General features: G+C 42.1%; 52 protein-coding genes and 1 pseudogene. 17 read left to right on the forward strand and 36 right to left on the reverse strand.

Features of this window, described 5'->3' with window-relative positions; all coding sequences use genetic code 11:
- Positions 1–4,775, reverse strand: a 4,775-nt coding sequence (locus O8C65_10650; GenBank protein ID MCZ7357383.1) for a LamG domain-containing protein, incomplete at its 3' end; no start/stop codon positions are given.
- Positions 4,776–5,468: 693 nt separating this feature from the next.
- Here O8C65_10650 and O8C65_10655 point away from each other — a divergent pair.
- Positions 5,469–6,575 (forward strand): metal-dependent hydrolase, encoded by a 1,107-nt coding sequence (locus tag O8C65_10655; GenBank protein ID MCZ7357384.1) that lies wholly within the window; start codon positions 5,469–5,471, stop codon positions 6,573–6,575.
- 328 nt (positions 6,576–6,903) lie between these two features.
- On the opposite strand, the pseudogene O8C65_10660 reads toward O8C65_10655, so the two are convergent.
- A pseudogene (locus O8C65_10660) lies at positions 6,904–7,029 on the reverse strand (transposase).
- A gap of 189 nt (positions 7,030–7,218) precedes the next feature.
- On the opposite strand from O8C65_10660, the gene O8C65_10665 reads away from it, so the two are divergent.
- Complete coding sequence (locus tag O8C65_10665) at positions 7,219–8,325, forward strand: hypothetical protein (protein MCZ7357385.1); 1,107 nt, start codon at positions 7,219–7,221, stop codon at positions 8,323–8,325.
- Positions 8,326–8,464: 139 nt separating this feature from the next.
- Here O8C65_10665 and O8C65_10670 read toward each other — a convergent pair whose 3' ends face one another.
- From O8C65_10670 to O8C65_10745, 16 genes are all read right to left on the reverse strand, one after another.
- Positions 8,465–9,379: a polysaccharide deacetylase family protein gene (locus tag O8C65_10670; protein MCZ7357386.1), complete on the reverse strand. Its 915-nt coding sequence runs from the start codon at positions 9,377–9,379 to the stop codon at positions 8,465–8,467.
- Positions 9,376–10,008 carry a methyltransferase domain-containing protein gene (locus O8C65_10675; GenBank protein ID MCZ7357387.1) on the reverse strand — a complete coding sequence of 211 codons (633 nt, stop codon included), beginning with the start codon at positions 10,006–10,008 and terminating at the stop codon, positions 9,376–9,378. Before O8C65_10675 ends, O8C65_10670 begins: the two co-directional genes overlap by 4 nt.
- A gap of 93 nt (positions 10,009–10,101) precedes the next feature.
- Positions 10,102–11,988 (reverse strand): hypothetical protein, encoded by a 1,887-nt coding sequence (locus O8C65_10680; GenBank protein ID MCZ7357388.1) that lies wholly within the window; start codon positions 11,986–11,988, stop codon positions 10,102–10,104.
- Positions 11,989–12,176: 188 nt separating this feature from the next.
- Positions 12,177–13,331 carry a glycosyltransferase family 4 protein gene (locus tag O8C65_10685; protein MCZ7357389.1) on the reverse strand — a complete coding sequence of 385 codons (1,155 nt, stop codon included), beginning with the start codon at positions 13,329–13,331 and terminating at the stop codon, positions 12,177–12,179.
- Positions 13,328–14,848 carry an alkaline phosphatase family protein gene (locus O8C65_10690; protein MCZ7357390.1) on the reverse strand — a complete coding sequence of 507 codons (1,521 nt, stop codon included), beginning with the start codon at positions 14,846–14,848 and terminating at the stop codon, positions 13,328–13,330. Before O8C65_10690 ends, O8C65_10685 begins: the two co-directional genes overlap by 4 nt.
- Entirely contained in the window at positions 14,845–15,477 is a 633-nt protein-coding gene (locus O8C65_10695; GenBank protein ID MCZ7357391.1) for a hypothetical protein, read from the reverse strand. Before O8C65_10695 ends, O8C65_10690 begins: the two co-directional genes overlap by 4 nt.
- A gap of 4 nt (positions 15,478–15,481) precedes the next feature.
- A complete protein-coding gene (locus O8C65_10700; GenBank protein ID MCZ7357392.1) occupies positions 15,482–16,552 on the reverse strand; it encodes a radical SAM protein in 1,071 nt (356 codons plus the stop codon).
- A complete protein-coding gene (locus O8C65_10705) occupies positions 16,549–17,586 on the reverse strand; it encodes a glycosyltransferase family 4 protein (GenBank protein MCZ7357393.1) in 1,038 nt (345 codons plus the stop codon). Before O8C65_10705 ends, O8C65_10700 begins: the two co-directional genes overlap by 4 nt.
- Entirely contained in the window at positions 17,564–18,790 is a 1,227-nt protein-coding gene (locus tag O8C65_10710) for a glycosyltransferase family 4 protein (GenBank protein ID MCZ7357394.1), read from the reverse strand. The genes O8C65_10705 and O8C65_10710 overlap by 23 nt, the downstream gene beginning before the upstream one ends.
- A 16-nt stretch (positions 18,791–18,806) precedes the next feature.
- Complete coding sequence (locus O8C65_10715; protein MCZ7357395.1) at positions 18,807–19,844, reverse strand: glycosyltransferase; 1,038 nt, start codon at positions 19,842–19,844, stop codon at positions 18,807–18,809.
- 123 nt (positions 19,845–19,967) lie between these two features.
- Entirely contained in the window at positions 19,968–21,053 is a 1,086-nt protein-coding gene (gene wecB, locus O8C65_10720) for a UDP-N-acetylglucosamine 2-epimerase (non-hydrolyzing) (protein MCZ7357396.1), read from the reverse strand.
- Positions 21,050–21,928 (reverse strand): glycosyltransferase family 2 protein, encoded by an 879-nt coding sequence (locus tag O8C65_10725; protein MCZ7357397.1) that lies wholly within the window; start codon positions 21,926–21,928, stop codon positions 21,050–21,052. The genes wecB and O8C65_10725 overlap by 4 nt, the downstream gene beginning before the upstream one ends.
- A gap of 487 nt (positions 21,929–22,415) precedes the next feature.
- Complete coding sequence (locus O8C65_10730; protein ID MCZ7357398.1) at positions 22,416–23,282, reverse strand: exosortase/archaeosortase family protein; 867 nt, start codon at positions 23,280–23,282, stop codon at positions 22,416–22,418.
- A gap of 39 nt (positions 23,283–23,321) precedes the next feature.
- Positions 23,322–23,744: a hypothetical protein gene (locus O8C65_10735; protein MCZ7357399.1), complete on the reverse strand. Its 423-nt coding sequence runs from the start codon at positions 23,742–23,744 to the stop codon at positions 23,322–23,324.
- Entirely contained in the window at positions 23,741–24,235 is a 495-nt protein-coding gene (locus O8C65_10740) for a hypothetical protein (GenBank protein MCZ7357400.1), read from the reverse strand. The genes O8C65_10735 and O8C65_10740 overlap by 4 nt, the downstream gene beginning before the upstream one ends.
- Entirely contained in the window at positions 24,236–24,958 is a 723-nt protein-coding gene (locus O8C65_10745; protein ID MCZ7357401.1) for a hypothetical protein, read from the reverse strand.
- 278 nt (positions 24,959–25,236) lie between these two features.
- Between O8C65_10745 and O8C65_10750 the strand changes: the two genes are divergently transcribed.
- Genes O8C65_10750 through O8C65_10760 form a run of 3 tightly spaced genes read left to right on the forward strand, consistent with a single transcriptional unit; the run spans position 25,237 to position 27,948 of the window.
- Positions 25,237–26,055 (forward strand): type II CAAX endopeptidase family protein, encoded by an 819-nt coding sequence (locus tag O8C65_10750; GenBank protein ID MCZ7357402.1) that lies wholly within the window; start codon positions 25,237–25,239, stop codon positions 26,053–26,055.
- Positions 26,052–26,810, forward strand: a complete 759-nt coding sequence (locus tag O8C65_10755) for a polysaccharide deacetylase family protein (GenBank protein MCZ7357403.1) — start codon at positions 26,052–26,054, stop codon at positions 26,808–26,810. Before O8C65_10750 ends, O8C65_10755 begins: the two co-directional genes overlap by 4 nt.
- The gene (locus tag O8C65_10760; protein ID MCZ7357404.1) at positions 26,788–27,948 is read left to right on the forward strand and encodes a glycosyltransferase family 4 protein; all 1,161 of its coding nucleotides are present in this window, start codon (positions 26,788–26,790) and stop codon (positions 27,946–27,948) included. Before O8C65_10755 ends, O8C65_10760 begins: the two co-directional genes overlap by 23 nt.
- Positions 27,949–28,047: 99 nt before the next feature.
- Here the strand turns inward: O8C65_10760 and O8C65_10765 are convergent, their stop codons facing one another.
- Entirely contained in the window at positions 28,048–29,373 is a 1,326-nt protein-coding gene (locus O8C65_10765; protein ID MCZ7357405.1) for a TldD/PmbA family protein, read from the reverse strand.
- Positions 29,374–29,380: 7 nt separating this feature from the next.
- Positions 29,381–31,294 (reverse strand): ATP-dependent protease LonB, encoded by a 1,914-nt coding sequence (gene lonB, locus O8C65_10770; GenBank protein MCZ7357406.1) that lies wholly within the window; start codon positions 31,292–31,294, stop codon positions 29,381–29,383.
- A gap of 175 nt (positions 31,295–31,469) precedes the next feature.
- Between lonB and O8C65_10775 the strand changes: the two genes are divergently transcribed.
- On the forward strand, positions 31,470–32,588 hold the full coding sequence (locus O8C65_10775) for a CBS domain-containing protein (GenBank protein ID MCZ7357407.1): 1,119 nt from the start codon (positions 31,470–31,472) through the stop codon (positions 32,586–32,588).
- 1 nt (position 32,589) lies between these two features.
- Positions 32,590–33,861 carry a TraB/GumN family protein gene (locus O8C65_10780; protein MCZ7357408.1) on the forward strand — a complete coding sequence of 424 codons (1,272 nt, stop codon included), beginning with the start codon at positions 32,590–32,592 and terminating at the stop codon, positions 33,859–33,861.
- A 3-nt stretch (positions 33,862–33,864) separates the two neighbouring features.
- On the opposite strand, the gene pyrH is transcribed toward O8C65_10780, so the two are convergent.
- Entirely contained in the window at positions 33,865–34,539 is a 675-nt protein-coding gene (pyrH, locus tag O8C65_10785) for a UMP kinase (protein MCZ7357409.1), read from the reverse strand.
- A 350-nt stretch (positions 34,540–34,889) separates the two neighbouring features.
- Here pyrH and O8C65_10790 point away from each other — a divergent pair, with 350 nt between their 5' ends.
- The 5 genes from O8C65_10790 to O8C65_10810 all read left to right on the forward strand — a co-directional run bounded on the left by O8C65_10790 (position 34,890) and on the right by O8C65_10810 (position 39,978).
- Complete coding sequence (locus O8C65_10790; protein ID MCZ7357410.1) at positions 34,890–35,495, forward strand: 4Fe-4S dicluster domain-containing protein; 606 nt, start codon at positions 34,890–34,892, stop codon at positions 35,493–35,495.
- A complete protein-coding gene (locus O8C65_10795) occupies positions 35,492–36,334 on the forward strand; it encodes a CoB--CoM heterodisulfide reductase iron-sulfur subunit B family protein (GenBank protein ID MCZ7357411.1) in 843 nt (280 codons plus the stop codon). The genes O8C65_10790 and O8C65_10795 overlap by 4 nt, the downstream gene beginning before the upstream one ends.
- Positions 36,335–36,336: 2 nt before the next feature.
- Complete coding sequence (locus tag O8C65_10800; GenBank protein MCZ7357412.1) at positions 36,337–38,679, forward strand: 4Fe-4S binding protein; 2,343 nt, start codon at positions 36,337–36,339, stop codon at positions 38,677–38,679.
- Between the two features lie 175 nt (positions 38,680–38,854).
- Positions 38,855–39,151 (forward strand): hypothetical protein, encoded by a 297-nt coding sequence (locus tag O8C65_10805; GenBank protein ID MCZ7357413.1) that lies wholly within the window; start codon positions 38,855–38,857, stop codon positions 39,149–39,151.
- A complete protein-coding gene (locus O8C65_10810; GenBank protein MCZ7357414.1) occupies positions 39,148–39,978 on the forward strand; it encodes a biotin/lipoate A/B protein ligase family protein in 831 nt (276 codons plus the stop codon). The genes O8C65_10805 and O8C65_10810 overlap by 4 nt, the downstream gene beginning before the upstream one ends.
- Here O8C65_10810 and larC read toward each other — a convergent pair.
- A complete protein-coding gene (gene larC, locus O8C65_10815) occupies positions 39,935–41,125 on the reverse strand; it encodes a nickel pincer cofactor biosynthesis protein LarC (GenBank protein MCZ7357415.1) in 1,191 nt (396 codons plus the stop codon). The genes O8C65_10810 and larC overlap by 44 nt on opposite strands.
- A gap of 30 nt (positions 41,126–41,155) precedes the next feature.
- Entirely contained in the window at positions 41,156–42,064 is a 909-nt protein-coding gene (locus O8C65_10820) for a DUF475 domain-containing protein (GenBank protein MCZ7357416.1), read from the reverse strand.
- 168 nt (positions 42,065–42,232) lie between these two features.
- On the opposite strand from O8C65_10820, the gene O8C65_10825 reads away from it, so the two are divergent.
- A complete protein-coding gene (locus tag O8C65_10825) occupies positions 42,233–43,873 on the forward strand; it encodes a 4Fe-4S binding protein (GenBank protein ID MCZ7357417.1) in 1,641 nt (546 codons plus the stop codon).
- Between the two features lie 95 nt (positions 43,874–43,968).
- On the opposite strand, the gene mtrH is transcribed toward O8C65_10825, so the two are convergent.
- From mtrH to O8C65_10870, 9 genes are all read right to left on the reverse strand, one after another.
- Positions 43,969–44,919, reverse strand: a complete 951-nt coding sequence (gene mtrH / locus O8C65_10830) for a tetrahydromethanopterin S-methyltransferase subunit H (GenBank protein MCZ7357418.1) — start codon at positions 44,917–44,919, stop codon at positions 43,969–43,971.
- A gap of 9 nt (positions 44,920–44,928) precedes the next feature.
- Positions 44,929–45,189, reverse strand: coding sequence for a tetrahydromethanopterin S-methyltransferase subunit G (gene mtrG, locus O8C65_10835; protein MCZ7357419.1), 261 nt, complete (start codon positions 45,187–45,189; stop codon positions 44,929–44,931).
- Between the two features lie 4 nt (positions 45,190–45,193).
- The gene (locus O8C65_10840; GenBank protein ID MCZ7357420.1) at positions 45,194–45,412 is read right to left on the reverse strand and encodes a tetrahydromethanopterin S-methyltransferase subunit F; all 219 of its coding nucleotides are present in this window, start codon (positions 45,410–45,412) and stop codon (positions 45,194–45,196) included.
- A 1-nt stretch (position 45,413) separates the two neighbouring features.
- Positions 45,414–46,139 carry a tetrahydromethanopterin S-methyltransferase subunit A gene (gene mtrA / locus O8C65_10845; protein ID MCZ7357421.1) on the reverse strand — a complete coding sequence of 242 codons (726 nt, stop codon included), beginning with the start codon at positions 46,137–46,139 and terminating at the stop codon, positions 45,414–45,416.
- Positions 46,140–46,466, reverse strand: coding sequence for a tetrahydromethanopterin S-methyltransferase subunit B (locus tag O8C65_10850; GenBank protein ID MCZ7357422.1), 327 nt, complete (start codon positions 46,464–46,466; stop codon positions 46,140–46,142).
- 1 nt (position 46,467) lies between these two features.
- Positions 46,468–47,271, reverse strand: a complete 804-nt coding sequence (mtrC, locus tag O8C65_10855; protein ID MCZ7357423.1) for a tetrahydromethanopterin S-methyltransferase subunit C — start codon at positions 47,269–47,271, stop codon at positions 46,468–46,470.
- Positions 47,268–47,993, reverse strand: a complete 726-nt coding sequence (gene mtrD / locus O8C65_10860; GenBank protein MCZ7357424.1) for a tetrahydromethanopterin S-methyltransferase subunit D — start codon at positions 47,991–47,993, stop codon at positions 47,268–47,270. The genes mtrC and mtrD overlap by 4 nt, the downstream gene beginning before the upstream one ends.
- Complete coding sequence (mtrE, locus tag O8C65_10865; protein MCZ7357425.1) at positions 47,993–48,895, reverse strand: tetrahydromethanopterin S-methyltransferase subunit E; 903 nt, start codon at positions 48,893–48,895, stop codon at positions 47,993–47,995. Before mtrE ends, mtrD begins: the two co-directional genes overlap by 1 nt.
- A gap of 172 nt (positions 48,896–49,067) precedes the next feature.
- Positions 49,068–50,879, reverse strand: a complete 1,812-nt coding sequence (locus O8C65_10870; GenBank protein MCZ7357426.1) for a KUP/HAK/KT family potassium transporter — start codon at positions 50,877–50,879, stop codon at positions 49,068–49,070.
- Positions 50,880–51,276: 397 nt separating this feature from the next.
- Here O8C65_10870 and O8C65_10875 point away from each other — a divergent pair, with 397 nt between their 5' ends.
- The 4 genes from O8C65_10875 to O8C65_10890 are packed head-to-tail and all read left to right on the forward strand — an operon-like array spanning position 51,277 to position 54,801.
- A complete protein-coding gene (locus O8C65_10875) occupies positions 51,277–51,507 on the forward strand; it encodes an Lrp/AsnC ligand binding domain-containing protein (GenBank protein MCZ7357427.1) in 231 nt (76 codons plus the stop codon).
- A gap of 11 nt (positions 51,508–51,518) precedes the next feature.
- Positions 51,519–53,372: a DNA topoisomerase VI subunit B gene (locus O8C65_10880; GenBank protein ID MCZ7357428.1), complete on the forward strand. Its 1,854-nt coding sequence runs from the start codon at positions 51,519–51,521 to the stop codon at positions 53,370–53,372.
- The gene (locus tag O8C65_10885) at positions 53,369–54,472 is read left to right on the forward strand and encodes a DNA topoisomerase IV subunit A (protein ID MCZ7357429.1); all 1,104 of its coding nucleotides are present in this window, start codon (positions 53,369–53,371) and stop codon (positions 54,470–54,472) included. The genes O8C65_10880 and O8C65_10885 overlap by 4 nt, the downstream gene beginning before the upstream one ends.
- Positions 54,472–54,801, forward strand: coding sequence for a type II toxin-antitoxin system HicB family antitoxin (locus O8C65_10890; protein ID MCZ7357430.1), 330 nt, complete (start codon positions 54,472–54,474; stop codon positions 54,799–54,801). The genes O8C65_10885 and O8C65_10890 overlap by 1 nt, the downstream gene beginning before the upstream one ends.
- 445 nt (positions 54,802–55,246) lie before the next feature.
- Here O8C65_10890 and O8C65_10895 read toward each other — a convergent pair whose 3' ends face one another.
- From O8C65_10895 to O8C65_10910, 4 genes are all read right to left on the reverse strand, one after another.
- Positions 55,247–55,450 (reverse strand): hypothetical protein, encoded by a 204-nt coding sequence (locus tag O8C65_10895; protein ID MCZ7357431.1) that lies wholly within the window; start codon positions 55,448–55,450, stop codon positions 55,247–55,249.
- Between the two features lie 349 nt (positions 55,451–55,799).
- Positions 55,800–56,390, reverse strand: coding sequence for a hypothetical protein (locus tag O8C65_10900; protein MCZ7357432.1), 591 nt, complete (start codon positions 56,388–56,390; stop codon positions 55,800–55,802).
- Positions 56,391–56,638: 248 nt separating this feature from the next.
- On the reverse strand, positions 56,639–57,106 hold the full coding sequence (locus tag O8C65_10905) for a PIN domain-containing protein (protein ID MCZ7357433.1): 468 nt from the start codon (positions 57,104–57,106) through the stop codon (positions 56,639–56,641).
- The gene (locus O8C65_10910; GenBank protein MCZ7357434.1) at positions 57,090–57,287 is read right to left on the reverse strand and encodes a hypothetical protein; all 198 of its coding nucleotides are present in this window, start codon (positions 57,285–57,287) and stop codon (positions 57,090–57,092) included. The genes O8C65_10905 and O8C65_10910 overlap by 17 nt, the downstream gene beginning before the upstream one ends.
- Between the last annotated feature and the right edge of the window lie 384 nt (positions 57,288–57,671).

Raw genomic sequence — 57,671 nt, forward strand, 5'->3', positions numbered from 1 at the left:
TATATTCCCGCATCAGAATATGTGGGTTCCCATGAATAATTGTTTTGAGTTAAGGAACCTCTTGTTGCATTAGTTCTGTAGATCAATGCATCATTATCAACATCAGTAGAGGATATTGTGAAATTGAGCCATTGGCCTTCGTTCACGCTCTTATTGCCTATTGACTGCTGGACTGGATTATTGTTTGGAACCCTTGTATTTTGGCTTATACCCGTTGTATTGATCGTCCCATTGCCTGAAATGTTAAAGGCATATACGGTTATATTGCTCCATCCGTGTGCCCCGACTGAAGCATTGAAATAAGTGTTTGCAGTGCCGTTTGACCAAGTACCGTTATGCCTTACATTATAACTATTGGTGATGTTGCCTGAACCGGCTCGCCATGTGTTGTTCACCCAGAAGTTGCCATGTGTTTCTGCCAAGTTCGTTGGCGATGGCGGTATATAGTCATTCGACGATGAAAGAGTCGCCTCGAAATGTATCTGCGAATACCCATCATTATAAGTAAATGTAATATATCCTGTTGAGTTGCTGGTATAGGTGTGCCATTTAGCCCCATTCTTTTTTATATCTATTTTGGTGTTTGATGGGAAATCACCAATAACATGGCTAGTAGTTACCGAAGAATTAGTGCTGCTTTCGTTCCATTTTTTAAAATAATCACCTATACTATTCCACTTTGAAACATTAACTACTACCGAATCTGATGATGGCACTATGGTCATTTTTACGGCTGAATACCATACAGAGTCGTTATATAAAGTAAATTCACTCGTTCCATTTGAATAGATTGTAGTATTCTTAGACAACATAGCAGTATATGAAGGATTAATTAAAAGGAGTTTATAGGATGTTTCATCTATAGGATTTGGCGTACAATCATGCATGCCTCCAGTATCACAATAATCTACACCTATACCAGCAAAGCTTAGGTTATTCTTTGAAACTGTATAATATACATAGTGAGCCCATCCTGGGCTTGGTACACCATTAATAGTGTGCCAACCGTGTGCCATAGAGAAAATATTATTGGGATATTCACCAGTATAATACTTGTACGGATCGCCATAATTTAAAAGTTCATCATATATATTGTTGATATAATATGTCTGGATTCCTTGTAATCTGGGAAAATTAACAGACCGTTGCCAATAATCTGTTAAATCGTGTGTTAAATTAGTTACACCTTCTGTATAAAGAAAAACACTAGTATCGTTATCAAATATATTATTGAGAATTGTAATATTATTCTTAATTTCTTTTGAAATATACTTATCATCAGACGTTCCTGGAGTTCCCCACTTGCTATAGAAATATATTATACTAATCGCCTCTGGTGGCATGTTACGCTGAATAGTAACATATTTCCCCGGAAGTTCAGAGGGGAGTAACATATCGAAAGTATTATTCGAGATTCTCGTGTTATTGATATTCCCTCGTATCTCGATTCCTATATGGCCAATCTTTGAAAAATTGTTACCAGATATTAATAAGTTACTTACAGTAGAGCGTATATCAAGACCTACGGAATAAGAATCTGTATCGCATGTCATGTTTATAAAAGTGTTATTAATAATTTTATCATTATTATTATCGCTGAACATAGAAAGACCTATATCAGCCGTATTTACTATATTGTTTTGAACTGTTACGTTCGATGAAGCTGAAACATAAATAGCAGATATGATATTTGAGCAATTGCTCTGCCTCATGCTGTTATTGTAGATAAGAGAATCTACTGCACTGACAGACTTAATAAAAAATCCACTATAATCTTTAACATTCTCTAAAATGTTGTTTGAAACAATACTTCCAGTACCAGTTTCTATAATACCTCCTGCATTATTGGAAAAATAGTTGTCTTGAATTACTGAATAAGACAATTTCACGCCTATATCATTATCATAAAACGAGTTGTTCTTTACTAGTACATTTATGCCATAAAGTCCAACGCTATTGTTTGAAAATGTTGAATTAGTGATAGTTGAGTAATCCACTACAGAAACTCCACAATTTGTATTAGGATAAATACAACTTCCAAAACCCAAGAAACTTATTCTAGAATTGGTAATCTCACTATTTTTTGATTTGATGACTACATAACTTCTACCATCACTTGAGTTTCTATCGAAATCTGTTCCATTCCAGCTTGATATGCTAGAATTTATTATATTAACTTTATTTCCTGATTCAATTGTCAGAGAATAGATATTTGTATCATCGGAAGCTATCTTAAGAGTGACATTTTTCAAAGTAAAGTCACTTTGAATAGATGTGTTACCATATCTTACCATCTCAATATCTGAACAGGTTGTTGGCACGACTATTGTTAAGTCGCCGTACGTAGTTCCGTTTATACATAGAGAATTAGTAGCTTTGATAACGAATTGCTTAAATGTAGAATTAATGTGGCCAAGACTATTATTTGACCAAACAGTTATGTTATGATTCCCATCAGATAATGCGGTTAATGTTTCATCATACGAAGAACAATTATAACATGCTGTAATATTTGTACCTTTATCTATGGAATACCATACTTGTGGTACATCAGTGTCAGTTGAAACAGATAAATTAGGATTTCCAAATACATAAGTAACATTCAATGGAGATGAAACGGTCATTAGTGGCGGTAATTTATCTACTGTTACTTTTCTCATTACAGAATTTACATTACCATTTGCGTTTTGTGCATAGACAGTATAATTGTAAGTTGCTTCTGATAAGTCTGTGAAGTTATGATATAAACGATACAATCCTGCATTGTAAGATGCTCTTATTTCTTCTGGACTCAATTCCTTATTCCATATCTTTATATCATCAATCATACCATTGAAATATGCTATTGTCCAACCGCCATCATAAATCTGTACTCTTCCAATCCCGTATTCATCCCAAGATTCGTTCTTATCTCCTGTTCTAATAGCACTACTTGCTAGAGTACCATTAACATAGAGTTTCATTATTTTTGACGAATTTATTGTAGCAACAACGTGATACCATGTATTGCTTGAAGGTAAAGTTGTAGAAACTTCAGTGGGAACCCCCGCATCATTAGTATCAATATAAGTGAGTGCGTTTCCATTTAAAGCAAGAGTGTTCCTCCAATATGATTGTCCTATTAATCCTTGCCATCCTTTTAATTTATTAGGATTTATCCACATTTCATAAGTATAGCTATCTACATAATCACCTGAAGGTATCTGCGGAATGTTCACATAATCATCCACGCCGTCAAACTGGAGAGCGGAACCAAACTTCCCGCTTGCATTTACCGGACATGTTGAACCAGAACACGTTCCGTTATTCCCGTAAGAAGACCAATCCTTGAAAAAAGTAGAATTCTCCCCAATCTCGTTGTTAAATCTCCACCATCCCACCAAAGAGCGGTTGAAGTCGATGAATGCGGTCAGGTTGTTGGGAGTGTCCGAATCATCTACTGTGACACTAACGTAAGTCCATGTCCTGTTGACGTATGCGCCGCTTACATCGGTAGGTGAAACAAAAGATATGGAAAGTGGTGGGCTTGGTGCAGTATGATTCAGAGTCACTGTCCTTGTCTCGGAGACATTCATGTTTCCTGAAATGTCATTTGCATACACTTTGTATGTTATTGTCCCGTTCTGGCTTGTCATATTGCGATAAAAATTTGTTCCTGAACCGGACATTGTATAATTGGCCAAGGTTCCGTTGCTCCATTCAAGCAAGGCGTTGCCTCCATTCTCATTCAATGTTATGTTTACGTACTCCCAGTTTTCTGTTTTCTGCGAATTGTTGTTCCATGTCGGGGAGACAAAGGTTATTGAAGGTGGCGTTTTGTCCGGGATTGTGCTCACTGTTAAAGTCCTTGTCTCCGTCTTATTAACATTCCCAGACAAATCCTGTGCATAAGCCGTGTAGTCGTAATTCCCATCCGCTAATCCTGTGATGTTGTGATACAATCTGTAAGAGCCAGCGTTGAAAGAAGCGTTTATCTCTTCGGGGCTTAATACTCTGTTCCATATCTGGACTTCGTCGATTGTGCCATTAAAATTGTTCCCATTCGGAACTTTACCAATAAATAAATTTGTAGTTGTATTAAAGTTAGCTCTCTGTGCTGTTGTTTTTTCCAATACTCCATTTATATATATTGATACTGAAGTTCCATTGTAAGTTGCAACTCCATGATAAAGTACACCCGTTGTAATAGATGATATGCTCTCTACCCATGAACTGTCGCCAACCCACATACCGAATTTGTTGGGTGTGTTTAGTCCTACACCCACGTTATATCCTTCATAAGGAGCAGATTTTTGATTCCCTAATAACGAACCAGGCAGTGCCGTTGCCCGAAACCATACGGATACTGTAATATTCGGTGGTAGTAAACTCGCATCATTCCCAGCATCTACATAATCGTTAATTCCGTCAAACTGCAATGCATTCCCAAATTTTCCAGTTGTATTAACTGGGCATGAACTTCCAGAACACGTTCCATTATGGCTCCAACTTGACCAGTCACGGAAAAGCGTTGAACTTTCCCCAGTTTCATTGTTAAACCTCATCCAGAGAACAAGCGAGCGGTTCCAGTCTATGAATGCTGTTAAGTTGTTCGGTGTCTGTGTATCGTTCACTGTAACATTGACATAAGTCCATGTTCGGCCTACATGTGCACCATTTGGATCAGTGGGATAGACGAATTCGAGTGATAAATTGGCTGCCATGGCATTTGAACCAATTGCCATTATTATAAAAATAGATAAAACAAAAATTGCAGATATTTTCTCTAATCTCATTTTATGGTCATAATGATTATCATAACTATTATAATTTTTGGTCAATCCGGCTGGTTAGAAAAACAAAGTCCTATTCTAAAAAAAAATCGCGGCTCAGAAATGCTGCTGAACTCATTCAATTCCATTGGAACTTATGGATACGATACACGATGATTCAACACCTGCTATGATTGAATTTCTCTCTGACCGTATTTGGAATTGGAATGATTTTCTTTTGTTTCATTATGCGTTATAAAATAGGACTATAGGTAATTTTTTAAATTTTTAAATACCGATAAATATTTAGTATCGAGTTGAATTGTATTTTTTGTGGAGCAACTTCCCCAAAAGACAGAACATCTCACTCATATACTCAGTATTTACTTGAATCATATTTACTGACGAATGCTTGAAATTGGTCCCGCATTTCGATCGTGGGGGCATAGTCGAGGATATGTTTAAGAATGAAATACTTAAATCGATTAACTTTTGGAGGCATGACAATAGGAACCAGATGCAATCTCTTGAATGCAACGGCATAGTCTATGGTGTATGGAAATGATGGCCATCCTTGTTGAACTATGTTTTAAAATTACTTAAATTTTATAGTTTAAAAGTCTCTATGCGCAATTGCTGCTGTTTTATACAACCTCCAGAGTCATAAACCAATTCATGCTTATATTTAATACTCATATAGTATATCTAAAAATAGATATGCTCTTCGAACACTGGATCTACTCCACTGCCATAGCAATAATCGCAGGAATGATCCACTTCAAAAAAACAGGCCGCGACTATTCATGGATCATCATCGCAAGCGCCTATGCACCCGATTTCGATATTGTCGCAGACACGGTATTCAATAAGCTGGGCATTCCTGTTCTTGGCATAAGGCACGGAGATTTTCATAATATTGCAGCGCTGCTCCTTTACGCCGGTCTTGCGGCGCTGGTGCTGCAGATTGTCCGATACAAATACCTGGATGCGTTCGTGTTCGCTGGGGTCGGGTTCGGGGCACATATTTTTGAGGATGTGCTGGTATTTAATCCCGGGTATGCATTCTTCTGGCCATTATCATATCAAAAGTTTGGTATAGGATTGCTTGAATATACTCGAAATTTATATCGTATTGCTGATAAGGAAGTACTTATTATTGGTTTGTTTGCCGTTATGGTTTGCGTGATCATCAGGACGATGTATGAAGGAAATGGCTGGATAAAAAGAGAGATGAAAAAATTAGCTATCATAGTCGCAATCATGGTTTTAATGATTTCAGCTTTGAGTATTCTTGATATAAATGTAATATACATAACAGCCTCCAGTAGAGAAGGAATTTTTGTAGAAGGATGGCAGTATCAGCAGGATGCCTCTTGGGATTCAAGTGTTTTTCACAATGGTAAATATTCAGCCAAAATTGAAATTTTTGGGAACCAAAGTAAAATATCAGGAAAATGGATGAGTAATCCTATTAGAGTGAGATCGAACACAACGTATAGGATCTCAGCCTGGGGCAAAACAGAGGGTGCAGTAGGGACACATTCCATAAGAATAGTTGAAGCGGACACTGATACTAAGCAGACAAATGAAACTATTCTTGAATTCGGCCAAGGGACAAACGACTGGATGCAGAACCAAAAAACATTTAAGACAAGAATTAACACAACCCAGGTTTTTGTTAACGCTAATATCTATAATGGTTATGGCACTTTTTGGTTTGATGATATAGAATTGATTGAAGAAGGAACTGATAAAAACCTTATTTTCAACGGAGGATTTGAAAAGGGTGATGTTATAGAATTCTTACCGAATCAGGGGAAATGAAAGTTGCTCTTGAGGTTGGGTGTGAGTTCAACGAATCCTTTATTTTCAAATTCATTAAAGATAGTACATTAATTTAACCTAAAAATTTGTAATACAGGCTGTCCCAAATATAACTTCAATAAATCCAAAAAAATCAAAATATCAACAAAAAACTCACTTCACCTTTAATTCGAGTTCAAAATATAGACAATGCCCCTAATTCCATTAAAAATGATATTTTATCGGAAAAATTTATCATAATTTCGCCACTATTGTTCATTTAAATTCCCTTTCAAAGTACTTCATTCATGTCTTTAGCTTTCTTTTCAGGAACCCCCCTATTTTTTCAATTATGAACAATACACATCATAATGAATTCCACTTTTGTTTTATTTTTTCCTCTCAAAAGAAACTCTGTAAATCCTCTATTTTGTTTCATCTGGACCAAAACAGGTTCAACCGTTGACAGGTCCCGCTAACGCAACAGAACCCTTTTAACCATATCTTTAAATATCACTCAGGAATTATCTAGTCAACTAGAATGCTGAATCAAATTAAAGAATATTACAAGGACCCCTTCTACCGCAACTCTGTGGCCTTGATACTGAACTCAGCATTCACAGCTATATTTGGTCTCCTGTTTTGGATTGCAGCAGCGCGAACGATGCCCGCGAAAGATATCGGACTTGCAATCGCGGCTATTTCGGCGGCTACGCTTATTCTGGGGTTCTCAAGGCTGGGAATGGACGAGGGCCTTGTAAGATATCTGCCTGAATCCAAGAATAAACATGGATTATATAGCTCTGTAGTTGGAGTAACACTAGCACTTGCTATTGCTCTTGCTACAATATTTCTCGCAACCGTAAAAATTATTTCTCCAGCACTCGGATTTTTGAGGGTGGGGTGGTTTTTACCTATGTTCTTCGCCTACATCACTATTACATCAATCTATTCATTGCAAAATGTTGGGATGATAGCTATACGGAGAGCTGATTTAAGTTTTATGCAGAACCTATTTCTCGGATTACGCATACCAATACTGCTTTTAATCACTTTTCTTGACGTGTTTGGTGTCTTTACTGCTATTGTGACTGCTTTTGGAATCTCTATTCTCTTTGGTTCATACATTTTGGAAAAACATGGACTTTCAATAACTCGAGATTATGATATAACTGCTCTACGAAAAATGCTGAGATTCTCTTTAGGAAATTATGTGGCAAGCATCTTCATGATGGCGCCTATAACAGTCATCCCATTAATTATAGTGAATACACTCGGGGCAGAAAAGAATGCATATTTTTATATGGCTTATTCTATTGCAGGGATACTTTCTATGATCCCTTATGGAATCTCTACATCTCTTTTTGTGGAAGGGTCGCACAGTTTACCTCTGAAGGAAAACGTCATCAAATCAGTGAAGTTAACCATACTGCTACTAGTTCCCGCGTTGGTTTTCATCTATCTTTTTGGGAATAAACTGCTCCTGTTGTTTAGTAAAGAGTATTCGGAACAGTCATTTGAGATGCTACAATTGCTTGCGGTATCAAGTATTTTCTCAGCCTTGACGTCAATCTATATTTCTATTAAGAAGATCCAGAAGGATATCAGAATGGTAAATTATGTGAACTTTTCGCTCACGATAATGATAATAGGATTTGGATATGTATTTCTTTCAAAGTACGGGTTATTAGGGCTTGGATACGCATGGTTAGGAGCGAATGTAGCAGTGTCTCTGTTTGTAGTTAGGATGTTTTTGTGGAGGAAAAGATAAGACTAATCTCATTGTATTATTCTGGTGACTGTTAATACTAAATATTATTATATATCAATTACTAAACTAAATTAAGATGAATGTCAGCTTGTTCGATCAAATAAATCAATTAGCCATCTATACACTTAAAAATTTATTGCTAAAGTTTTTTGTTTAAAATAAACGCTAAATCCCGCATTGTAATGACTTCAATATTTTTTTCATCCTTTTTTTGTGATACAAACTCAAGGACTTGCTCTAGTTTGCCTAGTAAACTAGCATCGATTACAAAGTCTTCTGGATGCATAAACATGTGAAATATCCTTCCGTATTTTATGGAATTTTGAACTCCTAATTTGGCTCTCAATACCAATGTGTATGGAAATAATGAATCATAAAACATCATAGAACTTGGAATTTCCCATATACCGTCTTTCCATATGGGTACTACGCTTGGGGCAACTACTTTAGTGGAAAAAAAATTTATAGCTCTTAAGGCTATATTTTTATTAATGCTTTTCCCAGCAAGGTTAGGTCCTCTGTATATTTCGAATCCTTTTTGCTTCAATATATCAATATGTCCAATTTTATTTTCTGGAAACACAAAAGATTTAAAATTAAGTCCAAACTCTTTTCCCAACATTAAACCTTCTTGTATTTCTGCTTCAGCAACTTCGCGGCTGCATTCAGAGAATCGAACATGCGAAAAAGAATGATACCCAATATCATGTTTAACTCGACTTGATATTATTTTTTCCACAATATCTTTTCCATAATACAGAGGATCTTTTGAGATATTCGAACATGGATCCCAGGAGTACCAATCGTCTTTAAATCGAGGCATATGCTTATGAGGAATTCCATTCTCTTTCTCACAATGATCCAAGAAAACATGCCCTGTAATTGCCCAAGTCGCAGGAATATTATATTTTTCGAAGATTTTTAACAAATTATTCATAGTGCTTCTTACTTCATAAACTTTATTATGTAGCATACCTATTCTTTCATGTTTAGGATATAAACCATATTGGCAAAGCAGCTCGAGGTCCAGACTAAAAATAGCAGCAGGTTTCATAGTTTATATCTCGCGACAACTATTAATACAGGTGAAAATCGAGGGAATATCTTCTCTATTAATTGTAAAAATATATTTAAATATCCTCTTAATTTCGGCGAGTCTAAGAGTAAATAATCCTCAGTAATGATTTCAAATCCATGAAACTCAAGTAATTGACGTATAGTCCAGAAGTCAAACCAGCATTTATGCTCTGAATTTACAAACTTTCGTCCAAGCATATGCCAAAGAATATATCTTAATCCAAAACAATTTGGGGTCGATATTATTAAAATAGAACCTGGATTCATGTGACTCTTGCAGCTTTCCAAAAACCCTTTCAAATTTTCCAGATGCTCTATTAACTCTCCTGCAAAAATCACGTCAAACTTAATTTTTAGGTTAAACTCTTCAGCGTTCGCATATCTAATATCGTAACCTCTTTTAACTAGTTCTTTTATATCTTTTTCTAGTATATCTATTCCAATTACTTCTTTTGAGTGTTTTATGAGATAATCATGGATCCAATCTTCTTTTAGAGATTCCCTCCAATCATGTGCAACACAACCAATGTGCAACACTTTTTTCCCTTCGAAATATGGTTTTATATATCGAATCCTATTTAATTCTTTTTCTTTTTCTTCCATCATAATTTCCATTTATTTCTTTTGTAATAGTTAACCAATCTGTAATATTTGCTTAGGTAATATAAGTTGATTGTCCAAGGTATTGGTTCCTTTCTGTCACCATGAGTTAATCTTCTTCATAGTTGAATTCACATAATATACCCAGAACTCTCCATTTGAGTACAACATGCTAGCACTTATGTCATAATTTTCAAATTTGTTAAAATCGCTTTCATTAAATCCCCATTGTATAACAGGATCCATTCTAGCATTGGCTAATATAGGATTAGCATTAGCTAGCTTGCTGATTTGGGTAACAATTACATATCTATTTTGAGCAAATGATTCTCCAAGTGCATTATAATGCGTGTAATTGAAGTGTTCTGGAATAATACGCTCTGGATCATTACCATATCTGTAGTATGCCGGATTAGAAGATTGAACATAACCCATACCATTGCTAATAATATCCGAGCTACCATGTTCTGAAAACCAATCTGAACCATACATATAACTATACGTAACCTGCCAGTTTTGTTGCATTACCCAGGGAGAACGGTACACATTGAATACACTAATTGTTAAAGATAATATTACGATTACTACTATAGCTATAATGCTTATTATTTTCTTTCTTGAGTTTTTGAATAACTCAGATAGGGCAAACCCCGTTAATATAGGGGCAATTACCATCATGTAATTTAATCCAAGTAACCTGCCCACACTCATTGATTTTGATGAACTAAAAATGAAATAACTTAATGGAATACTACTTACAAAAAGTGCAGACAATGCAAGCATGTTCGTTATTCCACTCTCATGCCTCAATGCTTTTTTTAGAATCAATATTATCGCAATCGATGAAATCACTATATATATTACATTAGCTCCATACATTTTAAGAAAGAGCTCAGCTAAATCAACCCCTTCTATATTCTGAAGAGCTTTAGCTCCTTCTGCAATAAAGTAACTCTCTTCTGCACTTCCGCGTATCGAAGAAAAAATCGATCGAATCGTTTCGTTGAAAAACACAAAAGTGGATAACCATATAAAAAATATTATAGATGAGATTAAAATTGGAAATAATGAGATATCTTCCAATTTTTTAGCATACAACCCTTTTGTTAATTCGAATATTGCAAAAAAAAAGATTAGCATTAACGACGATACTGGATGAAAAAACGGATATAAAATAAAAAAAACAATGAAAATCAATCTAAAACGTGATGATAGTTTTCCTGAACTTTTGAAATACAAATAGAACACTAAGGGAAACATTAAAACAGAAATGCCACTTGGATATACGGATATTTGATAATATGAAAAGAAAAACACGGCGCTTGATGCAGAACTCAATAATATTTTCTGTTTTCCGTGTAAAGTTGCAGTAGCAAGGAGATATACAAAAACCATAAATAAAATTGAAAAGAAGGCAGGCGTGTATCTAAATACCGCCTCAGTTTGTATACCGGAAATTTCTGCAACTTCCGATATTAATATATGTGTAATTGGATAAATATTGTTTTCTTCGAAATGACCTTTTAAAAAAATAGCCATTGCTAGTTTGAGATGTTCCAGGGAGTCTCCCAGATTATATGAGAAATAACCTCTTATCGCATGCAAAGAAAGAATAATAAAATTACTTAATAATAATATTGAAAAACCAATCAACCAGAAGCTACTTTTATTTTCGGTGAAAGCTTGATGGACGATGATAGCGGCTCCACATATGCTACTTCCGATTAAAAATATCCATACAAGCGGACTTATGCTCGAATAAATGGATAATTCGTAACCCATCGCAGGTGAATTTCTTATGAGAATAAGAGATAATGTGATAAAAATAAAAGCGATAATTGATACGATTTTAATAATTATATTTTCATCACTGAATTTTGAAAATTTACTTTTAACCTTTCCCGACCAATACCGTTTGGAAATAACGGTCAACTCTGACCAAGCATATACATCTTTTGGAGAAACGATTATAATTTTACTCATCATCACCGGATCAATATATCAATCCCATCCAAATCTTCTTTTCTGGAAATAGAGCACAAATCAGCATGTAGCCCGAGAAGAATAGAATAAAAGGTAAAATTTGAACCTTGCTGGAGAACTTGGGACGGGATTTATTATGGCAATAAAGCAAGACTGAAAACATGTTTATCAAGACTATATTTCTCATAGTTTTAAAGTTCGGAACTTGTATCTTCATTGCAATTCTCTAATATTTTTCTATACCTTTCAATCGCGGCTGCATAAGTATAATTCTCCTCTATTGATTTCTTTGCGTTCTCTACGATCACATCCAAATTAGGATGCATTAAAACCCTCATAACATTCTTCTCAATGCAATCAGTCGAGTTTTTCTCCATAATAAATCCAGTTTCTCCATCCTTTATCAAACATGGTATCGCTCCTACAGGAGTTGCCAAAACTGGTGTTCCACATGCCATTGCCTCCAAGATTATAGTAGGAAATGCATCTGTATATGTTGGAAGAACAAGCAATTTTAACTCATTTAAATAATCTGGGAGTTCTTGTCCAATCCAACCTGTGATGGTTATGTTAATCGCCTCCTTATTCATCAATTCGTTGCACTCTTCCTTTACCCACTCTAACATATCTCCAGAACCTCCTATTAAGAATATAACTTCCTTATTTTCTTTTGCAATAATCGGAATAGCCTTAACAAATTCTACAATTCCTTTTTCTTTTATGAGGCGCCCAATGAACCCCACTAAATTTTTTCTCTCATTTAACTTCTTTTTTATATTATAGCGAGTGATATCTATAAATCTGGCTCCGTCAGGAAGAAGCTTATTCTTATATTTCTCTAAACCTAATTCTCTTATCAATGACATAGACTCTGGAGAAATTCCATCTAATAACATGAAAAATATCGGGTCTTGCAAACTAAGAATTTTAGAGGGTACTGAGTTGGACTTGCTTCTGGTTATAACTTCAATTGTCTTTTTTCCAATGATTTTTGACGTAATTAATGGTAATAAGTAATAAGGATAAGCTACATAAAACAAAACAATATCAACCTCTTTTCTTACTTTTATTACCTCGATACTTGCTTTGAATTGAGCCAAGATACATTTCACAATCCATATAATTGCCGAATATGAAACCGGTCTAATCTCCTTAAGATAATGCATCTTAATGCGAGTATCTTTCACATCCACTATTTTGGATGTTACACTAATTCTATCTGTGTTCCCATTTATTAGCACAATCTTACTAGAAATTGGTTCGAGAATTTTCAATATATCTGATAAAAACTTGTATGGAGCATTTGATTTCCATGGGTATGATATTACTGCAACTTTTGGTTTCATGTTACTTTTATGTCATTCTCAAAAATACTTTTTCCATCAAAATCAAACATCTCCCAATTTATACCACTAATGTCCAATATCGTTGGAGCAACGTCCATCAAGCTCATATTACTTTTAATCATTTTTCTTTTACAATTTGAAATCAAAAAGACAGAATCTTCTTTATGTCCTCCGGAAGAAAGATTATGTTCATAAGAAGTACCAATAATAGGGGTATGTACGCTCCAATAAACACCATAATTTTCGTTGAGTTTGAAAACAATATCCGGATAAAGATTAATATTTTTACCAGCATATATTTCCTCTCGTCTTTTAACCCATTCAAAAACCATCTCCCCTGTATCAATATCTTGAATCTTAAAAAGTTCGTTTATCAACTTATCCGTGAATTCTTCATGGGCTATACCTAAATTGTTATTGATGTGAATACCTCCTTCAGAATATGATTTCGCTCCTGTAAAATAGGATAAGTATGCCATAGATTTCTCAATATCAATCATAGATGAGGAAGTGTAAATTTTTTTACTTGCTCCTGAAAGTAACTTCATCTTTCCGATTTTGACCAGCCAGTATGTTAAATCTCTTTTGTGTGCAAAGTCCAAAACTCTGATTTTTACTTTTTCTGTAATACCTAATCTTGTATTAGATTTTAAGTAACCTTTCTTTCTCAGAAACTCATTTATATTAACAGTTTTAGGAGGTCTCATTTTGTGCCCATGGTCGCTCATCACAATTTTTATATGATCTGGATGAGCATCCAAAAATCTGCCAACTACTTCATCAAACAGCATATAAAATTCTTTTATCACATTTTTATAAGGATTGTTTAAGGGATGGGTAGGATCACTTTCATCATAATACCTCCAGAAGAAGTGTTGAATTATATCCAATTCAGAGAAGTAAATAAAGAATAGATCCCAATCGTAATTTTTTGAAATGTCCAATCCAAAATTAGCTTGGTCAAGCACCTTTTTCTTTGCTTTTTCTGCAAATTTGCCTAATTTTTTAAAGCCGGGATGATTGCCTGAAAGGGTTCCCAGATGTGAGATGTCGTATTTTTTACAAATAGAGTTGGGATAAGTTAAAACTCCACCATTTTCAATATTAATTCCTTTCTTTTTAAGATCTTCTGCTGGATACAATGACCGGCTTATCATTACCCCGCGTACTTCCCATGGGGGAAAAGCAGATTGAGGAAACAGAATACAGACCTTTTTACCTTGTTTACTGGCTATATCCCAAAATGTTCTGCCTTTGAATGCATCGATATTCAGGTTCGATATACTTTGCCAATCGGATTCAAATAAATCAAAAGTATGAATAATTCCATGCTCAGCAGGACTCAAGCCAGTGTAAATAGATATCCAGGCAGGTATAGTATCAGGAGGAAAAACCGACTTTATTTTAATGGTTGGACTTTCTTCAATCAATTTCTTAAAATTTGGTAAAGAGTCTATGAATCCATTAAGTAAACATGGATCCAAAGAGTCTATACCGATTATCAGCACTTTTTTCATTTCACTACCCCCATTACAATTTCAAATATTGTGTCGGTAAGTTCTTTCTTAGATTTAATACCATCGAGTACTATCGTTTTGTTTTGGTAATTTTTAAGCAATTCCAAATACATCGTTTTCCTTTGAGACAAGTAGTTAACTGACGGAATATCATCTTTTCTGGCATATGCCAATTCGATAGGAAGGTCTATAAAGAAAATAATGCTAGGCTTAGGAAATAAACTAAAAAATTCTGTTGTATTATTCATCTCTCCTCTGCTGGATTTAGCATTCATTGAGAATCCGATGATGATATCGTAGATGTACCGATCAACTATCACAACATCATATCTATATAACGAGACCAAAAGATTTGGAAACACTCTGACAAAATAATCTAGCCATGCTACATAGAATAGAAAATTATTTGATGATGGTTGACGGATTATAATTTTTTTATTCTTTGCTAAATTTTTTGTCATCATTACAATAGATTTAAACAGAGGTGTTTCAAACTTTCGCCAACCACACCAGAAGTATTTACACGATTTTCTAGAATCCTTTAAAGACGCTTCCAATGATTTAGCAAGAGTTGTTTTTCCTGAACCATCGATTCCAGTAAAGCAGATAAGAAGTCCTTTATTTTTCATAAGTTTAAATTCCACAACGATCCCTACAAACTTTATCAGGAATGCGGTTTATCATGTTTTGCCTAAATTCTTGATAATCCTTATTGTTCCATATATCTGTAAATGGTATCTCAAGAACATTGCCAAAAGATTTAGTAAGGTTCATACAGCATGGATGAACAAAACCATCCCATGAGATAAAACATGTAGTCCAAGGAAATTTGCATAAGGTTACTTTGTTATTATCTTCAAAAAGACCTACATGAGTAATCTTAATATTTTGAGATTTACTTATAATTAATAATTTTTTTAACATATCTTCGATATTTCTTTTAGAAGGCATGTCGTATTTGCCCCGGCGAAGCTTGTCGTCATAAATACCAACCCCGTGTATGTGTACATGTTTAACTCCAATTTCTTTTGCAAGAATTATAATATCAATTAGATCATCTAAGTTTTCTTTCATCAAGGTTGTAACGAATCTTAAAGGCATATTTTTTTTATAGAAAGTTGTAGATTTGGTCAATGACTGGATATTTTCTTTTATTTTTTCGAAATCTTTATAATTTCTAATCTTTGTTGGATTTACTGCATCTATAGAAATACCCATTCTTAAAAATTTGGAATTAATTATTTTTTCTATATTATCATCCGTTATAAATGTACCATTTGAAATAAAACCTGTTCCGATTCTCTTGACATTGCAGTAATCAATGATCTTGAACAAATCCTTGCATATTAAAGGCTCACCCCATCCACCCCAACTTATCCACAATAAATATGGAAATTGGTCCACTATTTTTTTAGCATTTTCGTAATCCATTTCTCCAAATTTCCTGTTTTGTAGTAGACGATAGCACATTGGGCAATTTAAATTACATTTATTCGTTTCTTCTATTTGGATGACATAAGGCCTGGACATTAGATTCGTCCTTTTTAATCTAAATTCTAATTTCTGAAGAATTAAATTGCTCCAGATTTTTGGATTTGTGATCTTTTCATAACCATTATAAATGTACCACTTCAATTCTCCCAAAGTCGAAAATTTTTCTAAACCTCCACCAAGTAGCTTCTTATAAATAATTTCTTTCATCATTCATCACTCTTATCTGTTGAATTGCGAAGATCGTAATATATCTTATCTAATTTTTTGGATATGTTCTCCCATGAGTAATGAAGAACAAGCTCCCGAGTTTTGACTGAAATTTCCCCGTCATTTAACTCTTTCACTTCTTGTGCAAATTTTTTAGTATCAGCATATGTAAACCCCTCCCCTTCGTTAAAAATTCTCGGCAATCCACCAAATCTTGTGGAAACGATAGGCAGATTGGTCGCCATCGCCTCCAATATTGACAGTGGTATATCTATACTTCCTATTGGATCAGTTGTCGGGAATATATAACAATCCGAAAGAGCATATATTTCCTCTATTTTTGGAATATATTCATTAATTATCTCAACGCCTATTCTTTTTAGCTCTAATGCTACATCTACCTCGAATTTTGTTGAAGTTCTACCAACTAAAACAACTTGAACATCTTGATTGTTCTGAATTTCCTTTAAGATGCTAACATTTCTCCATTTTCTTACAGACCCTACATGCAATACGACAAATTTTTCTGAAGATATTTTGTATTTTTCTCTAAGTTCTTCTTTACTTTTTCTTGATGCCGGATGGAATTTTTTGATATCTACACCGCTGGATACAAAGAATTTAACATTACATCCAAGCTTTGTAAAAATTTTTTCTGGCTCGTCTGATTGAACTAATACCAAATCCGTCTTAAAAAATGGTATAAAATTCTTGCTAATAGATGAAAAACCATAGTAAAAGCCATGAGAGAAACTGTGGAACGCATGTAGCGATGAAAACATTACCGTTTTTGCATTCTTAGAATGAATTTTCATCAGTTTCGTAATTAAAAAACTCAAAGGGGAAGCTCCAGGAATATAATGTATTATTTCAGGGTCAAATGAATTTATTTCATTCCAAAAATTGGTTGATAGAGTCGCTTGAATATTTAGTGGCTTTACCTCATTATTTTTTGATAGCTCTCTCAATAAATGGTGTCCCATAACTTTCCTTGCTTCATCCGGCGATGAGAAGTCACCTACTAAGCATATTCTCATTTATAGCCTCCGTATAAGCACCTTCGATGGCGTTTACTATATTTTTTATGTCATAATTTTCTACATACTCTAAAGCATTTCTTTCAATTTTTGCTTTTTCATCAGGATTCTTTAAGTAATACAAAATACGCTCAAGAAGCTCTGATTTATCATTTACTAATACCCCATTTTCTTTATTTTTAATTATTTTTCTAACGGCAGGAATGGAGTAAGCTATGCATAGAGTACCTGAAGCCATCGCCTCTAAAAGCACTATCCCAAACCCCTCCATCTTTGAGGGGAGAACAAATATATCTGCCCTTTTGTAGAGGCCTATCAACCCATCGTCAGACACGTTTCCAGCAAAAATAGCTTTATCTTTTAGATTCTGATTTCCTACAATTTTTTCCAACTCTTTTTTGTATCCATAATCTTTTCCAACGATAACAAACTTGCCTTTTGGAAACTCTTTCAAAATTTCCGGCATTATTTCTATTATATCTTGTATTCCTTTATATTTCTCTATTCTTCCTACAAAAAGCAAAATTTTGTTCTGATCATTAATTCCAAACTTATCTATTGCATTTTTATTTATGTTTATATTTTTATAACCATCCAATTCTATTCCATTTGGAACAATTTTAATTTTATTTATATCTCCCCCCCTTTCATTATACTGCTGTATATGGTCTTCTGTTAACGCAATCAGCCGTTTAGAATTTTTTAGTAGATATCGCCCAAAGGTTTTGTCGTATACTTTTTTAAATAACTTAGCGTCAGATGATAAATTAGTAGGGATTATTAAGTCATGTGCTGTCAATATGAATGGTTTTTTAAACTTATTTGCATAATAGCATCCTGCCAGAGATGTAGATATATGGTATCCATGAGCATGGATTACATCAAATTCTTGTGTATTTTTTTTTAATTCTTTAAACATCTCAGGAATCCAATTAAAGCTCCAAAACCTAAATTGCATGTTAAATCTTCTTATAAAAGCCCCGTTGATAATGTCATTTTTGGGGAGATGCGTTTTAATCTTTGATTTGAAAATAAACGGCGGAGTAAACACTAAGGATACAACATCCTCTTTTGAAAGACTAGTAGTCGTATAAATTACCACATCATGCCCTTTATCATATAAGTATTTAGATAATAGGTATGTATGTTTTTCAGCGCCTCCGAGTGATGGATAAAATCTGTTTTGTATGAGAAGTATCTTCATATTTCTTCCTCATCCATCATATTTGCAGTAAAAGCATTTCCATCCTTCCTGCAATCCTCTCCCAATCATAATTTTCTTCTACAAAACTTCTGCCTTCCAATCCCATCTTCCTTCTCAGTTTGTCATCTTCAAATAGCATAGTTATCTTATCTTTATACTCCTCCTTATTTGATGCATATAATATTTTATCACGTGCCACTTTTTCGATGCTGCTCAACCTCGTAGAAATAATTGGTTTTTCGCATGCCATATATTCAAATAATTTCAAAGGAACGGCACTCTCCGATATTGCGCTCTTCCTGAAAGGAATCAAGCATATATCCATCGCTGAAATGTATTTCGGCACCTGAGAATAAGGAACCATACCAATAAATTTGACCCTATCCTTCAGATCATATCTCTTAGCCAATTCTATATTTTCTTTAAATCTTCCTTCCTTTCCCACGATGACCAAATTTATTTCATTTTCTAATTCATTCAATACTGAAAAAACAGGTTCAAAATCGATCCATTCTCTCAAAACCCCAACATAGCCAAGGATGAAGCCATTAAGACCCAGCTCTTCTTTCATCTTTTGACCATAATTTCTAAACAGATTCGTATCCACGCCATTTGAGATAATTTCAGATTTATTTTCGGGGATACTATAGGTTTTTCCAAGATTATCCGTGGTAAGAGTTATCTTGCTAGAGATGCTGATATTCTTTTTAAGCATAATATCTCCAAATATTCCTCCAACCGATCTCAACAGAGAGGGAATTTGAGGCGACTCTTTGATCATGGCGCTAAGATCATCCGCGATATCATATACTGTATCAAGTTTCTTAGCAGCATAATAACCCGACACCAGAGTGCTATAATTCAAATGGACCTCGAAGTCCTTCTCCTTCATAAGATTGGTGACTTTATTTCTTGAAAAAACTTCCTGGATTATAGGACTTATTTTCTTATCAGTCAAATGACGATAATCAACTCTATTGAATATCTCACTAAAGTATTCTGAATATGATTCTAAGTCATCCTGCCCGCCCTTCCACCAATCATTTAAACTCAAGACTGTAACATTATGCTTTTTCGATAGATATTTGACAAAATGGTGGGGTCTATTATGTTGGGATTTTTTCAAATCCACTATAGATGTTATTAAGATGTTCATTAGAAACTCGCTAGGTACATTTTATCCACTTCTCCACTTTGCTTCCATCACCCTCCCAATCCTCTCGGCCGCCCTCCCATCACCGAATGGATTCCTCCATCCGTTCCCCTTTGCAAGCATGCTTCTGGCACACTCCACTACCCTCTCAGGCTCAACCCCTGCAAGCAAATTCGATCCAACCTCAACAGTTTCAGGCCTTTCCGTGCTATCCCTGAGGGTAACGCATGGCACGCCAAGGATGCATGTCTCCTCTTGAACGCCTCCTGAGTCCGTCAGGACAAGACGCGCGCTGCTCTCAAGCTTCAAAAAGTCAAGGAAATCCACGGGATCGATCAATCTGATATATCCATTTGTCCTGATTCTAAACTCATCCATTTTTTTTCTTGAGCGGGGATGGATGGGATAGATAACAGGAATATCAAATTCATGGCTAAGTTTCTCGATGCCCTTCAACATCGCGGTTAGCCTTGCAGGGTCGTCCACGTTCTCCTGCCTGTGCGCCGTTACGAGGAAAAATTCTTTTGGTGCAATGTTCAATTCTTCCAGGGTGCTCTTCTCATTTGCGAGCCTTAAATTCTGGTTGACTGCATCAACGATCGTGTTCCCGGTAACGAATATCTTCTCTTCAGGGATGCCTTCATGCAGCAATATTTCCCTGGATTTTTCTGTGGGTGCGAAGAGGTAATCTGACGCGTGGTCTGCCAGGGCTCTGTTTAATTCCTCAGGCATACGTCTGTCATAGCTCCGCAAACCTGCCTCTACGTGAGCTACCTTGATGTGCAGCTTGGACGCTGCAAGCGCCCCCGCAAGCACGGTATTGGTGTCACCCTGCACCAGCACAGCATCAGGCTTCTCTTTCATGAGCACTCTCTCGATCCCTGCCATCATCTTGCCCGTCTGTTCGCCATGCGCTCCAGAACCGACCTCAAGGTTATACTTCGCCTCCGGGAGCTCAAGCTGCTCGAAGAAAACCCTGTCCATGCTGTAGGAATAATGCTGGCCTGTATGAAGGATAAAATGATCAAGGCCCCTTCGCTCGCATTCCCTTATAACCGGAGACATTTTTATGATTTCAGGTCTTGTTCCAAGGATTATTGCAAGGCTCACGCTTTCACTTCCCGTTTCTCCCGGATCAATTTCGACATCGAGTGCAGTATGATCCCTGTAAATACCATAAGAGACCCTATCAGTGTCAGCAATATCATCAACAGCGTTGGTCCGAACCGAAGGCTGCTTCCCAGATAAAAGTCCCGTATATAGCTCAATCCCATGGCCAATCCAACTGCCATGAACGCTATGCCTGGGGCCGTAAAATAATACATTGGTCTATTTAATTCCATATCCTGCAGCACTCTGACCAGGACCTTCAATCCATGGCCCAGGGGATTCTCAGTGGAGCAATCAACATCGTACCTCACCCCGATCTCCACTTCTTTTAACTTCAGCCCTGCATTGGCTGCATCCATCAGCATCTCGCTCTCTATGGCCATTCCATTCTGCCTGAAGTTGAACACATGCGCCTTACTTGCTGCAAATGCACGAAAGCCGCTCTGGGTATCGGTAACACGAAGCCCGCTGTTCAGGTTGGTAGCCCTATCAAGCACGCTCTGACCTATACGGCGGTAAAAAGGTGTGTTCTTTCCATTGCCGTTCATGTACCTGCTGCCGTTCACCATGTCCGCCTCCCCGGCGAGGATCGGAGCCACGAGCTTCGGGATCTCTTCTGGGTCGTGCTGCCCGTCGGAATCAAGGATAACTATGACCTTTGTACCATTCTGTGCTGCTAACTCAAAACCTGTCTTAAGCGCAGCACCCTTTCCTTTGTTTGCAGGATGGCGGATAATTTTAGCCCCCGCCATCTCAGCTATCTCTGCAGTATGATCTTTGCTTCCATCGTCGACAACTATAACACAGTCGGCATGCTGTCTGCAATGGAGTACCAGGCTGCCTATGGATACTTCCTCATTGAATGCGGGAAGGATTGCAGTTAAAGGTTCTCAATCTATATAAATCTTTTCTTAATTATTAAATAATCTAAATTATAATCATTATGATTATACCTCTTCATCCATGTCCCCAAGGCAGCATGCACAATTTTACAGCACGATACCATTCAGTGGAGGGATACAAGGAATGTTTTCCTGGCCCATATCAAGGACAGTGGCATTATCAGCTTGATAGTTGCATGTATGGCAAGTGCTCATTGGCAGATATATCATGTTATACATAAAAAATCCAGTTCATAACTATCTATAGCATGGTTCTTGAATTTCTGTAATTTAAGAATGATTAGCCGCAGATGAACGCAATGCGCCGCTATAAATCTGCGTTCATCTGCGGTTTTGTTTCTCATGGATATCACGGTTATTTTCGAATTTCAATATAAACTCAGCTAACGTATAACCGTAAGCCGCCAGCGCTATGCCTGATTATGTTCTGCATTATTATTTCCTAATTATTTATACCTGTTTAAAAAAAAGAATTCGCCATTTTCTGTCCGGTACGCATTCGATTTCTCCTTGCAAACTTCAGGTAAACAAGGGCAAAGAAGGCGTACCATAGCGGAAAGATAATGTATCCAGCAAAACTCTCCCCGCCCTCCACTGCGGAAGGTCCGAAATAGTAGCCCGCAAACAATAGCAGCACAATACGCAAAAGGTTCTGGATTGAGGTGCCAATGATGCCAAAAAGCAACATGGCTGCCCATTGCTTTCTTGGAAGCGGAATATCCAGGGACATCAGGGCAAAAACCGCAAGAAATACAGAGATCGAGGCAGCACCCGAACATTCGGCATTGATGATCACCACGAGGCTTTCACTCGAAAGCGTGGTCATTGAAATTGCTGTACCACTGGTTGTGATCGCGATAAAGTTCTTCGCAATAGTATAGACCACCCATGTTGTAGCCTGAGCATACTGCACTCCTGCAAAAGTATTCACAAGCTTAGGAAACGCTATTCCAAAGCCGTATATGCACAGAAGAAGCGCGGGCAGGGAAGCAGCCTCGCCGAAAAATACGAACGCAAGTCCTGTCCATGCAAGGAGAAGGCGGAATATTTCAAATTCCGGAGCCACTGCAGGCAGGAAGAAAGAAGCTATCATGATCCCCGCCCCGCCTGCTGCAAACAAAGGTGCAGGTTTGGCATCATGGATCTCGCGTCGCTTTGCGAATAAAAAGATCAGGCAGAGAAATAGCACTGCCCACGGATACACGCCGTTGAGTGTAAAGTATTCAGGCGACAGGTTTGCCAGTGATTTCAACGGATTAAACAGGACTGCCGCGGCTGAGGCAAATATGAGAAAGTACCCGGTCCTTTGCTTCAGCGTAATGTCCATCAGGTTCATAGTGGTGCAGGAGTCAAAAAATCTTTCGAATCAATCGAACCTGTACTCAATGGTGTCTACAGGCTCTATATGGTCGTCGCGATAGACTGCAAAAGAGATGTTATGTACAGGCTCTTCAATGATTGTATCGTTTACGTACTGTCTTTCAGTGGGGAGCGTCATGGAGAATGAGAATGGCAGATCTGGCATGACTTCAACGGTCTCATTGGTAATAAAAATGGAATTCATAAAAACACGAACCGTGTAGTTATGGCTGATGGCATCACCATTATTTATTCGGACTGAGATATCTGATATCTTTCCGAGTTGTGCGCTATAACCATCCACTCTGTTAAACTCTACGGGTTTCGTGTATTTTGTTTCCTGCTGGTATACTCCTTGAACAATGAAGATCAGTATACTTACCAGAATCAATAGTAAAAATATATAAACATATTTTAATTTAAGATTCATTTAAGTATACTTTTCCGCAATCTCGTATAAAATATTCCAATTAACAATAGGGGTACAGCCAAACCAAATTTGCTGAACTCAGGGGCTGCAATTACCTCAAATCCTTTGGAGGAGCTACTGTATCTACTGCCTTGTGCAAGCGTACCACTACAAAAGCCATTAGAAAATTCTTTAGCGTTAATTTTCCATTTATTACTTATTTGACCTGGAGTAAAATAACTGATATATTGGTTTCCAATATTGGCAATACATTGAGTAGATACGGTACTGCTACCAACAACCCAATTAAAGCTCATGGAATTACCAATAAAATTCGCAGAAGATGGATTTGGAGTTACCGTATCTGTCACAAGAGTGTTTATAGCGAAATTATCGCTACCTGGCGGCGTAGCTGTACCTGTCAGAGTATGGGTATATTTATAAGTACCTGGTGCACTTGCTGCATTGGCAGACAAAAAAATAATAATTACAAGCAATACTAATTTTCTCATTTATCTCACCCCTCCAATGATTAAAGCAATCTGCGTGAGCACCATTCCTACGAATATTATGAACAGCACGCTGGATAGCCTGCCGAACCTGGTGCGCAGGTTTCCGACGGCACTCTGGCGCTTCCCGGCAAGCGGCTCTGAGAGTTCCATATATATAAGCAGGATTATCAATGCAATGCTGATTATCAGGCCTACGTTCAGCGCATTGTGCGTGACGAAGGATCCATCGTAGTATGCCATGGAATTAATAGAACTCGTCTTTGCGGATGACGAACTAACCACTGACGTGGCAAACGTGGCAAATGAAACAAAGCTGCTCAATAACGCTGGATGATATGCAGGAACTGAAAGGGATGTTATGGAATTTCCGCTATCGGATTGTGTTTTCGCCACGAATGTGACCTGCTCCCCGGTTTTCAATGGGTTGCTGTAAACGTATTGGAACTGCCTGCCTGCATTTGGTGCAAGGCTTGCAGTGCCGCTCATCACGATCTCACCGTTCGCATAAAGGCCGTAATGAGTGTCCGCCTCTGTATGTGACGGATTGTTCAAGAAAAAGGTTACAAGGATTGGCTCCCCTTGTCTGGGCGCCTCAGGCATTGCCCGTATCGCGACCGCATCCAGGCGTGACTGCAAACTTGCAGCAAAGCTGCCAAGGATTAGAATCGCAAACCATAACACAACTATCTTGAATAAAAGTCCACGCTGTCCCCCGTTACTCATTTCCTATTCCTCCTAATTTGATGAAATTTATTGACATTACACATGACGACCACCTGCGTTTTTTATGACTCTCCACTCTAGGATCGACAGTTATTATAACTGTGAATACGATTCTTATTTTAGAGTTGACAATTAACCATTGCATTTAAAGGTATTTAAAATTATCGGTAAATAAATATAATTATCATAATCATTAACACTGCATGCTAATTATCACTACATGTAGATGATGCGGAGAGGCAGTATGATTATATAACTTAAAGTACTGAAACATTACCATGTTTAATTACATTTCCAAGAAACTCGAGTTCAGTCACGTAAGCTCCAGATTTTTTATTCTTTTGATCTTTATTGCCATCATTGTGTCCGAGTATATATTTGCATTCAGGGATGTAAGCTACGGAATAGTGCTCTCTCTCTTTATTACGATCGCAATTTATGTCACAATATCAGTCACCAGGATGGAAGGAGATTTCGTAAATTCGGCAGAATCTCTTGCGCTAATACCAATTTATGTGCTTTTTACCTCATCCCTCCCCTGGTTTTTCATCAACCAGCAGTACCTCTTACCTGCGGTTTACTCTTTGATCCTTGCCCTCTGCTTCTGGCACATAAACGAGCGCAATATAGACCTTCGTGAGCTTGGGTTCCGTTCAGAAGGCGCACTGAAATACGCTCTCATCGGTGCAGCATTAGGTATTCCAACCGGGATTATGGAATATTTAATCCTCATGCCTTCACCATCATTCCCATCTTTTGAAATCACGATTTTGTTTCGTGATGTGCTTTATATGCTGTTATTTGTCGCTCTGGCAGAAGAACTCCTGTTCAGAGGCATTATAATGAATGACCTGAAAAAAGTGTTCGGCTTGAGAACAGCGATCCTGGCACAGGGTGCTATATTCGGAATCATGCATATGACATGGCGCTCATCCTATGAGATCGCATTCACTTTTTTCGCGGGTGTACTTCTGGGATACTTTTATTACAGAACAAGAAGTCTCGTCGGTCCAATAGTAATGCACGGAATGAATAATATTATTCTCGTCTCCTTGATGCCGTATATATTTCCCGTTGTCCAAAAGTGGTTTGCATGAAGGCCGGGCTCAGGGTCGATGTTGACTGTATCGCTGATGCTCTGGCACTTCCTGCACTTTTTGATATTCTCGAAAGATATGATTCCAGAGCAACTTTTTTTATTGCTACAGGTCCCGATGATACATTTCGGAATATCGGGCACTATGCAGGAAAAAAAATCTTTGACCTGCCTCTCAGAAGATATGGAATGGGGTTTTTCCACGGGCTTTTAAAGAAACATGTGGAATCACATCCTAATCTTAAAATTCTCATTGATACCGACCATGAGATAGGGCTTCATGGTTACAGGCATTACGAATGGATGAATTTTCTTCAAGGGAAAAGAAGGGAGGAGGTATCGACAATGATATCAAAAGGGTGCGAGCTGTTCGAAAATGAGTTCAGCTTCCCTCCAAGCTCGTTTGCCTCACCAGGTTTTCGGACCAGCAATGAATACTTCCTCGCACTCGATGATTTTGGTTTTGATTATTCCAGCGACTTTTATGGTGACAGAGTATTTTATCCGGAAATAAATGGCAAGAGTCTAAAAACCATGCAGGTTCCAGTTAGCATGCCCTCACCGGGCGAATTAGGCGCAGATGACAGCTATATAATAACGAGGGTAAAAGAGCTTTGTAAGAGCGAATATTTTGTTTTCTACATTCATCCCTCTTATGAAACCGTCTTTAAAAAGAACCTTTTAGAGCAAATCCTGAACCTTACTGGAGGGACCATAACACTTTCGGAGATTCATGAAAATCCTTCAGATATATGAGCTTGATCCGCTGAAACGAATTGGGGGCGTGGAGGTTGCTATTTTCGAACTCTCGCGCCACCTTGCTGCGCTGGGGCATGAGGTAACTGTTGTATCAGGAGCAGATGGAACATGTGGAGAATACATGCAGGATGGAGTTCACTTTATTAACATGGATTTCTGTAATATTCTTAGAGTTGCCCGCTCCCGTGGCGGACTTTCGCTTGCCAGGCAAGCTGCATTTCTACCCGTCGTACTCTCAAAAAAACTGAGCGGATATGACATATACCACGGGCATGTGTACACTTCCGGGATCGCTGCGAACATCCTTGCAAGAAGGTACGGCGGGGTTGCCGTGAATACTATTCATGGCTCCTACTATCCAGAATGGGATTTACTCGTGAACCCTGCGGCTGCTGTATTCTATAGATCGGTAGAACGCATCCTTGCGCCTGCGCTCGCCCATATGTCTGACGTTCAAATCCATACAGGCGGTTACTTTGCTCAACAAGTACTCAGATGGGGTGCACAAACAGAAAAGATCAAAGTGATTTACAATGGGGTTGATGTCAAGAAGTTCCATCCGGGAATTAAACCGGTTCCCTCTGCCTACCCATGCCCTGTCCTTGTGACAGCAAGGAGGCTTGTCAGAAAAAACGGTGTGGACAGACTTATACGCTTCATGCCTTTCATACTCGAGAATAAGGAGTGCAGGCTTCTTATAATAGGCGATGGACCCGAACGCCACAATCTATTGCACCTGGCTGATGAGCTTGGCATAAAAGAAAGCGTGGATTTTCTGGGTGCAATACCTCATAAGAACATAGCAGAATACATTGCATTGGCGGACATCGCAGTGATACCCAGTATAGTGGAGGCTTCAAGTATCTTTATGCTTGAAGCCATGGCGATGTGCAAGCCTGTTGTTGCTACGGGTGCATGGGGACTTGAAGAAATCATAAACGGAAAGAATGGTGTGCTCACGGATGCCGAGCACCTCGGAGAAGAAATTGTGGCGCTCCTCTCCGACGAGCGCAGGTTAAAGGAAATTGGGAATAACGCACGCAGTTATGTGATCGAAAACCATGCCTGGGAAAAGATTGCAAAACGTATAGAAAACGAATATCTCAGGCTTTTGCAATGCAGACCATCCATTTGAGATCTTTCTAAAGCAAAAAGGCATCAGCAGATGTTGTGAGGCTTTCATTTAGAACACCTCATACGTACTGAAGCGGACAATCTTTGGAATAGTCTACACTTACCCGCTCCCTCCAACAGTAGCTTTCTTTACAAGCACATGCGGCGCCCCGTCGCTAACAGGCACAAGCTGCCCCGCTTTCCCGCATCTTCCAGAGTTCATCTCTAGATCGTTCCCTATCATGACCACGCTATCCAATATCTCAAGTGTATGCCCCGATAATGAAACATCCCTCAGCGGTCTGGCGATCTCGCCGTTCTCGACCATGAACCCGCGTTCTGCATTGAACTGGAACACTCCCTCGCCGGGATTGACCTGGCCCCCGCGGGAGCCCATGAGATATATCCCGTTCTTTAATTCAGAGAGCATCTCCTCGAATTTTGTTCCATCTGGAGCTATGAAGGTGTTGCTCATCCTTATGATAGGGCGGGCATAGCCCTGGGAACGGGAATTCCTGCTCTCTCCTCCCAGTTTGCCAGCAGTTTCCCTTGAATGTATATACGCCTTAAGCACTCCGTTCTCTATCACGCTTGTTCTCCTGGAATTAGCCCCCTCGTCATCAAAAGGGTAATAGCCGAACTCATGAAGAGAGGGATCGTCATATACTGTTATAAGTGGAGAGGCGATCCGTTCTCCTATCTTGCCTGCAAGTATGGAATTGTCCTCCAGAACATGGTCGGCCTCTACAGCGTGTCCCACGGCCTCATGAATGAATACACCCGCCAGTTCCTGGTCAAGGATAACCGGGTATGTACCGCCTTTTGGGGTTGATGCAGAGAGAAGTTCGACTGCTGTAGTGGCCGCTTTTCGCGCAAGCTCAAATGCATCATGCTTTTTAAAGATCTCAAAGCCCATTACTCCGAACCTGCTTTCCCTTCCTATCTGATATATCCCTTCTGACTGGGCAACCGCGCTCACGGCAAAGCCCACCCTGTTCAATGTGTATTCGCAATCCAGCCCTTCTGAATTTGAATAGCCGACCGTCAGAAGCGATTCCGAATAAACAGCGCTTGTGCTTTTTATCCCTTCGATGCGGGCAGTTTTTTCAATTTCCAAAAGCAGCTTTACTTTATTCTCTATGGGAATATCCTCAGGGTTCTCCAGTACCTCCGGAAGGTTCTGCAATGTCGGTTTCTCTACCGGTGCGAGATTTATTTCATCTCTCGGTCTCTTGTTCTTTGCTGCCTCCGCAAGCCTTCTTGCAGAGCCAAGGGCTGCCTCCAGGCCTTCCGGGTTATCCTTCGATACATAGCCCCATGATCCTCCGCAGAGAACCCTGACCGCGGCTCCGCTTGAGAAATTATTTGTGATCTCCCGGATCTCCCCATTATCCAGAACAATAGCTGTGGAGACGCTTCTTATAATACGGGTATCGTAAAAATCCATGGGTCTCTCACAGGATAGTAACCGGCCTTGTTTCCGGCAGGGCTATGTTGAATTTGGTTCTGGAGGCAAGTTTCTTAAGCGTGGAGATAAAACCTTCCTTTTCTACGCCCACGAGGCTGTATTCCAGTACCTCCTCAATATTCGTCACCGGGATGATCTTGATTATATCCTTGAATTCATCCTCAATGAGCACATCGCCCATGTTAGATTTTGGAATTATCACAGTCTTTATCCCTGCCTGGGCTGCTGCTTCGATCTTGTAGGTGACACCACCCACTGGCAGCACATCACCCCTGACAGAGAGCGATCCTGTCATGGCTACGCTCTGATCCACCGGTATTCCCTGGATAGCGGAAAGAACCGCGGTAGCTATGGATATGCTGGCCGAATCGCCTTCCACTCCTTCATACGTGCCCACGAACTGGATGTGCACATCCATACTCGATATATCCTTGCCCGTGGTTTTCTTGATCAGCGCGGAAACATTCTGGACAGCTTCCTTTGCAATGTTCTTAAGCATGCCAGTGGCGATAATGTGGCCTTCGGATATAGACTGGGTGGGCGTGACCTCAGCTATTATGGGAAGCACTATTCCCGAATCCTCACCCATCACGGCAAGACCGTTGACCCGGCCTATCTGCGCACCTTCCTTCACGAACAGCCTGTAATCTTTCCTGCGTTCAAGATACTGGTGCGCAAGCTGCTGTTCGACCGAGCGTGCAATGCTTTTTGCTTTCAATACATGTTGGGCCGTCGTGATCTGCGCCTTTTCACCGTGGGCTATATCCCCGGCCACGCGCACAAGCCCGCCGAGGTCCCTGAGCTTTAGGGTGAGATGTCCTTTCCTGCCCGCCCTGCGCCTCGCTTCCCTGAGGATCTCTTCGACAGCGCCCCTGTCAAAATGTGGAATTTTACCATCCTTCACCACTTCTTGCGCAACGAAACGAACAAGCTTCTGCCTGTTCTCGGGAGTATCTTCCATCGTATCGCTCATGTATATCTCATAGCCGTATCCCTTGATACGGGAACGCAATGCCGGATGCATGCCTTTGAGGGCATCCAGGTTCCCTGCGGCGATCATGATAAAGTCTGTGGGAACGGGGTCGGTTTTTACCATTGCTCCGCTTGATCTCTCAGACTGGCCTGTGATCGCAAATTCTTTTTCCTGAAGGGCTGTGAGGAGATTCTGCTGCGATTCGATACGCAGTGTGTTTATTTCATCGATGAACAGGACACCTTTGTGTGCTTTATGGATTGCCCCGCTTTCGACCCTGTCATGGGCCGGGGTCTCAAGACCACCGGATTGGAACGGGTCATGGCGCACATCACCCAGGAGAGCTCCAGCATGTGCCCCTGTGGCGTCGATATACGGTGCTATCTCCTTACCGGCATTTGAAACAAGAAGTTTGGGAATGAAAATGGTTTCTTTAGGCATGAACTGTCGCATCATTATGGCGATCAAAACAGCCGCAATGATCCCCCAGAGCAGCATCCCGGTATAAAATGAATATGCCACAATTCCAAGAACAAGAAGCATAACGAACATATTCCTGGCCTGCATCCTCTTCTGGGCTTCCAGCTTGTGGGCGTCGGTTATTTCTTTACCTTTCCCGGCAGGAACGATACGTATCTTGGGATTGTTGGAGTCTTCAGGATTGTGATATATAAGAACATCCTGCAACTCTTCCTTTGGAAGCAATTCGGCCATCGCCTTGGCTAGCATCGATTTACCTGTGCCCGGAGTTCCGAGCATCATCACATGCCTTCGCTGGTTAGCCGCCTTCTTTACAACTTCCACGGCATGTTCCTGGCCTATGACCTGTTCTATTAACTGTTTTGGAACCTCGATATCTTTTGTGGATGTTATTTCTAATCCGCCAAGAAGGTCCTGGTTCTTCACTTCATTTTCAGCATTTTCCATGTATTACCAACTGATTAAAAGATATATCTCATCTTATTCATTATAACATTATCGCAGATTTGGGCTCTATTCTAATAAAAATGCACTCTTATATTCTTTTCGCAGCTTTCCACAAAGTCTATACGATTTATTTGACAATATACTACTGAATACTTAAAACCTGTGGAGGAATTTCATGAAAACTTCAATCCAGATAGGGAGAATAATGGGAATACCCATCAAATTACATATAACATTTCTTCTGATCCTGCCTGTATTTGCATGGATATTTTCAATCAATCCATCAAGGTTTGGTTTTAATGATATAGAACCTGCATGGTTCAGGTACTCTCTTTCTTTAATTGCTGCAATCTCGCTTTTCGTTTGCGTATTATTGCATGAACTGGGGCATTCCTATATAGCTAAAAGCCATGGGGTGGGCATCCAGAGTATAACGCTTTTCCTCTTCGGAGGGGTTTCATCTATGGAGGAGATCCCAAGAGACCCAAAGACGGAGTTGAAGATGGCACTTGCAGGTCCCGGAGTCAGCCTTTTTATCGGCATATTGCTTGCAATATTATATTTGCTTTTTAAACCCACAGGTGAATCCTATCTGTCCTATTTATTTATACAAGTGACTGATATTGGTTATCTGAGACTTGTATGGCTTGTAGGATATATTAATATTGTGCTTTTCTTCTTCAATCTCCTTCCCGCCTTTCCAATGGATGGAGGCAGGGTTCTGAGAGCATGGCTTGCTGAAAGGATGTCTTATATCAGGGCTACGCGGTCGGCAGCCGGAATTGGTAAGATGTTCGCCATATTCATGGGAATCTTCGGCTTATTCGTCCCTGGAGGTTTATGGTTTATTCTCATCGCATTCTTTATTTACATCGGCGCCTCAGAGGAAGAAAAATCTACAGAGATAAATGTAATACTCGAAGGCGTCAAGATAAAAGACATCATGTCAACAGATGTTCAGACCATACCTTCTGGATTTTCTGTTGAAGAGCTTGTGGAATATATGTTCAGATACAAACACATGGGCTACCCGGTCGTTGACGATGGTCACGTGAAAGGCATAGTGACTTTTTCCGATGTGTTGAGAGTCCCCAAAGAAGACCGAAAGATTGTTAAGGTTTCACAGGTTATGACGAAAAATATTATCAGCCTTAAGGAAGATGAAGAAGCTGTAACCGCATTAAAACTTATGACTGTGAATAACATCGGTCGTATAATAGTTGAAAAAGATGAGAAGATCGTTGGCATTGTATCAAGAACAGACCTTTTGAGGGCTGTGCAATTACTGGAATAACATGAATAACGGCGCCTATGCAGTGAGCTATAATTTCAATTATAAGAATCCGGAAGCGCTGTCCCCCCATAAAATAATACTGGTGGGAACAGCCCATGTTTCTGAAAAGAGCGTGGCACTTGTCAATGAAGTGATAGAGAGGGAAAAGCCGGACATAGTGGCGGTTGAACTGGATAAAGCAAGGTACCAGGCATTAAAAGGGGAGGAAGAGGTCAAGGAAATAAATGTTAAAGAACTACTCAGCGGCGGGAAGTTCTATTACTTCCTGCTCCACTGGCTTCTCGCCTATGTCCAGAAAAAAATAGGTGCTGACACAGGGGTCAAGCCCGGCGCTGAGATGATGTCTGCTATCGACATCGCTGAAAAAAAAGGCGTGCGTGTGGCGCTCATAGACAGGGATATCCAGATCACGCTCGGGCGTTTCTGGAACAAAATGTCGTTCTTTGAAAAACTGAAACTCTTTGGCTCTCTCATCGGGGCATCGCTTGGAATAGGTACCGAAGAAATAGATATCGAGACCGTAACAGACGAGGATGTCGTCACCCAGTTAATTTCCGAATTAAGGAAGCTGGCACCAAGCGCGGCCTCGGTTCTACTGGATGAGAGAAATGCCATAATGGCAAAAAACCTGATCGAAATATCAGGTGAAGGTACGGTTGTGGCGATCGTAGGCGCAGGTCACAGGGAGGGCATCCAGAAGTACCTTGATGCGCCTCAAACCATTCCTCCGATCGAAGAAATGATGACCCTCCCGAAAAAAAGGTTCAGCTGGTTTAAGGCCGCAACGGTCGCGGTCATAGCGATGGTTGTGGGAATGCTGGCACTTTTGATATACTCAGGCGGGATTTCCCTATCCGTTCTTTTGACAGCGATGCTGGTTCTGTTTATCACGCAGGGCGTGCTCTCAGCAGTTGGAGTTATAATCGCGAGAGGCCATCCATTTTCAGCCTTGACCGCGCTGGGCCTGGCGTGGTTCGGATTCCTTCATCCTTTTTTAGCCGTGGGTTGGCTTGCCGGGATAGTGGAAGCACATTTCCGTCCCCCCACGACCGAGGATTTCAAGAATATAATGAAAGCTGAAACCATGAAAGAATTAATGCAAAACAGGTTATTCCGTATCATACTTGTGGCGGGTTTTGCCAACCTCGGCAGCATGATCGGGACTTTTGTGGCGATACCGATCATGGTACATTACCTCCACATCACCAATCCGCTTGAAATCCTCAAGACCGCTCTCGAAACAGGATTCACCGCGATAAGGAATATCCTGTAAAAGCTATTTCCCAATTACTGTGCCGCCGTGCTTTCCGCTGACCGCATCCTGGATATTCTGGGGATTTTCTCCGTTCAGGACGATCGTTTTAATATTGCTTCGCTCTATTATCTTTGCAGCCAGAAGATCGATCGGCGAATTCGCCCCTGCGATCATCTCGGTCTTCATCACTACCTCGATCAATTGCTTCGGTGTCATTCGTTCGAATTTCTGTGCATCCTTGTTCTTCTTTGGATCGCTCGTATATACGCCATCGATTGACGTGGCATTGATGAGAAGGTCAGCCGCCACATATTCAGCAAGGACAGCAGAAACCGCGTCCGTTGTCTGTCCGGGTGTTACACCCCCCATGACAACGATCTTGCCCGAAAGACCTGCGTTCTTTGCCTCCTTATAGTTCGGGGGAGGCTCGTAGTATGCGGCATCGCCCAGCGCAGCGATGAGCAGCCGGGCATTCAGGCGAGTCATCTCTATTCCTATCACATCGCAGGTCGCCTCGTCGGCATCAAGCCCCCTTGCAACTTCAATATACTCCCTCGCTGCCCGGCCTCCACCTGTGACGATAAATACCGTATTCTTCTTTGAGATCTCCTTTATCACATTTGCATAACTTTTAAAATTTTCTGGCTTCAAGTCACGTGCAAGTACTGACCCACCGATAGAGATTATGATCTTCATGACCTTCCGTAATGTTCTAGGATAATATTATCTTTCTTATCTCAGAATGCTAATACGGATATGTGGAGCAATATCACCAGGTATCCCACCGAGTGCACATACCAGTATCACTGGAATTGTAGGGTGTTTTCTGTCTATTAAACATTTCGATTAACTTCAAGGAGTGGCTGAGACTCATTCCTTACAATGGATGAATAAATATCTTTTTGAAAATACAATATCTTTTTAACCACAAATTATTTAATGATTGGTAATCATACATACCATGTTCGTAAAATTACGAACAATAAAGATGACACCATAGAATTTAAGTATGATAAAATCTTCATGAGATTTCCCCCGAGGGACAAATGAAAAAGGAAACTATCCAGCCCGAATCCAGAGACCTGGCTTTCCGCGACCTTATTTTGAAAACACCGATCGGTGAAAAAATTCCCACATGTATGCAGTGCGGGATATGCGCAGGTTCATGTCCTGTAAGCCACGAAATGGATTACACGCCGCGGCAACTTGTCCGCATGGTTCAGCTCGGTCTCAAGAAGGATGTGCTCAACAGCAACACTATATGGATCTGTACTACATGCTTTTCATGCTCGGTTCGCTGTCCGAGAGGGATACGTCCCACCGAACTCATGGAGATGTTAAAGCCCATAGCCGTGGCGGAAGGCATAAGGAACAAGAACGCGAAATTCGATCAAGTTTTCTCGGACGTGGTGAAGAAAAATGGAAGGGCATCGGAATTCCTGTTGATCTCGAAATACAGCCTGTCCGACCCCGGGATGATAAAACAGGCTCCTTTCGGTCTCGCCCTGATCTCAAAAGGAAAGCTCCCGTTGGTCATCGATAAAATGGATGATACACGCGAATTGGAGGGTATTTTTGATCCCGGTACGCCGCCTGGGGAAAACAAGGAAAAACCTGAAAAACAAAAAAGCAATGAGGGGCCGGAGAAATGAAATATTCTTATTATCCGGGGTGCGCGCAGCATGGAACGGCCGTAGATTATCGCATGTCTGTGGCAATCGTGTTCAAGCGGCTCGGTATTGAGCTTGAAGAGATCAAGAACTGGAACTGCTGCGGAGCCCTGCACGTGGACGACTGGAACACGAGAGTTGCACTCTCGGCAAGAACCCTGGCAGCGGCAAAAGGTCTCGATATAGCAACCCCGTGCAATCTCTGCTACTCTAACCTTATGCGTGCGAACACCGCATTTGAAGACAGCTCTCTGAAAAATAAAGTCAACGAAGCCCTCATGACCAAATACGAAGGGAACACGAAACCAAAGCACCTTCTTGAAGTGGTAGTGAAAGATTTCGGCCTCACGAAACTCTCTGAACACGTCAAGCACCCGCTGAAGATAAAAGCTGTACCTTACTACGGCTGCCTTCTCACTCGCCCCGAGAACAGGTTCGATAGCCCTGAGAACCCAAAATCGCTGGATAATCTCCTTTCGGCCCTGGGCGCAGAGCCGGTAAAATACTATTACAAAACGAAGTGTTGCGGCGGCCCCATTCTCATTACTAACGAAGATTTGGCTCTGTGTCTGGCAAAAGATCTGCTGCTCATGGCGAAAGAGTCGGGGGCTGACTGCATGGTAGTGACGTGCCCGATGTGCCACCTCCAGCTTGATGCCAAACAAAAGGCAGTAGAATCCAAATATGATATCAAGATAGAACTTCCTGTTATTTATTTCACGCAACTCATTGGCCTTGCCATGGGCCTTACTCCGGAGGAGCTCGGATTGAAAAAACATCTTGTCTCTGCTGAAAAACTGATCGCTAAGATAGGGAGGTAACGATGGCAGAAAACGAACCAGTTCCAGAGTCGCTTCCCGAGAAAGAACCTGCGCCCAAGAAAATTGGCGTATACCTTTGCAGATGCGGTGGTAATATCGGCGATGTGGTTGACCTTCAGGCCGTAGCGGAAAGCCTGAAAGAAAATAAGGATACAGTAGTGAATATCCAGGATTACCTGTGCAGCAGCCAGGGACAGGAGAAAATAAAAAACGACATCGAGAAAGGAAAGGTCGACCGCGTTGTAATCGGTTCATGCTCACCCAAACTGCATCTTGAAACATTCAGAAGCATGGTAAAAAAAGCGGGGCTCAACCCCACTCTCCTTGAGATCACGAACATACGCGAACAGGCAAGCTGGGTGCATGAGAAAGACGGAATCAACCCAAAGGTCAGGGGATTGATAAAAGGTGCCGTAGCCCGCATGGGATCATTGGAATCGCTTGTGCCGCTTGAGAAAAAACTTGTGGACAGGACATTAGTCATTGGTGGGGGAATTGCGGGGATAACCACATCCCTTGAACTCGCAGATTCCCATGAAGTGATACTTATAGAAAAGCAACCTTTCCTTGGGGGGCACATGATCGGATTATCCAAGACCTTCCCCACACTTGATTGTTCCCAGTGTATACTCACGCCAAAAATGGTGGCCGTGCGCAATCATCCAAATATCACCATGTTCACGCAGACGGAAGTTGGGGATGTCAGCGGAAGCCCGGGTGATTACTCGATTACACTCAAACACAGCCCCAGATATGTGGATATTAAAAAATGCATCTCCTGCGGAGCATGCGCCAGGAAATGCCCTACAGGCGCCATATTCCTGCCCTTTGCCCAGGCGATCCCACAGGCGTACGTGATCGATATGTCTAAATGCAAGAACTGCAGAGCCTGTGTAGAAGTATGCCCACGCGACGCTGTCAACCTCGAAGCAAAGGAAGAAAAGAGCATAATTTCGGTCGGGGCTGTCACTATGGCCACGGGTTTTGAGCCTATTGATCCATCTTTCATAGAAGAGTACAACTACCCTGCCCCAAATCTCCTTACAGCAGTTGAATTTGAGGAGATGCTCTCGGCAAGGAGCAAAACCGGGATGAGACTTCAGAAAGCAGATGGGACATTCCCCAATCGGGTGGCTTTTGTGTTGTGTGCCGGGAGCCGTGATTTTACAGGCAGAGGGAGAAAACATTGCTCCAAGGTATGCTGTATCTATTCGCAGAAACAGGCACAGCTCGTCAAGAAAATGAAAGGTGATGCAGAGGCATGGATATTCTATATAGATATGAGGTCTGCGGGAAGAAGATTTGAGGAATTCTATTACCATACGGCGCAAAAGGGTGTCAACTATGTGCGCGGGAAAGTCTCCGAAATCATCCCAAAACCCGATAGTACGCTCATGGTGCAGTATGAAGATACGAATCTGGGCCGAAAAGGGCGGGAGATCTTTGACATGGTAGTGCTGTGTCCCGCGCTTATTCCGTCCGCGGGTACTAAGGAGCTTGCCGATAAGCTTGGTGTGCCCCTTGGAGATGACGGGTTCATAGAGGAAAAGCATGTCAAGCTTGACCCTGTTAATACATTGAACCAGTCTGTGTTCGCGGCAGGCTGTGTTCTTGGCCCGAAGGATATCCATGATTCCGTGACCGAAGGCATGAGTGCGGCGCATAAAGTCGGGCAGTTCCTCGGGAAGGGCATTATACTCATCCCGCCTGAAAAACCAATGATTTTGGAGTGCAACGGCTGCGGAGATTGCGTGAAAGCCTGCCCTTATAATGCTCTCAGCCTTGAAAGGGGAAAAGCGGTCCTCTCGCCGCTGGCATGCACCGGTTGTGGCACCTGCGTCCCGGCGTGCCCGATAAAAGGCATTGAGCTGAGGAATTTTACGCGCAACCAGTTGAAAGCGCAGCTAAAAGGGATATTGAGCGAAGGAACGGGTGTGATCGTTTTTATCGATCCTTTTGCATACGCGGCCGCGGATATTGCAGGGGTCAACCGCAAGCAGTATTCATCTCTTATCAGGTTTGTGAGCGTGCCATCCATCCACGTACTGGATGCCGATGTTGTCAATGCTGCTTTTGAATACGGCGCAGCAGGAGTGATGCTCATTGAAGGAACCACGGATGAAAAACTTACATCGCTCTCCGATGACCTTTACAAAAAGCTTAAAAAGGAGACACGGAAGCATAAAAAACCGCTTCGGTATTCACATATAGAGACAGCACAGTACGAGAAATTGACCGACCTATTGAATGTGTTTGCATCACAGGCCGGTGCGAAGGCCGAAAGGAAGGGCAATAAAGTGCAGGGGAATAATCTGAAAGAAATCGCTGACACCGAAGAAGACTGAAATAACTGACTTAAACCAACTTCTTAATCCGGGTTCGCATCAAGTTAAGCAGAAACTGCTGAAAGCTAGCACCTATTGGCGATTTGGGCCGGAAAGCTGTCAACGATTTATCCGGTTAATATGGATAGTTATACAAAGAGGAGAAAATAAAGATAGTCTACGTAAGGGGTAATTTATGAAGGATAAAACTATTGTTAAAAAGAAGAGTCCAATATTCGCAGTGATCGCATCATTTATTTTCCCGGGCCTGGGACAGATTTATAATGGAGAATTAAGAAAAGGAATAGGTTTTATTATAATCGGAATAATTTTTGCTTCCATATGGGTATTCCTGACACAGAGCGGTCATATCATAGGACCTATTCTGGTGTCAAGTGCGGGATATCTTCTATTATGGGTATCTACTATTCATGATGCCTACAAGACCGCTGAAAAGATAAATAGCCATTTGTTACTGCTAAGTGATACTTGACTTCAGCGTCCTCTATGATTCAAAAAACCTGGCGTTTCATAGACGTTGATAAAATTGACGGCTTCTACAGCGCAGCTCTTTTTGAGTCGATAGGCAGGCATGTAGGCGCCGGCTCATCTCCCGAAACTATACTTTTCTGGCGGGTGCGCTCGCCCGTTGTATATCTTGGGTACCATCAATGTGTTGAGGACGAGATAAACACCGGTTTCTGCGGCGCCAGCGGCATCGGTATTGTACGGCGAATTCTGGGAGGTGGGTGCGGTTTTTGCGATGAGGACCAGATACTTTATTCTGTGATAGGCAGGGAGGAAGGAGTCATACCACGAGATATCCAGGATGCATATAATAAGGTCCTCAATGGTGTGGTCCTGGCCCTTGCGACCCTTGGTCCTGGAGGCGAACTCGAACCTGCCCGGAATGCTGTCTATTCAAGAGGCAAGAAAATCTCAGGGAATGCACAGGGACGCCTTGGAGGTGCGGTCTTGATCAATGGCAGCCTCTTGCTGGATTTTGATTTTGAGCTAATGGATAAAATCCTTAAAAACCCGACAAAGAACCTTCGTCCCGTGGAGCACGCAAGAGATGGAATGATAACTTTGCGGGAAATGCGCATAACGGACATGGCGGGTGTGAAAAAAGTCCTCATGAAAGGTTTTGAAAAAGCTCTCGGGATAATCTCTATGGATGGCACGTTGACCGGGAGTGAAGTGGAAATGGCGAATGAATTATCAGATAAGTACAGGCGGGATGATTGGACATTCAGGATGGATATCAGAAGGGAGCTCAGGAAAAAACCCGGCGTGCCTCCTGCTCCGCCAGCCGAATAACGTCCCTTAAAGGAATTCCTGAGCCCTTCGATGCTTTCCTGCAATCCTCGAACTCAGCAGAGATATTCAGCAGGACACCATGTAAATCTCTTGCAATTTTGATAGCGACTGAAAAAACCCTGCTGTTTATTGTAATGTTCACCTTTCCCATTTCCCTCTGTGCAATCAGCCTGTGTTTTATCGGGATAATCCTTACCCCGAGAGAACCTGTTTCCTCAATTATTTTCCTTGCGAGAGTCCCCGAATCCTCTGGTTTCACAATTACCTGGATTATGTGGCCGCTCCGTCCTTTTTTCATGGTAGCAGGTATTATGGATACATCCAGCGCGCCGGCTTTCAACAGCTCCTCAATAAGATTGCCGAGCACCTGGCCTGTGACATCGTCGACGTTGGTCTCAAGTACCTCTATTCTGTCTGATATTAGGGCATCGTCTATCTCACCTGCAATTATCCGCAACACATTGGGAATAACTGTATCTTTGCTTCCCGCTCCATAGCCGATACGTTCAGTTCTCATCGGGGGGCATGCACCTTTTTCATTTACGAAATGCGCAAGCAGCGCTGCGCCCGTGGGTGTCAGCAGTTCCCCTTCGACCGGGCCCGATTGCCATGGCAGCGAATATTCTTTTAATATCTCCATTACCGCAGGTGCTGGTACCGGGAATTTTCCATGCGAGAACTCAACGAAACCACTGCCAGCTGAAATTGGTGTACAATAAATCCTGTGATTTTTCAATCCCAGGTCGTGAAAAGCCATACATGCTCCAACAATGTCCGCGATCGCATCTTCCTGCCCGAGTTCATGGAAATGCAGATTTTCAAGACTTGAGCCGTGGACCTTTGCCTCGGCTTTTCCGAGAATGTTAAAAACTGAGATCGCATCTGAAATAATTTCATCAGGAAAACTCAAGGCTCTAATGCGCTCAATTATATCTGAAAAACTCAAACTATTTTCTTTTTTCGCGGACACTTTGACAGCAAGTGCCCCGATCCCTTTTTTTGCGGTCTTTGAAACCTCGACTTCAACCTCAGCCGACAATTCCATGGCCTCCTTAACCCGTCCCGCATTCGCTCCAAGGTCAATGAGGGCGGCAATGGTCATGTCACCTGATGCCCCGGAAAATGGATCGAACAGAATTGCTTTCATCATTTCACGATCTTATATCATCCTAAGGATTTATAAACACTGTCTGGATTTATAGAAGAAATACCCCACAACGCCGATCGTTATCACCGGCGACACCCATTGCGGGACCTTGTATCCGAAGCTATCCAGCACCATTATTATCCCCAGGAAAAATATGGAGTACATAGCCCCGTTTTTCAGGTAGATGTATCTCTTGACCCGTTCAATATTGCTGACCGTGAGCTGTCTCACCACATAGGCTCCCATGCCGTTACCGATGAGGATCAGGGGGACAGAAAGAGTGAATGCAAATGCTCCTACCACGCCGTCAATAGAGAACGTGGCATCGATCACCTCAAGGTACAGGATCTTGCTCAGGTCACTCATACTTGTTCCACCCATAAGCTCCTGCTCGTGAGCCTCTGCGTTCTGCTTGAACCCGTGTGTTATGAAAAATGCAGTCGAGCCCATCACTGCACCGAAGGCCATGAAAGGGTGCTGCTTTAATGAAAACCAGACAATTAAAGTGAGAATTATGGAGACTATGGCAAAGAACCAAACACCGTGCTGGTGGAAAAATCTCTCGCCACGCAGCCCGTAGTTCTTCGCCTCAATGAAAAGCCAGTGAAAAAATAGGAATATGAGGAAAACCCCTCCTCCAACCAGTAAGAAGGGCGCTGACTCCTCAATGACCTCCTTTACTCTTGGGTCCTGGCTGAAGGTGGCTGTCAGGGCGCCGACAGGACCGAGAGCAGGATTTGTCCCCCATACGATAAGCCATGGCAGCATGCCTCTTATGACAAAAACCGCAAAAAGCAATCCGTAGAAAAGGAACCATTTTCGTGCACGTAGTGACATCGTTGAGAGCACTTCGGCATTAATTACTGCATTGTCGATGCTGCTTATGGTCTCGAATAGAATAAGACCGATTATGGTCAGAATAATTGAGAATATGTCCATTTTGATCAAAATTCTTTGTAAGAATTACTGCGCTCTAACAGTTTTTCTGCGTATATATTTTCTCATTCACTTTATATTTGAGATACTTTTATCCACAATCATTATATACCGTCAAAGACCAAAGAGGTTCAACTTTACAACTGATGTAAAGTCGGAGGAAAAATAATAATGAATAAAAAAACGATGGGTTTTTTATGTGTGATACTGCTATCAACAGTATTCACCTTACAAGCAGGTGCATCCGCCCCCATGGATATGGGCGACCATGCAGGAATGAATATGGACGACCAGCACGCTGCGGATGCTTCTGATACACATTCAGGGGGCGTAAACTGGTATGCTATCATATCTCTTCTTGGCATTATTGGAGTTGCAGGGTTTTTCGCTTCAAATAAGGAAAGACTCCGGAAAATAAATTTCCTGAACTATGCTCCTCTGAAAGCTCTTCTAAAAAGCCGCTGGTACCCTCTTATCTTTGTGCTGCCTACAATGATAGTTTTCGGCATTATACTCCTTCAGCTCTTTTTCGGAAATGTCGAAACCTCATACAATTTCGGCTCCGTCATGGTCTGGATCTTCCTGTGGCCACTTCTGCCCATTCTGTTCCTGCTCTTCGGGAGGTTCTGGTGCTCGGTATGCCCGATGTCAAGAGTGAGCGATGAGATGCAGAAAAATGTTGGATTGCATAAGAAAGTGCCAAAATTCCTCCAGAAATACGGTGTCTGGGTCATCATAATCGCTTTTCTAATAATTACATGGCTGGATACTGTATTCGGGATTGTGGAATCACCCACAAATACTGGTTATCTATTGCTTTTTGTATTTGCAGGCGTGGTCCTGATGGGAGCGGTTTTTGAGAAAAGGGCCTGGTGCCGCTACCTCTGTTTCCTTGGCGGGCTTTCAAGCAATTACTCCATGGTTTCAGCCCTTGAAATAAGAACTGACAGCGCGATATGCAAGACATGCAGGGACCCGACGTGTTACAAAGGAACAGAAAAAGTGCAAGGCTGTTCGATGTTCGAATATCCCCGGACAATGGATTCCAACCGGTTCTGCAACTTCTGCTCAAACTGTATCAAGACCTGTTCCCACGACGCTATCAGGATAACGCCGCGACCTCCCACGAGCGAACTCTGGTTCATCAAGAAACCAAGATTTGAGGATTCTTTCCTTGCAACTGCACTTATCGGGATAGTTGTAAGCCAGACTGTTGTCATGCTTGAAGTATGGGAACCGTTCATGAAGTGGTTTGAGAGTACAACCGGCATTACAGACTTTACTATTGCATGGACTGTGATTTTTGCGGGAGCCATGCTCGTACCCGTTGTGCTAATGCTTATCTCAAGCTTCATATCCACACAAATCCCTGATAAGATCGGAGTGCCGGGCATGATACCTGACCAGACTGCCGAATTAAACCTTGCATCTGAAAGTTTTCCGGAGAAAACGATGCTTTCAAACTTCGTGCGATATGGCTACGCCCTCATTCCCCTGGGATTGGGAATCCATCTGGCACATAATGCAAAACATTTCCTGGGAGAAGGGCTCTCTGTGATATACACATCTGCATCGCTTGTCGGAATGAATTTGACCGGGGACCTGTCCATCCTGAATATGCCGACTATACAGGTTATCCAGTATATCCTTACATTACTTGGAATTCTGGGTTCGGTTTATACAGCATACAGGATCTCATTGAATAATCCCGGTTCAAAGGCTTCAGTGCTGCCGTATATACTCCTGATACTGATGTTCGGGGTAATAGCGCTGTGGATGTATTCTGTGCCAATGGCCGCACGGGCTCATTAGAAATATGTGATCAGGAGACCGCATTAAAATGCAACTCCTGATAATTTTTTTATAAAATCTTTTATTTAAAAAAAAAGAAAAAAATCGGTGTAACCTTACACCAATTTCTTTATGGGGTGAACTTCTGCAAGCACTTCCAAGCCAAGGTCTTTTGCTGTCTCTGCCAGCATTATGTCGACCATCGCCACTGCAGGGAACACACGCTTTACGTTCTCTATTGGGCCATATAGCAGGAAATTCGCGCCCATTATCTGTGCCACCAGGTTTGTGCCTATATCAACCGGCGGCCATGACTCTGCCTTTGCATCAGGGTCTTCTTTCCTGAATTTCTTCATCCAGTCCCACGCAGATGCCATGTTGTGGAACCCGCCTCCCACTGGAAGACCAAGTCTGCCCTTGATCGCAAGAACGGATCTTATGGTAGCTCCAGCTCCTGCTCCAAGGGGCGTAGCTGCCACATCCACGAGAGGTCTTGTGATTCCAACGTCCTTTGCCACTTCAAGCATGCCTTTTGTCTGCCCTGTGCCACCTTTCTCAAGGATTTCCAGTTTGCCTTCCACGCTCGGGTTTGTGGCGTTGAATGCAAGTACGATGGCAGAAGTGAGCTTGCTTTCTTTGAGGGCCTTGATTTCCTCAGCACCTATGCTGGCATTTATGGAATTGTGTATGGCCCGCTTCTCGACCCCTATCTCTCTGGCATACTTTGCAGCCGCTGCCCTTGTGTGCCCATCGGATGAGTCGACAAGGAATGGTACGTCATCACAAATATCCACGAACCAGTCGATGTATTTTTTGATCGCTTCAGGCGTCTCGCCCACGAGCTGATTGAAATAAGGGAGACCGGTCTTATCCCCCATAACTTCCTGTGTATTCCACAGTTTTTCAGCTGCCGCTTTATCAAAAACACCCTTATCCTCATCAGTCACGATCTTATGTTTCAGGTAAAACATTGTACTGACCAGCACTGTCGGGTATTCTCCCGGCTGTCCGCCAACCTTTATCTTGCCGAATTCAAACACTTCTTGTTTCTTATCATATCTAAACATCTTAGCACCTCATTTAAACAGTAAGTTCTGCATGAATGCCTGCAATCTTGGAAGCACTGGTGAGAGGAGCAGCAACAGGTATACCATTACTATCATCAGCGTAGCGCATATTCCATACAGAATCCCAATATCTCTTCCGAGTTTTTTCCCGTATCTCTGGTGAATTTCTGAATTGGTGAACTCAATCTTTTCCTCTATCTCATTCAATTTATCCAGTAATTTCTTGTAGTCCTCAGGATCTACTATTACTGTCGGGACTTTCTCTGCCATTTTATCACCTCAATGCCGGAACCAGTACCGCCAGCATAACAACCACAAAACCAATTGAAAATCCTATTGCGACTGTTGCTCCGACTCCTGATTCAAGTTTCTGGTTTCTTGCAATGAGCTGACCCCTGTATCGGATGTCTTCCACCATTGATTCGATAGCTGCCATTGAAGGGGCTATTACCGTTGGTACGCCCTTACCGTATTCGTATTCTTTCTCAGCCATTTTAAGCACCACCTCCGAATATTGTTATGCCAAGTATTGTTAATCCCACTACCAGGCCAATCATTATGCCTTCTATTTTTCCTGAGTAGATGCCGGCCATCAGTTTGTTCATGTTGCCTATATCGATTGTCTGCGCCTGGATTCCCTTTATCCTTGCCTGTACAGTGGCTATCTCGGCAGACATGGGTTTAACGCCGCCTACTTCTGCGACCTCTTCCTTTGCCCCGACCTGGATGATCATTGGCTCGCCTTCAAATGCACCGGGGTCTTTTGCTGCGAGTTCCTTGATCTTTGCAATGATCGCACCCTCGTCCTCGGTACCTATCATTTCCACAATCTGGATCTGTGCCTGGAATCTCTTTATCGCATCATCCGGCAGGTTTTCAATATAGGGTATGGCTCCTGTGGACCCCACAATCCTGCTATCCTTGACACCGTTTTTATGGATCATTACGATAGCTTCACCGGATATATGTCCCTTGACTTCAGCCCCTGTGACGAGCAGGAAGCGAATGTTGGGATTTGAGATAATGTTGGCCACTATTTTTTCTATCCCGAGGTTCTCTGTCTTATGGGGGCCTGTTATCGAGGCACCGGCAGCGAGCTGTGCAGCACCTTTGAGATGCGATCCGCATGTGGTTACTGCTACGGGGTTTTCAGGATTCCCGGCTTCGTATTCTCCCTTAACAACAGGCCATCCTGCTGCGGGTTTAACTTTATTTGCCATTTACATGCCTCCCGTCGAAACTTTCGCGACCTTAAAGAGGATCAGCAGTAAAAAGGATACAATGAACCCTATTACTGCTCCGTAGAATGCATTTGTCACGATCCCGGCGTTATATGAAGCATTTTCTCGTCCTGGGAACATGTTCAAGAGCGGTGCTTTGGGGTCGAGCTGGTTCATCATGTCTGTTACGACTTTATCAAGCTCGTCCAGTTGTGTTTTCACTCCGTCCAGTGAATATTCCACAACGTCTTCCCGTTCTTCTGCGATCACACCTGTTGTCGGGTTTAATATCAGGTGCAGTTCCGGAGCTACTCTTATGTGACTCATGTTATGCCTCCGTCTTTGGAATCAATCCAGTTCCGACTACCGCCGCAGCGTCATTATAGACTTCATCCCAGAATTTCTTGTAAAAGATAAGCCACAGGATTATTCCCGCAATCAATGTGACTGCTCCCATCGCGCCGAGGGTCATGGTTGCAGCTATACCCATAAGGGCCATCGTGATAGCTCCTGTGGAACCTGCAAGATACAGCAATCTTTTCTGTTTCTCATCAGGTCCGAGACAGGCATTGAATGGATGAAGCATTGCCACTGCTCCTACCCAGAAAACGGCAAGGATGACGCCGTTATCAAACACTTTGGGGATCAGGCTTCCCACGAAATCGTAGTTTCCTGCAACTGCGGCGCTAAAACCTATGATGATTATTGCGCCTGCCGCTGCAATTTCAGTCATACAGCGGATCATGACCGGAATCTTCATTTTTATTACATGCTGGGCGAACCAGCCTATCACAAATCCGATTATTGATGCGGTTATTAATGCCAGTATAGGACCTGCATATATACCACGCGGATCTTTGGTCACGGACTTCATTATGGCAAGACCGAACATGGCTGCAATGATGCCCATACCCATAGCTATCTGTCCTATAGAAGGCACGCCTGTTCCCAGACCGTACTTGGCAACGCGTCTCACTGCTTCAGCACTCCATATAACCGCGCATATTGCTCCAAGCGCTCCGAATATCGAAGTATATGGCGGAAAAAGAGGCGATATATATATTCCAACCAGCCCTCCGATTATTCCGAATAACACCAGTGTGTTCGGGGATATTTCCTTTATATCGCTCATGCTGTCATCCCTCCTGCGATCAATATTGCCACAACGCCGCAAAGCATGCTGACAACAATACTTGTGAAAACGTCCTTGGGAACCACGCGCCTGAACTTGGGGTCATGGACTCCTTCGATCGTTCCGCCCACGCCGTAGGATGGGATAACGGAATTAACATAGAAAACACCCATGGTGAACACGCCTGCCACAGCAGCGGCGCTGGTGGCGATCAACGGTGTGTAATACCCCATCAGGACGAAGTAGATCAGTCCTCCACCTGCCCCTCCGAGTCCAGCCCCTACAATACCGCTTACGAAGCATATTGTCGGTATACCCTGTCCCTGCGTCCCTTTGGATACATAAATGTCCTGGCGCTCCCCCGTTATCGGGTCTTTTTTGACCTGGGCTGATGCAAAGGGTACAGCTACTCCGTATGCATATATTAGACCGCCCGCAAGCATCGTGCTTGCAAGCATTATCGCAGCACCCATTGCTCCCGCAGCCATTACTAATGCCATTGATGCGGAAGGTTCATAAGCGTACATATAACTTGATGTTATCAGGCCAACAAGACCTGAACCTGCTGCCAGTTCCACAGTCCCCGTACCAATTCCGGTCGCCTGGGCCATTGCCGCAGGCGCGCCGCCTACAGGAATGAAGTGAACGGCAAGGCAGATGAGAGTGCCGCTCAAACCAATCAGAAGTATATCTATAATCGTGGTTGGATCAAGAAAAACCATTATGCCCCAGCCTCCTTTTCATTCTTTTCTAATTTATACGGGCCATATGCGTTCTTCACATTAATTTCCACAAGCCGGTTCATAATTGTCATAACAGCCAGTATAATAACGCCTACCAGCATCGCTGTCCATGTATATCCCCAGATGGTCGTGGGCCAGCTTGAAAAGAACACGGTGAGACCCAGACCTATCCCCGTTGCTGGTCCTCCGAACTTAGCGCAGAACCAGACGTTATCGAGACTGGTCCTCAGCCCAGATTCGGCTTTTCGTACAATGCGCCCTGAAAGCGCTGTATTAAGACCGCATCCGAACTCACGGTTCTGGAATTCCCGCTCGCCGCCGTAGTGCACATCACCTACGGAAGAGCCGATTGCGCCAACTGAAATACCCCATATCAATGCCAGGAACGGTATGGAGAATGGGTAACCAAGTATGGCATACTGGATATATGATATTGCGACGAGGCAGAAACAAACGATGAAATTATGCCCTATGATCGAGGGCGTTGTGTATCTCATAATATCCATGTACAGCGGCTGCTTGAACCTGCTCTGGCTCGCTATCCTGCCGGCGAATGCCGTTGTTGCAAAAATGCCGTATATTACCGCTGCAATGAACGCCCCTATTACTATCGCAGTCAGTGGATAGAACTTGGCGCTTAAAAGTACGTTTGTTATTACACCGCCGGTAACAGCCGAAAGACCGTTGCTGATCGGCTCGCCTGAAATCGCTTTGTTGTATATCCTATGCAAAAAATTCATCTGAGGGGCCAACTGCACCTGTGAGTTCGGATTGCTCTGGGAGCCCACATCGGATTCTAAATCCTCAAGGCATCCCGCAATAGTAGCAAGCGCTCCCAGGAGTGCCAGTATAGCCATACTCATGGTTAAGTCTAATACCATTTATTTGTCCTCCTTTATTGAACGAAATCACCATAAAAAACTATAGTAGACTAGTTTTCTTAACGGACTACCTTATTATACATTATAAATCTTTCCTTTTCGAATTACGATTTTTCCGCTATTGGATATCGGGTCAGAAAAAGAATCGCCTGAGACCACATGGCAATTAATATTACATTTCGATCCGCGAAAGAACCCCGTGCAGCTTGTGGGGCGGGAGTTTATAGAATTGAACGAAAGCAGGAGTGAGTTTCTTGATCGTGGAATAAATCTTCCAGATAAAATTGTCCGTCACTATATCTTCAAGGCCATAGAAGATCGTTTTATCATCAATCCCCGACTCCTTCAATATCTTCTCAACATCCACTACCTCAAGATAGCCCATATAGATCTCAAAAACCCTTAATCCTTCTGCTAGGTTGCTTTTAAATGAGCCTGATATGCCGAATGGGTTATCCATCTTGATAAGGGAGACTATGATATTATCCTCATAAATGATATTATTATAGAACATGGTATTGACCATGTATGGAGGGATCTTTTTGACATCCCTTGCAAAAAAAAGAGCGGTGCCTTTTATTTTAGACATTGTATTATATAATTTATTGTACTCTTCAAGAAAAGCATCCTGGTCCATGGGCTTAAGTGAATTATAGAGTTTTTTCTGCCCCGCGGTATAAATCGTAATTGTCCCTAATGGGATCAAAGCCAGAAGAATTGACCAGTAGCCGCCTGATGGGATCTTGTGCAGGCTTGAAAGAAGAAAAGCCATATCAACTACCGTTACAAGGAAAGAGATCGCTGTCTTGAACGGTTTATTTTTCAGATAAAATATCCAGGTCATCATTATGCCGGTAAGGGTCATTGTCCCCGTGACCGCGAGACCGTATGCATAGGCAAGGTGATGGGATTCTTTGAATAAGAACATGACAAACAGGACCGAAATAAGCAAGCACCAGTTGGTAAAGCCGATGTATATCTGCGACATAAGTTCAGTTGAAGTGTAATCCACTTTGAGTATGGGCAATACTCGCGTGGTTATTCCCTGATAAACGATCGAGAACATCCCGCTGATCATGGCCTGAGAAGCTATGACAGTTGCGAGTATGCTGACAACCAGAAATGGCACGTAAAGAATGTGCGCCTGCTGGAAAACCATTTCAAAAAGTATATTTTTTGCATCCGGGTTCTGGATAACAAAAGCACCCTGGCCGAGATAATTCAATAAAAGAGCGGCAAATACGAAATACCATGCCCTGATGATTGGCAGTTTTCCCAGATGACCCATATCTGCAAACAGCGCCTCACCGCCTGTGGCACAGAGTATCACCTGTGAAAGCAGAAAGAATCCTGCAAATCCATTTTGAAATAAAAATTTGAAAGCATAGTAAGGATTTATGGCTGCCAGTACAGAAGGGACATTGATGATAGAAACTAAACCGGAAACCGCAATGGACAGGAACCAGATCACCATGATAGGACCAAATGCCCACGCCACTTTTTCGGTCCCTTTTCTCTGAAAAGAAAAAAGTAATATCGCAATTATGGCTGCAATGATTACCAGCGTTTCCTGACCCGTTCCCTCTAAGCCCGGAATCAGGACCAGGCCTTCAACAGCGCTGAGTATGCTTATAGCGGGAGTTATTACACCGTCACCGAAAAGGAGAGATATGCCAATGAAGGAAAGCAGTGTGACAAATCCTATCTGCCTTCCTGACTTCAACATGGGAACAAGCAATTCGCGGAGAACGATGGTACCTCCTTCGCCTTTCTGTCCCAGGCTCATCGCAAGCCATGCATATTCCACACTCACAAGGATAATAAGTGTCCAGATAATAAGAGACAAAATACCTATTACATGATCCAGTGTGGGCTTTGTGAGGAGAAAAATAACAGTGAGGGTATAGATTGGGCTTGTGCCTATGTCTCCGAAAACAAGACCGAGGGATTTTATTATTCCATTGAATGTTTCTTTTCCAGGCATAAATCTTCTATTTTGAAAGCAAGTGTTTTCTAAAATTTGTTATCTGCTATAATAGTCTCCAATAAACTAGCGCCTTTATTAATTTTCAATCCTTTAAATCTTATTGGATGTAATCCTGATTAGAAACTGCACTACAATTAATGAGATTTGGGACACGTCGATTTCATAGGTGGTAAGATAAGCGGGAAGGGGAGTGGGTGGTATCGTTTAAAAAAGAAACCCGCTTATCTTGTTCGCTATATAACGAACATATCTCTGTTTGGCATTATCTAAATATATAGTTTTCCCTTGAATCGTTGTTCTGGGCGCCTGACCATACCAACCTTTTTTAATACCTAAAGCTATCTTAATAAAAAATGCAGATAAACATAAGGATTAACAAGGAGGGAGACGAAGTTTGGTAATTGGAGTTACACTGGTAAATGTTGTGCCGGGACAGGAAAAAGCGGCGTATAATGAGCTTATAAAAATTAAAGGCATCAAAGACGTTTATCATGTCTTTGGGGAATTTGATTTCGTAGTCATAAGCAACGTTGACGGATTAAGTGCTTTGAATAAACTGGTGGATACTATAAGGGAAAGCGAGAACGTCACGGCTACTCAAACCATAGTGGGAGCGGAACTTTAAGAGGTTGCCTAATGGCAATTGCCGATGAACTTGCCAAGAAGCAAAAGGCCATCAGCATTGCCGAATTTTTCGAGAAGAATAGGCAAATACTGGGCTTTGACTCAAGCCCGAGATGCCTGCTTACATCCGTAAAAGAGGCGGTAGATAATTCTCTGGACGCATGCGAGGAAGCCAGCATACTGCCTGATATTTTTATCAAGATAGAAACCAAATCCAAGGATAACCTGACCCTTATCGTGGAAGATAATGGCCCAGGGATCGTCAGGGAACAGATCCCCCGGGTTTTCGCAAAACTGCTCTACGGTTCGCGTTTTCATTCTATCAAGCAAAGCCGCGGCCAGCAGGGGATAGGCATCTCGGCTGCCGTTCTGTATTCGCAGCTCACATCCGGCCGCCCTGCCAAAATAGTGTCCAAAATTGATCGCGACGCTCCAGCCCATTACTTTGAATTGCTCATAAATACACAGACCAATGAACCCGAGATCCTTGCCGATAAAATTACCGAATGGGACCGGTTGCGGGGTACGCGTATCGAACTTGAAATGGAAGCCTCATATATTAAAGGAAAGAGGAAATCGGTATATGAATACCTGAAGGATACTGCAATAGTGAACCCCCATGCACGAATAACCCTTGTTGAACCTGATGGCAACCAGGTTATTTTTGAGAGAGCGACCGATAAAGTGCCCGTGCAGCCAAAAGAGATCCTGCCACACCCTCACGGCATAGAACTCGGGACACTGATGAAGATGCTGCGGTATGCAGAAAGCGAAACGCTTGACTCATTTCTCCGCAGTTCTTTCTCACGCATAGGTGCCCAGACGGCAAGAGATATATGCAAAAAGGCCGGCTTGGAAGCTGAAAAGAATCCAAAAACAGTGACGCTCGATGAGGCAAAGAGGCTGCATGAGGCTTTTGGGAAGGCTAAGATCCAGGCTCCTCCCACGGATTGCCTTTCTCCAATAACAGAGGAACTGATACGGAAAGGACTTGAGAAGGAACATACCATTGATTTCATCGAGACCACAACGCGCCCCGCCGCAGTGCACAGCGGCCATCCTTTCCAGGTTGAAGCTGGAATAGCATTTGGAGGAAATCTTCCGAAAGAGGAAAAGGTAGAGATACTCAGGTTCGCAAACCGCGTGCCTTTACTTTACCAGCAGGGAGCCTGCGCTATAACACATGCGGTCGAGAATATCAAGTGGAGGAATTATTCTCTCGACCAGCCTGGGGGTGACACGCTTCCCATAGGCCCAGCTATCATTTTGGTGCATGTGGCATCAACGCATATCCCGTTCACGTCCGAATCCAAAGAAGCAATCGCAGAGGTGCCTGAGATCGCTGAAGAGATCGGTCTTGCGTTGAAGGAGGTAGCCCGGCGGCTTAAACTCTACTTATCCAGGAAGGATAAACTCCTTCAGAGAAAAGAAAAGGAAGAGATCATCCAGAAGATACTGCCGCGCATAGCAAAGAAAGTTGGCGAGATACTTGATAGACCCACACCGGATATTTCCCCGGTCGTTGCAAAGATAATGGGCAATGTATTTATCCAGAGGGTGGTATCGCAGAACGGGAAGGGTTGCGATGTAGAGATACGCATTAAGAACCACAGCGAAAACGTACATACTTTCAATCTTCATGAAACCCTGCTTTATAGCATTGAATCGGCAAGCCCTGACCCCAAAAAGATCCCTCTCGGAAAGCAGACGGATTATCTCTGGAAGATCTCCCTGAAGCCCAGGGAAGAAAAGGCCCTGATCTACAAATTGAATATAGGTCTTGAAGAGGCTTCAAAATTGCCACAGCTCGTGGTGGACGGGATAGATGAGGAACTTATTACCGGGGCAAAGGTCGTGAATGTGTGATAGAAAAAAGCAACAAGGAGATAAGGGATTCCCTTTCAAAAACTACGCTTAAAAAGCTTATTCAGGATTTCTACGAACAGTTCGAGAGCGAAACCATTCCTCACATAATCCTCCCATCGCGCACAAAGAAGAACATAGAACTAAAGGAGGACAGCGATGTGTGGGTCTATGGGGATAGCGAGAGTCTGCGGAGTGCAAAAACAGTTAAGGGTGCAAACCAGCTCCTGAAGACGTCGCATGTTGTTGAATTGTTGATCAAAGGGCATCTTGACCAGAACAAAAGCTCAACACTGAGAGAATTGTATTATATCAGTGAGAATTGGGATATCGCAAAATTCAATGAACAGGCGGAGAGCGACAGGCTCATCGAGGACCTTGAGATCATAACAGGACTCCAGCGAGAGGATTTCCACGTGCGCCCGGAGGAGAACGGCGCCACTCTCTATGGGCCGATCAAGCTCAAAGAGCTAACCAAGAGAGGAGAGCGCACCATCCACTGCCAGGAGGACGTGGGCGAGGCGGGATACCAGATACCTTACAACGTGGAGACAGTCAAATTCATGGAGCACGACGCGAAATTCATCATCGCCATAGAAACAGGCGGTATGCAGGACAGGCTCATCGAGAACGGGTTCGATGAAAAATTCGATGCCATCCTGGTGCACCTGAAAGGCCAGCCCGCGCGCAGCACTCGCAGGATAATCAAGCGCATGAACGAGGAACTGAAGCTCCCGGTTGTAGTGTTCACGGACGGCGACCCCTGGAGTTTCCGCATTTATGCAAGTGTTGCCTACGGCGCTATCAAGAGCGCGCATCTCTCGGAGTTCATGGCAACCCCGGCAGCGAAGTTCATCGGGGTGCAGTCATCTGATATCGTGGAGTACGAGCTATCCACCGATAAGCTCAATGAGCAGGATGTTAAGGCGCTGCAGAGCGAACTTACAGACCCGAGGTTTGATACTGATTACTGGAAAGAGCAGATAAACATGATGCTGAAGCTGGGGAAGAAGTCTGAGCAGCAGGCTTTTGCGGGGAAGGGGCTGGATTATGTGACTGATGTGTATCTGCCGGAGAGGCTTGGGGAGATGGGGGTGGTTTGATGGATGAAAGTGCTGTTTATGATGGATTAAAGAGAGATCCCAAAAATGTGGGTTTTAACAGGTATGCGATAGAAATTTTCTATAGCGAGGAAGATGAAGGCTATATTGCCGTAGCACCAGAACTGCCTGATTGTTCTGCTTTTGGGGAAACTGAGGAGGAGGCATTGAAGGAAATCAAGATAGCGATTGACTTATGGCTGGAAACCGCTATGAAAGACGGGAGAGAAATACCTAAACCAACAGGAAAAGAACTCCTGAGGACTGCGGTTGAGGGATTAATTGGCTTTAAAGCAGGACGTTCGCAAAAAGTCAGTGCGGAATGTGCATAGATATTTGATGAGAAATGATATTTGCCAGCAGTTGAAGCCGGAGAAGAAGTCTGAGCAGCAGGCTTTTGCGGGGAAGGGGCTGGATTATGTGACTGATGTGTATCTGCCGGAGAGGCTGGGGAAGATGGGGATGGTGTGAAAATCATTTTGAAACTTTAAGTCTCAATAAATTTTTATATCAATAATACCTTAATTAATGAAAATCTCTATGCATAAACTGAAAAAGTATTTGGAGAAACTAGTGGAAAAATTTATATCGTTAAAATCTTTTGTATTAAATCTTATTTTTATCTCAGTGTAGTTATTTATAGCTATTTTTGTTTTGCTTCTGTTTCCGATTTTGGTTATACACTCGAAATATTGGCTGTATCCCTTACTGCTCTCCCATGCCCACTCATTCGCACTTGTAGAGCAGCCCATCCCCTCGCTGAACCCGGCGCTATGGCTATTTATGGCCCGGCGCCGTCCTGCGAGATCCACGGCATCCCTGCTTCCAATCCACAACATTCGGGCTGCAAACCTCAAAGCCATGCGCCGAACAGTCAAAAATAATGTTGTTATCACATTCCCAGACCCCGGCGCCGCCGCAAAATGCGATGAAACGCCCCAAAAATCTTCGCGCTCTCTGCGTCCTTCGCGGTGCACTCATCGACTAAAACCGCAAAGCCGGCTATGAACCGTGGTTCATATATCTGAATGAAAAGGCCATTGTGACGCAAGAACACGGATTGCACGGATGACACTGATGCGCACGGATTAAAGGTATCCGTGAAAATCCGTCTAATCCGTGTCATCCGTGTTCGATGTCGTGGTATTATTCATACCAGAACGCAAAGCACAGCTTGCTAAAATTTCAATCCGAGTTCGTACAAATTTGTACGAGTTCGCCGTTTAATTTATGATAATGCACGCCGCTCCAAACAGATACCCGCGCCTCCCGCACACACCCTGCGCGGGTCGAAGAAAGCACATAGAACGATTACTTTCCCTGCTCAATCCTATCCTGAATATCCGCATACCCCAACCCGCGGCGAGTTGACCACAGGCAGCAATAAATCTTCCCCACATTCATGATCAGGAGCACAATATTCACAAACCCACCCTTCTCCTGAATGGCTGCATTGTCTACAAATATATGTTGCAATTTTCCCGCATGAATCACACATGACCACGGGCAGCTCATTTCTTGCGAGAATTTCAATCGATCTGTCTGAATCTTCAATTTCCCGTTCATTTACTACTTTGAGCTCAAGGCAAGTGGGGCTTCCAAAATCATATTCATAATAAAATTCTTTTCCAGGTCTTAAAACTTTTTCAAGCAAATAATTCATACTTTTATCTTCTTTAAAATATTCATCCGTTTCTGATATATACCTTTTCCCATTTATTGTAAACGCGCTCAAATGCCCACAGCACTCGACCCAGGTATCCCTGAGAAAAACATCAAGTCCTCTAAGAAGAGAATTTGCCGGTGCTTCAAAGTACATCCAGTACTCATGCAAAAAGCTTCCCTTAACCAGAATCGTGAATAATCTCGTTTGTATAGGTACAGAAAAACCTGAAGGTTTTCGAACATGATATTTTTTCACGCATTGTACAAGGTGCTTTTTCATTGCGGTCTTACCGAATACACCTCCGCACAAGGAGCAAATACCATTTGTTTTTTGAATTTTGGGTTTTCGTGCTGTCATGTTGTGATGCCTCGATATCTGGACATACTAACCAGAAATAGTTGATACCACTATATATTAGAATTCGTGATTTGTTGTTGAAAAGAACAAGCTAAGCCCTATGATCTCCACCGCTAACCTTCCGTTTGCCGCAGCCGAAATTAGAGTTAGCTCCCTACTTTCAAAATTTCAGATAGAGCATCCTTCGCATGATAAACTTTAAACTTGCCGTCCTTTGTTCTTATCCTGTCAATAAAATCTTTTTCATCGAGTGATATAAGGCTGGTCTTAAAATCAAGCGAAGTCTGGAGATAAAAAGCATCGGCTGAATAAACCCGATATTTTAATGCTGTTTTTCCTACCCTTTCACACAGGGCACTGGAACCATAGTCTTCAAGATGATATACCATTTTATAAAATTCTTTCAGGGCTTTCTTTGCCGGAGGTTCACCTTTTATTTTTCCAATTGCGTTGTAGAGCTCTGTGATGCACAATGTGGGTTGATAGAGTATGAATGATGTGCCCACAAAGTTCAATATTTCTCTGCAATCCTTGCTATACTCTTCATTTTCTTTGATGGCTGAGATGAACACATTAGAATCGAGAGTTACTCGTGTATTAATAACCCCTGGCATGTTTTCGCTCAGTTCTAACCATTTCAACAGAACTTATTTCAATTTTATCCGGAATATCTTTCAGTTTTAAAAAATCAAGAGCCGCTTTATGCATCGCTTTTTTTGGCTTGACTGCTGAAACTCTTGTTTGGGAACATATGCCCTTCCTTAATTCCTGCATCTCTTTTTCCAGTTTCTTCATCCGGGTCAATACTTTCTGGACTTGCATATTGAAACATAATGTCGGATTTATATATAAAACTTAACCCGAATTAAAATAGAAAACAATCCTTCAATTATTCATCCCTGGCATTCCAAGCACTCAATATCCTGTTCAGTCAAAGGCAGCTTTGATATTTCCTTCCATGATTGGCTAACATCATAAAGCCAACAAATAACGCAAACCAGCGCCTCCATCGCACAATCCCATGCCCCCATCGTTCTGGCGGCGCCTGACAGCCCCGAATTAGAAACAAGCGCTGTAGAGGATGCTCTGGGCGCGTGGGGTCATGATGTGGATAGTAAGAAATTTGTGGATAATCTGCGCAAGTCCAAGAGATTAGATTGGGTAAAATGAAAGTTTTTG

Origin of the sequence: Candidatus Methanoperedens sp. (assembly GCA_027460535.1) — an archaeon.
In the GTDB taxonomy this organism is placed as follows: domain Archaea; phylum Halobacteriota; class Methanosarcinia; order Methanosarcinales; family Methanoperedenaceae; genus Methanoperedens.

What these genes read in the sequence shown, in the direction of transcription:
- larC (MCZ7357415.1), bottom strand. Translation starts at nt 41,125, where the DNA reads ATGAAAGCAATTCTGTTCGATCCATTTTCCGGGGCATCAGGTGACATG.
- O8C65_10680 (MCZ7357388.1), bottom strand. Translation starts at nt 11,988, where the DNA reads ATGATGAGTAAAATTATAATCGTTTCTCCAAAAGATGTATATGCTTGG.
- O8C65_10880 (MCZ7357428.1), top strand. Translation starts at nt 51,519, where the DNA reads ATGGCAATTGCCGATGAACTTGCCAAGAAGCAAAAGGCCATCAGCATT.
- O8C65_10870 (MCZ7357426.1), bottom strand. Translation starts at nt 50,879, where the DNA reads ATGCCTGGAAAAGAAACATTCAATGGAATAATAAAATCCCTCGGTCTT.
- O8C65_10690 (MCZ7357390.1), bottom strand. Translation starts at nt 14,848, where the DNA reads ATGAAAAAAGTGCTGATAATCGGTATAGACTCTTTGGATCCATGTTTA.
- mtrH (MCZ7357418.1), bottom strand. Translation starts at nt 44,919, where the DNA reads ATGTTTAGATATGATAAGAAACAAGAAGTGTTTGAATTCGGCAAGATA.
- O8C65_10760 (MCZ7357404.1), top strand. Translation starts at nt 26,788, where the DNA reads ATGAAAATCCTTCAGATATATGAGCTTGATCCGCTGAAACGAATTGGG.
- O8C65_10850 (MCZ7357422.1), bottom strand. Translation starts at nt 46,466, where the DNA reads ATGAGTCACATAAGAGTAGCTCCGGAACTGCACCTGATATTAAACCCG.
- O8C65_10755 (MCZ7357403.1), top strand. Translation starts at nt 26,052, where the DNA reads ATGAAGGCCGGGCTCAGGGTCGATGTTGACTGTATCGCTGATGCTCTG.
- O8C65_10765 (MCZ7357405.1), bottom strand. Translation starts at nt 29,373, where the DNA reads ATGGATTTTTACGATACCCGTATTATAAGAAGCGTCTCCACAGCTATT.
- pyrH (MCZ7357409.1), bottom strand. Translation starts at nt 34,539, where the DNA reads ATGAAGATCATAATCTCTATCGGTGGGTCAGTACTTGCACGTGACTTG.
- O8C65_10820 (MCZ7357416.1), bottom strand. Translation starts at nt 42,064, where the DNA reads ATGGACATATTCTCAATTATTCTGACCATAATCGGTCTTATTCTATTC.
- O8C65_10780 (MCZ7357408.1), top strand. Translation starts at nt 32,590, where the DNA reads ATGAATAACGGCGCCTATGCAGTGAGCTATAATTTCAATTATAAGAAT.
- O8C65_10665 (MCZ7357385.1), top strand. Translation starts at nt 7,219, where the DNA reads ATGCCCGCGAAAGATATCGGACTTGCAATCGCGGCTATTTCGGCGGCT.
- O8C65_10840 (MCZ7357420.1), bottom strand. Translation starts at nt 45,412, where the DNA reads ATGGCTGAGAAAGAATACGAATACGGTAAGGGCGTACCAACGGTAATA.
- mtrC (MCZ7357423.1), bottom strand. Translation starts at nt 47,271, where the DNA reads ATGAGCGATATAAAGGAAATATCCCCGAACACACTGGTGTTATTCGGA.
- O8C65_10895 (MCZ7357431.1), bottom strand. Translation starts at nt 55,450, where the DNA reads ATGAGTGCACCGCGAAGGACGCAGAGAGCGCGAAGATTTTTGGGGCGT.
- O8C65_10795 (MCZ7357411.1), top strand. Translation starts at nt 35,492, where the DNA reads ATGAAATATTCTTATTATCCGGGGTGCGCGCAGCATGGAACGGCCGTA.
- mtrA (MCZ7357421.1), bottom strand. Translation starts at nt 46,139, where the DNA reads ATGGCAAATAAAGTTAAACCCGCAGCAGGATGGCCTGTTGTTAAGGGA.
- O8C65_10805 (MCZ7357413.1), top strand. Translation starts at nt 38,855, where the DNA reads ATGAAGGATAAAACTATTGTTAAAAAGAAGAGTCCAATATTCGCAGTG.
- O8C65_10670 (MCZ7357386.1), bottom strand. Translation starts at nt 9,379, where the DNA reads ATGAAACCTGCTGCTATTTTTAGTCTGGACCTCGAGCTGCTTTGCCAA.
- O8C65_10775 (MCZ7357407.1), top strand. Translation starts at nt 31,470, where the DNA reads ATGAAAACTTCAATCCAGATAGGGAGAATAATGGGAATACCCATCAAA.
- O8C65_10825 (MCZ7357417.1), top strand. Translation starts at nt 42,233, where the DNA reads ATGAATAAAAAAACGATGGGTTTTTTATGTGTGATACTGCTATCAACA.
- O8C65_10800 (MCZ7357412.1), top strand. Translation starts at nt 36,337, where the DNA reads ATGGCAGAAAACGAACCAGTTCCAGAGTCGCTTCCCGAGAAAGAACCT.
- O8C65_10700 (MCZ7357392.1), bottom strand. Translation starts at nt 16,552, where the DNA reads ATGATGAAAGAAATTATTTATAAGAAGCTACTTGGTGGAGGTTTAGAA.
- mtrD (MCZ7357424.1), bottom strand. Translation starts at nt 47,993, where the DNA reads ATGGTTTTTCTTGATCCAACCACGATTATAGATATACTTCTGATTGGT.
- mtrE (MCZ7357425.1), bottom strand. Translation starts at nt 48,895, where the DNA reads ATGGTATTAGACTTAACCATGAGTATGGCTATACTGGCACTCCTGGGA.
- O8C65_10705 (MCZ7357393.1), bottom strand. Translation starts at nt 17,586, where the DNA reads ATGAGAATATGCTTAGTAGGTGACTTCTCATCGCCGGATGAAGCAAGG.
- O8C65_10655 (MCZ7357384.1), top strand. Translation starts at nt 5,469, where the DNA reads ATGCTCTTCGAACACTGGATCTACTCCACTGCCATAGCAATAATCGCA.
- O8C65_10710 (MCZ7357394.1), bottom strand. Translation starts at nt 18,790, where the DNA reads ATGAAGATACTTCTCATACAAAACAGATTTTATCCATCACTCGGAGGC.
- O8C65_10735 (MCZ7357399.1), bottom strand. Translation starts at nt 23,744, where the DNA reads ATGAATCTTAAATTAAAATATGTTTATATATTTTTACTATTGATTCTG.
- O8C65_10695 (MCZ7357391.1), bottom strand. Translation starts at nt 15,477, where the DNA reads ATGAAAAATAAAGGACTTCTTATCTGCTTTACTGGAATCGATGGTTCA.
- O8C65_10890 (MCZ7357430.1), top strand. Translation starts at nt 54,472, where the DNA reads ATGGATGAAAGTGCTGTTTATGATGGATTAAAGAGAGATCCCAAAAAT.
- O8C65_10905 (MCZ7357433.1), bottom strand. Translation starts at nt 57,106, where the DNA reads ATGCCAGGGGTTATTAATACACGAGTAACTCTCGATTCTAATGTGTTC.
- O8C65_10730 (MCZ7357398.1), bottom strand. Translation starts at nt 23,282, where the DNA reads ATGGACATTACGCTGAAGCAAAGGACCGGGTACTTTCTCATATTTGCC.
- O8C65_10750 (MCZ7357402.1), top strand. Translation starts at nt 25,237, where the DNA reads ATGTTTAATTACATTTCCAAGAAACTCGAGTTCAGTCACGTAAGCTCC.
- lonB (MCZ7357406.1), bottom strand. Translation starts at nt 31,294, where the DNA reads ATGGAAAATGCTGAAAATGAAGTGAAGAACCAGGACCTTCTTGGCGGA.
- O8C65_10740 (MCZ7357400.1), bottom strand. Translation starts at nt 24,235, where the DNA reads ATGAGAAAATTAGTATTGCTTGTAATTATTATTTTTTTGTCTGCCAAT.
- O8C65_10675 (MCZ7357387.1), bottom strand. Translation starts at nt 10,008, where the DNA reads ATGATGGAAGAAAAAGAAAAAGAATTAAATAGGATTCGATATATAAAA.
- O8C65_10745 (MCZ7357401.1), bottom strand. Translation starts at nt 24,958, where the DNA reads ATGAGTAACGGGGGACAGCGTGGACTTTTATTCAAGATAGTTGTGTTA.
- O8C65_10685 (MCZ7357389.1), bottom strand. Translation starts at nt 13,331, where the DNA reads ATGAAACCAAAAGTTGCAGTAATATCATACCCATGGAAATCAAATGCT.
- mtrG (MCZ7357419.1), bottom strand. Translation starts at nt 45,189, where the DNA reads ATGGCAGAGAAAGTCCCGACAGTAATAGTAGATCCTGAGGACTACAAG.
- O8C65_10910 (MCZ7357434.1), bottom strand. Translation starts at nt 57,287, where the DNA reads ATGAAGAAACTGGAAAAAGAGATGCAGGAATTAAGGAAGGGCATATGT.
- O8C65_10790 (MCZ7357410.1), top strand. Translation starts at nt 34,890, where the DNA reads ATGAAAAAGGAAACTATCCAGCCCGAATCCAGAGACCTGGCTTTCCGC.